This is a genomic window from Siphonobacter sp. BAB-5385 (assembly GCF_002261125.1).
In the GTDB taxonomy this organism is placed as follows: domain Bacteria; phylum Bacteroidota; class Bacteroidia; order Cytophagales; family Spirosomataceae; genus Siphonobacter.
The window spans coordinates 1-57,671 of the sequence record NZ_NMPS01000212.1; the positions used below are offsets into that span (position 1 = coordinate 1).

Sequence of the window (57,671 nt, forward strand, 5' to 3'; positions counted from 1 at the left end):
GCCGTTTACGCCCGTAATTAATGCCGTTTTCATCTGGTTAAATTTTTCAGTTTATAGTTTTCAGTTTTCTTATCTATTCTGAATCCTATGCACTTGGGATTATTAGGTATGGTTTTATAAAAATTAGTTACTGGCGGGAACTAGGACTTCACGGTGCAGAAAATCCGTATAAGCTTTTTCAATACCTTCCTGTAGTTCTACACTATGTTGCCAACCCAGGTTATGAATTTTACTAACATCCATTAACTTACGTGGCGTACCATCTGGTTTTGAAGTATCGAACTCAAGTTTTCCTTTATAGCCGATGACATTTTGAACAGTCTTCGCTAATTCTTTAATCGTTATATCTTCACCTGTACCAATATTCACTAATTCACGCCCTTCGTAGTGGTTCATCAGGAATACACAAGCCTCTGCCAGATCGTCAGCGTACAGGAATTCCCGCATGGGTGCTCCAGTACCCCAAATCACTACTTCTGGCGATCCGGCCTCTTTAGCCTCATGAAATTTTCGGATGAGAGCGGGTAAAACGTGAGAATTTTCTGGATGATAGTTATCGCCAATACCGTACAAATTAGTTGGCATGGCTGATATGAAGTTTGCTCCGTATTGGTCGCGGTACGCCTCGCAAAGTTTAATACCTGCAATCTTGGCAATGGCGTAAGGCTCGTTTGTGTGCTCCAGTGTTCCTGTCAGCAAATATTCTTCTTTTAGAGGCTGCGGTGCCAGCTTAGGATAGATACAGCTGCTTCCCAGGAAGAGCAACTTCGCTACCTTATTCTGATACGCTGAATGAATGATATTGCTTTCAATCATCAGGTTATCGTATAGAAATTCTGCCCGGTAGGTATTATTAGCTACGATGCCTCCTACTTTCGCCGCTGCCAGAAAAACGTACTCAGGCTGCTCATTGGCAAAGAAATCAGCTACGGTTTGCTGATTTCGCAGATCAAGCTCTGAGGAAGTACGTGTAACTATGTTAGAATAGCCTTGTTGCTGCAGACACCGTTTGATAGCTCCACCTACCATACCTCGGTGACCGGCAATGTATATCTTGCTGGATTGATTCATCACAATCGTTTTGTTCAATGGTTAAATAAATTTGACTATCAAGGCCTAATAGGCCTTCTCGTCGCCTTTAATCATTTTTTCAACGGTCCACCAGCAGATTTTAACGTCGAGCGTTGCGGAGCGTTTTTTGATATACCATTGATCCAGCTTGAGTCGCTGTTCCATGTCACGCAAACCTGCTTCCCCACGTAAACCCCGCGTTTGAGCCAGGCCGGTGATACCTGGTTTGACCAGATAGCGATTGGGAAAATTGGGCACTACATCCCAGTACTGGGCGTCGTGTTCCAGGGCGTGCGGTCGGGGACCTACGATACTCATGTCTCCCCACAGTACGTTCAGAAACTGGGGCATTTCATCCAGATTTGTTTTCCGGAGAAACTTGCCAATTTTCGTGATGCGAGGATCTTCTGCAGAAGCCTGTTTGAAAGGAGCCACCTCATTATGCCGCATGGTGCGAAATTTCAGGCAGCGAAAGCGTTGGCCATTACGGCCCGTACGCCATTGAATGAAGAAAATGGGCCCAGGGGAGGAAAGTTTCACAAGTAAGCCAATGACCGGAATCATCCAGCTCAATACAGCTAATGTCACAAACGAGGCCATGAGTACATCAAAGGCCCTTTTTCCCAGGGGTGTAGCCGTAGGCTGGTTACCTACAGCAGTGAATTTAGGTTGAGAAGTTGGCGTTGTTGTACCTTCCTTGTCAAAATAAGTAGTGTCTAAGCGAAGGGTATCTGTTGAATATTTCATAACTCAGGCGGATTTTATGGTTCGGTTGGGATATACGAGTATCCAGGATCAACGAGCAAACTCCCTTGCTTTGGTCCATACGCTTCCTGACTACCTTTTAAAAGGCAGAATCTCCTTATTACAAATAGTTAGCAGGAATGCGGGGTTATTGGCCGTCTTCTCAGGCCAATCCTCATAAAATCATTTCTGGCGGGGGCGATTTACTCAACCGAAGGTTCATAATCGTTGGCGGTTTCGATGTATGATATAAGTTTCAAGGCGTTGGCAAATAGAGCTTTACCAAGCGGGTTATTCCATTCAACGGTACTTATTCTCTTACTTAGGACAAGGTGTGCAGGAGGAAGAAAGTAAGTGGCGACCTAAGTTTCTTCCTCCTACGTATACTAAATTAACTTTTTCTTTTCGTCTTCACCGTAATAGCCATAGCTGTAGCTATAGTAATACGCTTCTCCTTCTCCTACACCATTCAAAATGATATTGAGCTTCTGGAAACGCTGTTCTTTGTACAGCGTATCAATCATTTTGAGGTAGTGCTTAGGCGTAACGTCGTGACGCACCATGTACAGGGTTGAATCAGCAAAGGGTGCAATCAACTGAGCATCCGTTACCAGACCGATCGGCGGCGAATCCACCAATACGTAGGTGAAACGATCGCGTAACTCCTGGAACATCTGTTCCAGACGTGGACTACTCAATAACTCAGAGGGGTTCGGCGGAACTGGCCCACTAGGCATGATAAAGTAGTTCTCGTAACCTGGAATCGGGTGAAGGGCTTCCTCTAATGTAGCTTCTCCGATCAGGTAATTACTAATTCCTGTACTATTGGACATGCCTAACGCTTCACGAAGTTTCGGTTTACGAAGGTCCATTTCCAGAATTACGGTGGGCCGATCTACCAGAGCCAGACTGGCTCCCAGGTTCAGCGAAACGAAAGACTTTCCTTCCCCACTGATACTGGAGGTAAAGAGCAGTACCTGACTGTCGGTAGCTGATTTCAGGAACTGAAGATTGGTACGGATCGTACGAATCTGCTCTGAAATAACCGAGCGGTTTTGCGGGGCCATGATCAGGCGATCCGCTTCTTTACTTTTTACTACTTCCCCCAGGATGGGTACCGTAGTTACTTCTTCTACATCCGTCCGACGCATAACCCGGTTGTTCATTGCATCCTTGGCGGTCATTGCTCCTACCGGGATGACCAGACCAACCAGAGCAAATAAAGCAAAAATCATTTTGCCCACTGGTTTTACGGGTGAATTAGAACTACGGGCTGCATCTACCGTACGGCTGTCCGCAATCGTGGAAGCGAAAGACAGAGCTGTTTCTTCACGTTTCTGTAATAGAAACGTATATAAATCATTTTTAATAGCCTGCTGCCGAGAGATGTCAATTAGTGAACGTTCTTTTTGAGGAATCGTACGAATTACACCTTCCATTTTCCGATTTGTAGCTAGCATTTGATTCTTCGAAGTAGTCAACATAGTTTTTGTTGCCTCTACGTTTTCTCGAATATTAGCTTTCATATTTCTAATCTGCCCTTCCAGTGACTGTACAATAGGGCTTTGATCTGCGGTCGTACGAGCTAATTGTTCACGTTGTAATTCTAGTTCAGATACCTTAGTAATTAGCCCTAGTAAAACAGGATCACTCAGTCCGAGCGTAGAAGGAGCTCCTACTCGCTCATTTGATCTTGAACTAATGTATTTTTCAACGTCCTGAATGGCTCCCAGTTGCAAATTCACCTGGTTCAGGTTAGCATCATTCTGCTGTACCGTTTGCAGAAAGCTTTGGGCCTGAGCACTCAAATCCGTAATTCCCTGAGCGGTTTTATACTGTTCTACGTTTTTCTCTACGTTTTGCAGTTCACCCGAAACCAGCCCCAGACGTTCGTCCAGAAACTTGAGGGTATTAGAAGCCGTTTTGTTTTTGTCCGCTACGGCAGCCGTATTGTACTCATCAATCAGACGATTCAGAATTGCTTCTCCTTTTTCAGGTACCGCGTCTTCAATAGTTAGCTGAATCACTGTTGACTGCTTGCTTGTAGGCTCCGTTTGTAAACTCTTCAGGTAACCTTCCACTGTTTGTGAACGAGGAGATACCGAAGCAATCAATTGCATGTCACTTTTCAGAACGGGCTTGTTTGCGAAGAAACGAAGGCGACCAAAAGGTGTGTCGATACTCTGATTGATGGGATAGTTCCGGTCATTTACACGTACCGTGTTGTTTTCCGGAAAACTAATCTCCAGCTTTTCCTTGTACAGCTCAGGCTTGGGCTGTTCAACGATCATTTTAATGGGAACGTTACCGTATACTTCGCGTTTGCCAAAGTTGGAAGGCTCGAAATACTTAACATCGAGATTAAGATCGCCAACGATTTTATTCATCAGCGTGTACGACTTCAGGATTTCGATTTCGTTATCTACGAGTTTTTGCTGACCGAAGATGTCCAGCTGCTTCATCAGCTCACCGGTATCAACGCCTTTTTTCTCGTCCTTGATCAACAGACTGGCCTGTACACGGTAAATCGGTTGTTGATACAGCAAGTATACATACGCCGCTCCTAAGGCAAATGCCACTGATACTAAGAACCACGGCCAGTTGCGAGCATAGCGGAGCAGAATGGCCCGTATGTTCGTCTGATCAGTCTCTACGACCTGATAAGGCACGTACGAAGTGTAAGGATTATTCGTTGCCATAACGTCTGTATCGTAATAATTTTAAGTGGATTGTATGTTATAAGGTATAAGCGAAATTACCTAATGATTACGCTCACCAATACTAACACGGCAGACACTGCACTAATGACGATAGGGACAACTCGATAAGTATTGTCGGTGGCGGCCGCTCTAGCTTGGTTGGGTTCTACATAGACTACATCGTTGGGATGCAGGTAGTAATAGGGAGAGCTAAAAAAATCCCTTCTATTCAAATTGATCCGGGCAAACGTCTTTTTGCCGTTTTCTTCCCGAATGATTAATACGTTTTCACGTTTGCCATAGATCGTTAAATCATTGGCCATACTCAAGGCTTGTAAGAGCGTAACCTGCTCATTGTTAATTAGAAACAGTGAGGGATGATTCACTTCACCCAGGACGGAGATTCTGAAATTTACATTCCGAACATTTACGGAAGGCTCTTTGAGGTAGGCTTTCAGCTTATCCTTAATGAAAGCGTTGATCTCCGTGCTGGATTTACCGGTTACGGGTATTTTACCTAACATGGGGAAATCAATACTGCCATCTTTATTGACTACGTAGCCGGGCTGGTAGGCAAGTGGATTGGCGGAAGCATTTAAACCTTGGCCCTGAATAAGGGCTTGTGACTCAGGTAAATTAAATACTGCGGAGGCTTCGGGGTTTAAACTGGTAACAGTAATGGACAACACGTCACCTATCTGAACGGTAGGTGTGTACTGTTTAGCTATACTGAGACTGTCAATGGTTGTGTTGGGTCCCTCCTGAAAAAGTGCTAAGTTTTTCGAGGACACACAACTAGATAATAAACAGGCAAGAACGAGCAGCGAAGACAAATTCTTCACTATGGTTACCCGATCCTGGCGGAATGATCTGGTACTCATATAAGGCTTCAAAAGATCCAGTAAGGAGATTCGCATAGAATGCTTGGTCAAAGAAAGTACAATTTTTTGTTAACTACCAACTTCTAACTAAAATGTTTTACGAAAAACAAAATTTACTAACAAAAGTCAATAAGCCCGGTACAAACACGAACACTTTCTGCCGTTTTTGTACGATCACTCAAAACTATTTGTGTAATTAGATAACATTTGCTTAATACCCATAATCCTATACAATTCTACGAATTATACCAATCCAGGGAGGTTACCTAAAGCCTTTCAGCATTGGTCAGACCTACAGTCCCAGTAAGGAAGAATTCCGCAGGGGCTGGTTCTTCAATTCATCGAATTCGGGTAAAGCAAATATTCGTTCAAAGCGGGATAAGTCGCCGGGTCGATGCAAATCACTTCCGATGAAGTCCACCCAACCCTTTTGTAACAGTAACTTGCCCTGGCGGCGAGCCTGATCACCGTACTTACCCGTTAAGGACATGGCATTGAGCTGAAGCAGACAACCAGCCTGGCGATGCCGGTCGAGTTCAGCCTCAAAATTATGGTAGTATTTGTAACGTTCGGGATGAGCCAAAATAGGCGTATAACCGGCCGCTTGTATACGAAAGATAAGGTCTGTTAGATGAAGGGGAGCCGAAGACCAGGCTGTTTCTACTAACAAATACTTCTCAGGGCCGAAACTAATAACCTCTTTATGATTGAGCAAATCGAGAAAGAAATCATCCAATAAATACTCAGCGGCGACTTCGACTTGTAAGGGTAGCTGATGCTCTTTAACCAAAGCCTGTAATTGCTCCTGTCCCTGCAAGAGCTGATCGTGCTTGTTGGGAAAATAATCACGACTGACGTGCGGCGTAGTGACTACTTTTTGAATACCCCATTCGCTAAATTGTTGCAGACAGGCCAGTGACTCTTCCCAAGTATCCACGCCGTCATCAACGCCAGGCAGTAAGTGCGAGTGAATATCAACATTCCAGAAGCAGTGTTTGACAGGTTCTTCCGGAATAGATTTGGCGGAGAAGAACCGATCTTTTAAACGCTGCCATAAACTAGTAGAGCTCATGGATTTAGCTATAGTACGACTATCTGATGTACGAGTAGGCTCTGCCACCGAATGATCGGTCACATGGTCACCCGTTCGAAAAGGGACAAGTCTCCTTTCTGAAGGCGAAACTACTTCATCAAACTCCGTATTCATAATATAGCCAGCGGTTAGATGTGATGTACCCTAAATAAATGGGGTACCAGTCCTCACAATATGTAATACAAATTCAGTCAGTAACTCCCAGCAACCTAACCCGGCTGCTGAGATTTTGTACATGCAAAAGATTACATTCCAGTATGCTAAATCAATGCAGGAATGAGAACAGATTCGGCGACGAAATCAGTGTTCATGCATTTATTTTAACTTTACAAGCGACTTTCAATGGGAATGACCTGTCTATTAAAACTACGTAGATTAAAAAAGCTTGGATGTTTTAAAATGTATTTTTTAGAAAAAAAGGTCTGTTTTAAGTTCAAATAAACTTTACACAATAATTAGTCAATTCAGGCAAAAAAAAGACAAAAAACATCATACCAGATTTAGTATTGGTAAACAAGGATTAGCTAAGTACCATTCTTTAAATTATTGATAATCAGATCAATACTACTCAATCCGTATTTTTGGTAAATCTTATATTTATTTATTTTCTTCAAATAATTCAAGAATGTTTAATAAATAGGCAGGATTTTAGTAAGACTATACGTTTTCGTTAATGAAGCGATGTGAAAGACTGGATGCCCTCTTAAACTAGACAGGTTAATTTCGTTGGATACACCATAAAAAACCCTCTCATTCTACGAACAAGAGGGTTTTATGCTTTAAAAGTAAGGCATCTCTACATTTTCTTGGCGGGGTTTCCGAAGACGGTTGCTCCGGCCGGAATACTCTCGATGACGACTGAACCCGCACCGATCCGGGCATTTTTGCCAATCTCCACTCCTCCAACGATCGTTACACCTGCTCCTATAAACGTACTTTCACCCACTTTCGCTCCGGCTCCTACTACGCTACCCGCTCCCACCTGCACAAAGTCAGCCAGCTCGGCTTCCGTGTCGATGATGGCTCCGGCGTGAAGCAGACAGTGATTATTTACTTTGGAAAAAGGTTGCAGGATTACTCCGGCGGCAATCAGGTTGCCGTGTCCGACGTGAGCTTCTTCCGAGATAGTTGCAGAAGGGTGTACCGCATTTACGGGTTGAACGTTCCGTACTTCATGTAGAAAATCCACGAGGCTCTTTCGCTCGGTACGATCTTCCACAGCCACAAAGGCTTCGCACTTGTGGCCAATCAGCTTGGTGAATCCTTCATTGTCCGTGGCACCAACTACGGAAATATCGCCAATTTCGGTGCCGTGGATGTTTTCATCGTCATCCAGAAAACCGTAAACGAGCACTTCATTTCGGTTAAAAATATCCAGGGCCGTTTTGCCGAGAGCCTTTGCTCCAAAAATAATAACGGGGTTTTCCATCTTCGTATGCAACAATGATCCGTATCGTGTAAGCTTGTTTCGGACAAAAATAGTTCATCCGCGTTCGATCTGCATACACCCGACCCGGAAAGGGTACTCTTCCCACTTCTTCAAAAGACTCCTGGTAAAAAAATGCCCAGGCTACCAGTGACATTCCACATTCCTTAGTAAGTTTGCGAATGAAAAGTCAGCCGTACTACGCGTTGGCTTATCGAGAAGCGGGGAGAGACGGGCTCTATGAACCGCTGGCAACCTATTCCAACTGGGAACAAGGTGCTAATTCCTGCCCTGAAGAAGGTCTTCCGGGAGAGATAAGGATAAACACGATTCATGCTACGGACTACCCCTTCTTTTGGGGCGGCAGCTCTGCCCCCACTTTTATCCCTACGTTTCGCGTCTTTTTATACCACCTCCGCAGGTGGCCTCTGTTCTTGTTGTTGGTTGCATTCTGGAAAGCAGCTCTCTGCTTTCCCACACTTACCTTGAAGCCTATTTTCTTTTAACGCATTAATTCTGCAACAACATGTCTGAATTACGTTTTGAAACGCTCCAGCTACATGCGGGGCAACAGATTGATCCGGCTACTAATGCACGAGCCGTCCCTATTTATCAGACCACCGCGTACCAGTTCAATGATTCGGCCCACGGAGCCCGGCTTTTTGGCCTTCAGGAATTCGGAAACATTTATACGCGGATCATGAATCCAACGCACGATGTGTTCGAAAAACGCATTGCCGCTCTGGAAGGAGGCGTAGCCGCTTTGTCAGTAGCATCGGGCCACGCCGCTCAGTTTATTGCCATCAATAATATCACAACCGTAGGAGACAACTTTGTTACTACTTCCTATTTATATGGAGGAAGTTATAATCAGTTCAAGAACTCCTTCAAGAATATCGGTGTCGAGGCCCGTTTTGCCGAGGGCGATAAGGTAGAATCGTTTGAACGCCTCATTGACGAGAAAACCAAGTTCTTGTACCTGGAAACCATCGGTAATCCCGGCTTCAACGTTCCTGATTTTGATGCCTTCGCGGCCCTGGCTCAAAAATACGACCTACCTCTGATCGTAGATAATACCTTCGGAGCCGGTGGAGCGATAGCTCAGCCACTCAAACATGGGGCTCACATTGTGGTTAGTTCGGCAACCAAATGGATTGGTGGACATGGTACGACTATGGGTGGTGTTATTGTAGATGGCGGAACCTACAACTGGGGTAATGGAAAGTATCCGCAGTTTACACAACCCTCGCCAAGCTATCATGGACTGGTGTTGAATGACGTCTTTGGCTTTAACGGTCCTTTCGGCAACATTCAGTTTATCATTCGAGCCCGGGTAGAAGGGCTTCGGGACTGGGGTCCGTCGCAAGCTCCCTTCAACAGCTTCCTTTTATTACAGGGACTGGAGACGCTTTCGTTACGCGTTGAACGTACGAACGAAAATGCTCTGGCCCTGGCTCAGTGGTTACAGGGACATTCAGCCGTCGAATACGTCAATTATCCCGGATTACCGAGCAGTCCTTACCATGAACTGGCCAAGAAATACCTGAATCGGGGTTTTGGCGGCGTACTGACATTCAAACTACGGGCGGGCAAAGAAGCCGCCGACCGGGTAGTCAACGGTTTGAAACTGGTGAGTCACCTGGCCAACGTAGGCGATGCGAAAACGCTCATTATTCATCCGGCCACGACTACGCATTCGCAGCTTTCGGAAGCGGAACAAACCAGTGCGGGCGTAGCCCCCGGCTTACTACGCGTTTCGCTGGGATATGAGCACATCGAAGATATCAAAGCTGACTTTGAACAGGCTTTCGGGGCTGCCCTGAATCTGTAATAGTACTTCGGGAGTGCAGCCGTATGACTGTACTCCCAAATCTAAAGCATACATACGAGTCTTTTAAACGAGTTTACTGAGTTGTCTGCGTTACAAAAATTTCATTACCCGCAGGAGTTTGCACTGGAATGTGGGCGGGTGCTGCCAGAGATTGAGCTGGCCTATCATACGTTTGGAACCCTAAATGCTACTGCTAGTAATGTGGTGTGGATTTGCCATGCCTTAACGGGCAATTCAGATGTAACGGATTGGTGGAGCGGTCTGGTGGGAGAAGGAAAACTTTTGGATACGCGTCAGTACTTTATCGTTTGTGCCAATGTGCCGGGTTCAGCGTACGGTTCTACGTCGGCCCTCTCGATCGATCCGCTCACGCAGGAACCCTATTATCAGGATTTTCCATTGATTACCATTCGTGATGTGGTCAAGAGTCTGGACCTGTTACGGGAACACCTGAACCTCCAGCAGATCCGTATGCTCGTTGGCGGTTCGCTGGGAGGTCAGCAGGCTCTGGAATGGGCCATTCAAAAGCCTGATCTTTTTGAACAGCTAATTTTAATTGCTACCAATGCCCGGATGTCGCCCTGGGGTATTGCCTTTAATGAATCCCAGCGGATGGCCATTGAAGCCGACCAGACGTGGCAGGAACGCCGTCCTGACGCGGGTACCGCCGGAATGAAAGCGGCCCGGGCAACCGCATTACTCAGTTACCGCAGTGCGGTTATGTACGAATTCACTCAGGCTCGGGAAGAATCCGCCCTTGAACATTACCGGGCAAGTTCGTATCAACGGTATCAGGGGGAGAAGATTGCCAGTCGTTTCAATGCCTTTTCCTATTATACACTCTCGCGTATGATGGATTCACATGACGTTGGCAGGAATCGGGATGGAGCCATGACCGCTCTCAACCAGATTAAAGCTCAGACCTTAATTATTGGTATTCAGTCGGATGTACTTTTCCCGGTAGAAGAACAGCGATTCCTGGCCCGTTATATTCCCAATGCTGAACTCACCGAGATTGACTCGCTGTACGGACATGATGGATTTCTGGTAGAAAATGAACTCATGACGAAGACGATTCGTACGTGGGAACTATCCAATCAGCTGGGCTCCGCCGAAGAAGAAGACGAACTCATTGTACGCGATCGGGTACGAGTGGATGTTCGCAAGGGAGTTCGCGAGTACATTGCCGTGGACAATATTTCGTTCCTAGCCAAACCCTATACAATCCATTTAATTAGCGGTCATCGCATCGAGTCCGATACGATATTAGATAAGGTAAGTCAGGCTTTACAGGATAGCTATGACTTCAGTGATTTAAGTCCGGAGCTACCGCACATTCTGGCCAACATGCGAAACATCAAGAATTTTGATGAAAAAACGCATCGCATCTATCTTAGCGATGGCCGGAGTCAAACGCTGCCACCCGCGTTTCCGTTAAAGACCCTGTAATAACAGATCAAGGTTTCTTGTTTCCTTCTAAAACACAAAACCCGGCATCCAGAGGATAACCGGGAGTGTATAAACCTGTCCTTGGCGGTAGGATGGTCTATCAACCACTCATGGGCCGCTTAGTATTCAAAAAAAGAATACGTAATAAATCATTTGGCGGTATGAGTTATAACGTTAAAAACAAAAGTAATCGACGGTTAAGCTAAAGTGATACGCTAAAGACTTCTATCAAATCAGTTTCTGGTCTTACTTTGTCAAATCAATACATGCTAAACCTTAAAAGCTCAACGGATGTTTAAATAAAAGTAAGTTTTTTCTTTTTTCCCATTGCGTGCTGCATTTCTTACCAAAAATCACCTTTGGTACAAGTTTTTAAACGCCATCAGAGGTGCAGTCATTGGCTTGGCTAGTTAATCAGTCTTATCAGGCGTATAGCTGCAAACGTCAATCCTTATCCTTATTCTCATTCAAAACTATTCAAACCAAACGTAAGGCTATCGTTAATGGACGCATAGCCCCGTAATTCCTTAATCCCATTTGATCCAGGTTATGCCTTGTAACCTACGTACTGGTTTTCCGCCAATTCACAGTATGAACTTTTATGAAAACACTTCTACGCAGTTTACTCTGCCCAGCTTTCGTCTGGGCCGGCTCCGCTATGGGGCAAAATCAGCCTCTTACCAATACACACAAGTATGTGGGCCTGACCATTGAACGAAGCCTCAAAAGCGGCTACAAGCTTGATCAGGATTACGATTACCACGCTACACTGTTTGAACTGAACTACGAAAAGCCGATCAGCAGTATCGTGAAAAACAATATAGCCGTTAATCTTCTCATCCAACCTCAGTTCAACTGGGCTACGTATCGTGACTGGAAAGTTGAACAGTACCAAGATACCTGGGAAGCTGGCATTAACGCAGGCGTGGTCTTCCACGCCTATTTAGACGAATCTTCGACCCGAACATACATTACCATTTCGGGTAGTTCCGGACCTCATTTTATCGATGATACACCCGTAAGACAAGCCTCAGGTTTTATCTTTTGCAATAATATTCGGTTCGGTTTTCATTACCCCATTACCAGAAACTTTAACGCTGAAGTGAGAATGGGCATTCGACACCTTTCCAACGCTGGTTTAGTTATGCCTAACTACGGCATTGATAATATTTTCGTTGGTTTAAAATTGGATATTTTAATGAATCCTGAATCTGAATAATAAATTTGGATTTTCATTTTTAAAACCAACAATAAAAAAGCCTAATCAGAGACTGATTAGGCTTTATCCGTTTAAGTGTTTTTTAACCCGCCAAGATTAAAATAACAAGAATGAGCGAAGAATTTTACTGACCGCCAAGTTATATACGTTAGAGCCTTATTGCCAAATATCAATGAGAAAATTTTCAGTATTTGTAGACGAACAGAGCATTTACGTATATATGTTATTACACTTATTTATATTATAAAATATTTTAATAATACAATTAAATACTCTTTTGAATCTTGCGGTATTTACACGCCTGGTTGAAATCAAGTCGAGTCTCCAGCCGTAGCGTTATTAGTATCTTTTCACCTCAAAGCTGTTTACCAAAAAATATTATAATATCCTACCATTAACTTAAAATGAAGATTACTACTCAATTTATGTACTTTATCATTTCGTTTTATTTCCCTCTACCTTAGTCGTTTAATAAGCCATTGGCTTCTATCTACTTTTTCCAAAGCTCACACTTGGTTTAACAAAACCGTCAAGCCAAGTACCTATTCAAACCTTGTTTAGCATCAGTTGATTGATTTACTCATGGAATGCTACGTAGGCTTCCTCCCCCTGTAATGGTATCATCTAAAACTATATCAATGGTTATTCATGCAAAAATGCACCCTAATTATAGCCAATTAATACCCCCTATATTTAGGGGTCGTCTTGTTCTTTCTGGATTCTTTACAACGATTCTCTTTTATACTCTACATGCATTTTTTATCACTTATCTGCTCTTTTACTAGAAAATTCCTTGCGGAACCTTCACTTATCTCCTAAACTTTCTGTTTTAAATAGCTCTGCTTTTCAAGACCCAAGGTTTTATCAGCGAATCCATGCTTGCCAAGGCCACCTGTTGACTTATGGCCATCATTGACATTCACAATTTATGTACGTACCTTCAATTGCTCTTAACGTATACGGAGAGTAAGTGCCCAAGGTGCCTTGAACACTCGCTGTTGGCGGACAGCGAGTGTTTTTTTATGGTCTTCCCCGTACAGTCCGCTTTTGCTCTCTTTACTTAGGTACTTCTCATATGCTTAGCATTAACGTAGAAATACCTGAGTGTTTTTTCATGAACTTTCTACCGAATGCTTCACCCACCGGAAGCAAAATATTTACAAGAATGAACGCTTCAGCTGCTGGCCGGCTCATTTTCAGGCCACAAGCCGTCTTCACTCAACCTTAAGCTCTGGAGAGCTTCCTCGTTTAAGAAAATTTAACCCCGACAATAGGACATTTCAGCGATTGAATTTTGTCTATCAATGTTAATTTTGTAATTTTCCATGCTTATTCAGCCTCTTGCTATTGGGTTCTGAATGACCTAACGTTTTACGTACTTAACACTCTTACTTTCCGCATGAAACGCAGAGAAGCACTACAAATGGTAGGGGTTATGATGGGAGGTCTGCTGGTAACGCCAGCATTGGCCGACATCGTAGAGGGTCGCCGGGCCCTTCCCACGACATCCGCTAAACTGGTGTTTGACCAGCCTACCGAAGATCTCATCGCTGAAATTGCTGACGTGATTATTCCAACGACAGCAGACTCACCCGGAGCCAAAGCTGCCGGAGTAGGCCCTTTCCTGAACGTACTGGTTTCCGATTGTTACCCCAAGGAATACCAGGAACGCCTGCAAAATGGCCTGGCTCGCGTAGACCGCGAAACCAAAGCTGTATACGGAAAATCGTTTAAGGATGCCTCTCTGGAGCAGAAAACCAATATTCTGAAGCTCGAAGAAGCCAATGCCTACGCTGACCGCAAAGCAGGTGTCAAAGAGGCTCCCTTCTGGTTTACGATTAAGGAGTTGAGCATGTTTGGCTACTTCACTTCGGAAATCGGAGCTACGCAGGCCCTCAGTTATGAATATGTACCGGGTCGTTACGAAGGTTGTACGCCTTTGAAACCCGGACAAAAAACCTGGGCTACGTAGTTGATTACCCTGGAGGTTTGTACACCCCTTTTGTTATCGGGCCTTCCATAGGTCTGCTAACCATCAAACATTGAACCCTTAAGGAAATGAATATTCTTCGAGCAAACGAACAAAATACGTATGATGCCATCGTGGTAGGTTCGGGAATCTCCGGCGGCTGGGCTGCCAAGGAGTTGACCGAAAAAGGCCTGAAAACGCTGGTGCTTGAGCGTGGTCGTAAATTCGAACACGTAACCGATTACGAAAATGCATTAAAGAAACCCTGGGAATTGACCCACCGGGGTCGAATTACGAACGAAGAGCGGGCAAGTCACCCCTTCCTCAGCCGCGATTATCCCTACGGTGAAGCAAACAAAACTTACTGGTTCAACGATTCGGATGCTCCGTACAGCGAGCTCAAGCGTTTCGACTGGTACCGTCCTAACATTGTTGGTGGTAAATCCATCATGTGGGGTCGTCAGAGCTACCGCCTGTCGGATCTGGACTTTGAAGCAAACCTGAAAGAAGGAATTGGTACGGATTGGCCCGTTCGCTACGCTGAAATTGCACCCTGGTACAGCTACGTGGAGAAATTCGTGGGCGTATCGGGCAGTAAAGATGGTCTGCCTCAATTGCCCGACGGCGAGTTTCTGCCGCCCATGCAAATGAACTGTGCGGAGCAGGCTGTTAAGAAAGGTATTGAAGGTAAATTCCCCAACCGGGTGATGACGATTGGTCGGGTAGCCAACCTCACCCAGGCCGGTCCTGCCCAGCAGAAAGTAGGTCGCGGTCCCTGTCAGTACCGGAACCTGTGTTCCCTGGGCTGTCCGTACGGCGGCTATTTCAGCAGCCCTTCGGCGACTATCCCTGCGGCCATGGCTACCAAGCGACTAACGATCCGCCCCAACAGTATTGCTTCTGAAATCATTTATGACTCAGCGGCTAAAAAAGCCAAAGGCGTTCGGATCGTTGATTCAGAAACCAACGAAGTGATGGAGTTTTTCGCCAAAGTGATCTTCGTCTGCGGTGGAGCCATCGGTACGACTGCTTTGTTACTGAATTCTACGTCTGACCGTTTCCCCAATGGTTTTGGTAACGATTCGGGTCAGTTAGGTCACAACCTCATGGACCACCACTTCCGTACGGGAGCCAGTGGTATCGTGGAAGGTCTGGACGATAAATATTACTTCGGTCGCCGGGCAAATGGTATCTACATTCCCCGCTACCGCAATGTGGGCAACGACAAACGTGATTACGTTCGCGGTTTCGGTTATCAGGGCGGTGGTAGCCGTCAGGGCTGGAATGGCCTCGTTGCCGAAATGGGCTTTGGAGCAGAGCTGAAAGAAAAGGCTACGAAACCCGGTCCCTGGAGTATGAACCTCGGTGGCTTCGGTGAGACACTGCCTGCCTACGAAAACCGGATGTTCCTGGATAAAGACAAAAAGGACAAATGGGGTCTGCCCACGGTTGTTTTCGACGCAGACTTACGCGAAAACGAAAAGAAAATGCGGAAGGACATGATGAACGATGCTGCCGAAATGCTTGAAGCAGCGGGCGTGAAGAATGTCCGTACGTTTGATAACGGCTCTTATCTCGGTATGGCTATTCACGAAATGGGTACCGCCCGCATGGGACGCGATCCCAAAACGAGCGTACTGAACGGTAATAACCAGGTGTGGGATGCCAAAAACGTATTCGTTACCGACGGTGCTTTCATGGCTTCAGCGGGGTGCCAAAATCCCTCGCTGACGTACATGGCCTTTACCGCCCGTGCCGTTGACTTCGCTGTGAAAGAACTCAAAAAGAAGAATTTGTAAACTTACATAGCATAGATACAATTGAAAAAGCGTGGAAGTGATCCTTCCACGCTTTTTTGTTGTCCACCTCTTGAAAGGTTTAACCAGCGAATTATTTTTAATCTCGTTTTAATTAATCTAATTTAAAATAGTTTGTGAATTACTGAGGGCGTGCTTTGTTTTGCAGGCTATTTAGAAAAATTCCAAATTATGAGAGCACTTCGACTCCTCTTTCTTTTTTCCCTCCTTACTATTCCTCAGCTTTATGCACAGCACACGGGTTCAATCCGTGGACGCATCACGACCAAAGATGGTAAACCTGCCGAAGGGGTTTCGGTAGGCATTCAGGGCACCACGCACGGCTCCCTGACCGACGAATTTGGCGAATACCGAATCAACAAAGTAAGCTCCGGCACACACGTCCTTGTCGTATCGGCAGTTGGCTTGAAAACGCAGGACAAAACCATCGATGTAGAGCCTAAATCCAGTATCATCGTTGATTTCTCCCTCATCGAAGACCTGGCTCAATTACGGGAAGTCGTCGTAGCGGCCAGTCGTAATCGTTTCAAGGCGGATAAGGTTTCGCCTTCGCTACGTTTACAAACGCCGTTACTGGAAGTTCCGCAAAATATCAAAGTCATCACGAAAGAATTGCTGGCCGATCAGCAGGTATTTGATATGGTCGATGGCGTGACGCGTAACGTCAGCGGAGCAATCCGCTCCGGCCACTGGGATAATCAGTATGCCAATATTTCGATGCGGGGTACGTCCATTCCGGCGTTTCGTAATGGCATGAACGTAAAAATGCCCTGGGGTCCACTGGCCGACGATATGTCGACGGTGGAACGCATTGAGTTTGTGAAAGGCCCCGCCGGTTTTATGATGGCCAACGGCGAACCGGGCGGGATGTACAACGTAGTAACGAAAAAACCAACGGGCACGAACCAAAGCTCCGTCTCCTTCACCACGGGTAGTTACAACACCGTACGGGCCGCCATTGACCTCGATGGCAAACTTTCCAAAAACGGAAAACTGCTGTATCGATTCAATACGGCTTACCAGACGCGGGATACTTACAACAAATTCAACTACAACGACCGCTATGTCATTGCACCGGTCGTCAGCTACCAGATTGATTCCAACACCGTTATTACGGCCGAGTATACCCACCAGCACGTAGAGGCCCTGGCTTTGGGTAATTATACTTTCTCGAAAAAAGGTTTTGGTGAAGTAGGTCCGGAATTCTTTCTGGGTGATCCGGCTCTCAATCCCCGAATCATCAGAGATCACAACGTATTCCTGTACTTCTCCCACCGGATCAACGACCGCTGGAAGCTGAATGCTCAGATTGCGTACTTCAATTATTCCCTCGGTGGCGGCGGTACGGTATGGGTAACGTCCATCGACAGTCTGGGCAATATGCGTCGGAACTATAACATCGGTGACGAGCTGGCGATTAACAAAACGGGTCAACTTACCTTACAGGGCGAAGAGCGAACCGGCTCCGTATTGCACCGCATTCTGGGTGGCATTGACATGGGTAACCTGAAAACCTGGGGTGATTTCAGCAGTACGACGCTGGGTGACCTGCAACTGGCTGGTAATGCTCCGTTTAACATCTATAATCCTACGTACGGTATTCCGTTGGCGAACATTCCGCAGTTCGACCGTTCGCGTAGCATCCGGGAACGTTCGGGTTCTAACGTATACGCAACGAACCTGACCTATTCGGGTATTTACTTACAGGACGAAGTTCATTTGTTCAACGACAAACTACGCCTGACCGTAGCTGCCCGGTATACGCAGTCCCGGACGGTAGGTAAAACGAAAGCAACTGACATCAAGGATAACGTGGTAACGCCGCGTTTTGGCTTTAGCTATTCTGTAAATCGCGAGATGAGCATCTATGGTCTGTACGACCAAAGCTATCTGCCCCAGGCCGGGGCCGATTTCGATGGAAACGTCTTCAAACCCGTATATGGCACCAACACGGAATTTGGTATCAAGAAAGACTGGTTTGGTGGAAAGTGGAATTCTACCTTCACCATTTATCAGATTACCAAAAACAACGTCCTGACCCCTGACCCCCGTTTCGGTATCAACAACCCGCAGAACTGGCAGGTACAACTGGGCCAGATTCTGTCGAAAGGCGTAGAGTTTGACCTGACGGGCGAAATTGTTCCGGGCCTGAATGCTACCCTGAACTACGCCTATACCGATCCGAAAGTAACGAAAGATGAAACGGCTAATCCCGTCAACAATCGCAAAGGTACCTACCTGGCCGGAACAGCCAGACATATTACCAACGGCTGGTTAACCTACCGCATCAAAAGTGAGCGTTCGGCCCTGCGGGGACTAGGCTTCTCCGGAGGGTATCAATACCAGGGTGAGCGTTTTGCCGGAGCCGGTTTGAAGGACTCCAACTTCCCGGACTTCTTCCGTCTCGATGCTGGCGTTTCGTACCAGGCCCGAAAGATTAACGTTTCGTTACTGGTGAACAACCTGGCTGACAGACGCATGTATACGTCGGGAAGTGCCCCGGCTAACCCCCGAACCGGTTACTACACGTACATCTACGAATTCCCCCGGAATTTCCGACTGAACCTTGGTTACAAGTTCTAGGAATTCCATACATATTCACTCCCCGGAAGCAATTTCGGGGAGTTTTTTTATACATGCTAAAAGCAGCAACGAGCTCAGCTTTAGTAGTTTCCTTTTTCCAGCATTTCGTTCGAAAGTGGATTGTTTATATCCAATGGCAGAAAGAAAGTATGCTGACAAAAGCGGCAACGTATATATTTAAGCGGTAGAAATCCGGCTAATTTCTTCATCCACTCCGGACGACCCAGACGTTCCAGATGGGCCGTGCGGTTACACTTGGGACAAACCCACTCATGAGCGGTACGGAGTCGAATGCTAAGTAGTAGGCCTGCGTATAGGGCTACTACGAGAAACACAAGGGCGGCAGCAATCATAGCAGTATAGAGGTGAAAGATTACAAAGTTACTCTTTTACACCAAGCGGGCAAGTCGTAGTGGATTAAGTATTACTGAGCAATTTGTTAATAAAAGACAATCTATCGTCGGAAGGTTTCCTGCCATTCTTAAAAATAAATGCGGCTTCGTTCAGTAAAGTCCGTTCAAGGTTTTATCTTCGAAAACCCTACCCTTGTTGTCTTTTCACTTAATTTATTTCATCTCACCTCACAGGCCGCCCTGGTGAACAGAAGTATTTTATACATGCGTAAAGAAGTCTCCCGGCAACTTGCCCTTTTCGACGTATTACGGGGTATCGCGATTATTTTTGTATTTGGCTATCATTGGCATCAGGCTTATTTCCCGCAGGCATTAACCGCCACTAATGGTCCGGTGCTTTCGTTCCAGCAAGCTACACTCTCTAATCTATACGCTACTTTTTCACCCCTGGCCTACGGTAATCTGGGCGTGCAACTGTTTTTAATCATCAGTGGGTTTCTCATTCACTATTCGTTTCTGGGAAAACAGGAACCCCTTAACTACAGGCAGTTTATGCTTAGGCGGTTCTGGCGGATTTACCCGACGTATTTGTTGGTACTCCTCTTCTTCGCCTTTCAAAATCAGCAGCTCACGCAGTACGTTTTACGTGAAGAACGCGGACAGCTTTCCTTTATCACTCACCTGTTCCTCATTCATAACCTGTTTGATGATGCCGATATTCTTTTTGGCTTCAACGGTTCTTTCTGGAGTTTGGCCCTGGAGATGCAGCTATACGCCTTGTATCCGCTTCTGCTGGTCCTTCGCAAGCGGTACTCGTTATCTAAAGTCTGTCTGGGCTTGCTACTGGTTCACCTCGTCGTGATTTCCTACTGCTTTTATCACCTGCGATTCAAGTTTAGTGAGATCACTTTCGTGGGTCATTTCTGGATTATGTGGGCGTTGGGAGCACTGGTAGCCGAAAACTATTACTACGGCAGACGTACGTTTCGCGTATCTGCTCCGATCCTGGCCGCTTTGTTTCTGGTTTTCCTGAGTACCAAGTTTTTCCCCACGTTTTACGTCTTTTTCCAATACATCGGTTCGGCCATTCTGTTTGCCATGCTGCTGGATTACCTGCTGGTGAGTCGTCTGAATTTTACGGCACCTTCCTATAAAATCCTCAGCCTGATTGGCGTGTGCAGCTACAGCTTTTACCTGATTCACCAGCCAATTCTGGGTACGATTTACAACTCCATTGATTTGCTGGGTATGGCCCGCCACTGGCCCTGGTTCAAATTTGTGAATGCCAGTGTTGCCTTTGCTTTCATTACGTTCCTTTCGTACAGCCTTTATCTGGTGGTGGAGAAAAACTCCGTTACCCTGGGCCAACGCCTCAGCTTTCTACGAAAACCCGTCCGCGTTCCAAAACCGCAGAAAACGTACGAGTCCGTAGAAGAATAAACCTTACTTTGACTTTGGCACGGAGGGCTGATACAGAAAGTAGTCGTACACACTCCGACTGATCTGGGCAATGGTTTGCTCCCGCAGCTCGGATGGAGCCTGCGAAGCTCCGACAAATACCGCAATAGCAATGTGGCCAGCATCACCCGGCAGCGTAATGATTCCAACATCATCGGTAGCCGATGCACCCATGGTACCCGTCTTATGAGCTACCACCGTTTCGGGGGGTAAATAGCCCTTTAAACGCCCCTGCCCGCCCCGGCAACGTTCCATGATCGCCAGTAGCGTATCCCGACTGGCGGCGGATACGGCCCTGGCCTGATAAATCTGCGTGAGTAACTGAACCATCGCTTCCGGCGTAGACGTATCCCGGGGATCTTTGTCGAAGGTAGTCTGGGCCGTTTTACGTATTTCTGGTGTTAATTGATCTTCCAGACGGGTATAGAAACCAGGATTTTTCCACTGACTCGTATCGGGTAAGGTTACGCCTTCCCAATCGGCAATGAGCTGAATGATGTTTCGATCTACGGACATGCCTTCGATCCCTAAAGCCTTGAGCCGATTTTGTACCGTCCGGGTTCCACCCGCCAGGCGAATGAGTATATCCGTGGCCGAGTTATCACTGATGACCATCATCAGTTCCATCAAGTTCTGAAGCGAAAGCTGAACGCCCGGCTTGGCAAACAGCGTTTCGAGCGTACCACTGCCCGGATGCAGATCCGAAGGCTGTAGCTCGGTCATGGTCAGGTACGAAAGTTCTCCTGTTTCGATCTTGCGGAGTAACTCTACGGCTACCGCCACTTTCATTGTACTCGCCATCGGAAAACGATCTTTCGCGTTCATTCGAATTTCCCGTCCACTTTCCAGGTGCAGGCACAGACCCCTACTTTGCCTTTGGCCAGCTTCGCCATACGTTCGAGTTCCTGTTGTAAACGCTGCGTGGCGAGGTCGGTCGTTTTTAACGAAGATTGTGCCGAAACCAGTAGCGGCAAAAGAATGAAACTACAGATAAGCCTTAGGGATGGAAAGCCGGAAAAGATCATTTTCATAGGAACGAACGCCTGAACGAGTGTCAGTTTATGATTAAACGTCGAACCTAGCATTTTTCCTACATAAAATAAAATCACTTGAATAGTTTACGTACATCTTTCCCAAATGTCAAAATAATATTTTTACTTTGATGCTTTTCTCAGAATAATGTTCATTTCAAACATTTCACTGCTTTATCTTCATTCCATGAAGCCGATCAAGGATGGAAGCGGATCGTACCGGCCCAACGCTCATTTGTGAACGCTGCTACCTCTCAACCCGCCACCGCTGGATCTTTAGCTCTGCTTTTTAACCAATTAAACCATTTATGCAGAAACGCTTACTACTTTCCATTTTTACGCTTTTCCTGTTTTCGGGTTCGCTGGCTCTGGCTCAGCAAATTCGTGGAAAAGTTACTGTAGAGGGAGATAATACGCCGCTCCCCGGTGTTAACGTTTCCCTGAAAGGGACCTCCAGTGGTACGGTTACGAACGCGAACGGAGAATACAGCATTAACCTTTCCTCTGGGCGTACAGTACTGGTTTTCAGTTACATTGGTTACGTGAATCAGGAAGTTGACGCCAATGGTCGTAGTACCGTAGATGTGACGTTGAAGGCCGACAACAAGCAGTTTAATGAAGTCGTCGTCACCGCTTTGGGAATCAGCCGGGATAAGAAGGCGTTGGGCTACGCTGCTCAGGGTGTCGGTTCGGAGGAACTCGTACAGAACCACCAGCCTAACCTGGTAAATGCCCTGCAGGGAAAAGTGGCCGGGGTTACCATTTCGAGTACGGGCGGTGCACCCGGTCAGGGGGCTCGTATTTTGATTCGCGGGATTAACTCCATTGACGTCAGTCGGGATAATCAACCCTTGTTCGTGATTGATGGGGTTCTGCTGGACAACTCCACTTCTACCCTGGGCAATGATGCCGCGGGTCGTGGCATGAGCAACCGGGCCGCCGACATCAACCCCGAGGACATTGAAACGATCAACATCCTGAAAGGGGGAGCGGCTACGGCTCTCTACGGTTTACGCGGAGCGAACGGTGTGGTCGTCATTACGACGAAATCAGGCAAAGCCGGAGCCCTACGGGCCAACTACAGCGGTACGTACGGTTTTGAAAATGTAAACAAATACCCAGATGTACAGGATAAGTACACCATTGGCTGGCAGGGTCAGTACGATCCGAACAGCTTCTGGCCTTCCTGGGGACCGACGGTTGAGGAAGCCCGGAAAATTGATCCGACGCATCCGGCCAAGCTGTACAATCATTTCAAGGATGCATACCGTACGGGTCAACAGTTTCAGAATAACCTTTCGTTTTCGGGAGGTACAGATAAAATCAACTTCCTCTCCTCGATCTCGCACCTGAATCAGCAGGGCGTTATTCCCTTCACCAATTACGAAAAGCTTTCGCTGCGATTGAATAGTAATATCAAATTCAGCGATAAGTTTACGACGGGTGTGAACCTGAATTTCATCAACTCCGGTGGTGACCGCTACAATGCCGGTCGGTACAACGAAACCTTGAGTTACTGGTCACCCCGCTACGACGTACGCGACTATCTGACGCCCGACGGAACCATGAAGGCCTACTCCGGTGATAACGCCAACCCGATGTACAACGCGATGACGAATAAATTCCGGGACAACGTCAATCGTCTCATTGGCGGGGTAAATTTCACGTATGCTCCCCTTTCCTGGTTGACGTTTACCTACCGGGCTGGTCTGGATACCTATTCGGAAGACCGGCTGCAAACGGCTCCGGGACCCAAAGGCATTGCGGGTGAATACATTTCCGGAGATAACGGGCTGGGCTTTGTCTATCAGTACCATACCAATTTCCGGGCCATTACGTCTACGTTTGCGGCCAGTGCTACCCACAAATTTGGGGATCTGAATACGACGCTCCGTTTAGGACACGATCTGTACGACCGTCGCATTCGCAGCTTTGGAGCCGAAGGCCGCGAACTGACCGTTTACGATTACTTTGATTTGCGGAATGCCAAAACCATCGTTCCGGTACAATCGGCCGAAGACTACCGCTTAATGGGTCTTTTCGGTGAATTGACATTCGACTATAAGGATTATCTGTTCTTAACCCTTACGGGCCGGAATGACATGACGTCTTCCCTGCAATCGCCTAACAACTCGTTTTTCTATCCTTCGGCCAGCCTGGGTTACGTATTTTCCCAACACTTTAACCTGCCGGAGGTACTGAGCATGGGTAAACTCCGGGCCTCGTACGCTCAGATTGGGAAAGACGCCGCTCCGTATTCGACCGCTACGGGTTATTCGTCGTACCAAAACCTGCCTTCGGGCCTGACGGGCTTTACCCGCGGGGCTCTGCTGGGCAACCCAAACCTGCGTCCGGAATTTACGGATACCTATGAAGCGGGTCTGGAACTGGGCTTCCTCAATAACCGCCTGGGACTGGATTTCACGTATTATAACTCGCTGAGTAAAGATCAGATTATTCAGGTGAATGTCTCCTCCGGTACGGGTTATGTACGGGCGGCTATTAACTCCGGAGAAATGCGGAATCGGGGCGTTGAATTGATTTTACGGGCTACGCCGATCAAGACCAGCAAGTTCAACTGGGACATCAACCTGAATTTCTCGGCCAACCGGAACAAGATTGAAAGCATTCGGCAGGATTTGACTGAGATCAGTTACGCTTCCGAATTCGGGTACGCGAACTCAACCGTAACGATGAAACTTGTTCCCGGTCTGGCCTACGGTAACCTCTACGGAAGAGCCTACCAACGGTACTACCCCAACACCGGAGAAGAACAACCAGCGGTACTGGATCGGGATCGACCCATTGTGATCGGGGCCAATGGTTTCCCGGTGATTGGTACGGCTCAGAAGCTTCTGGGCAATACGCAGCCCAAATGGCTGGGCGGTTTGAACAACACGTTGCGTTACGGCAATTTCACGTTTACGGCTCTGTTCGATGCTCGCGTCGGTCAGGATCGGTACAATCAAATGGGTAACTTCTTCTCGGCATTTGGAATCGCCAAATACACCGAAAACCGCAACGATACCAAGGTGTTTGAAGGCGTACTGGCCAACGGAACACCCAATACCAAGGCCGTCTGGCTCGGTCAGGGCGTTGGTCCGGATGGCGTTAACTACGGAAATGGCTTCTACCGGAACGTCCATCGGGGTGTTTCAGAGTTGTTCATCGAGGATGCTTCCTGGGTACGTCTGCGTTCGGCGAGTTTATCGTATTCCATTCCTTCTTCCTGGATTAAATCGTCCATCGTGAAGAACGCCCGCCTCAGCGTAACGGGCAATAACCTGTGGCTGTGGACCAAGTACACGGGTTTTGACCCCGAGGCTTCAACCACCAACAGCGGTAGCAACGTAGACGGCTTTTCAGGCTTTAGCTATCCAGCCGTGCGTAGTTTCCTGTTTTCTCTGAATGTAGGTTTTTAATGATTTGATGGACATGAAAAACACGTTGAAACGATATACCCTTTTAGCTCTCACCACCCTGGGCCTGACAACGCTCGCGGGTTGTAAGGATTACTTTGATTTAAATAATAACCCCAACCTCATTTCCAATCCGCCGCTGGCCTCCCTGCTTTCGACCACGACGCAGAAAACGGGCCTGAACTCCCAGCGGGTGGGTGGGCTTACGTCGTATTTCGTGCAGTACCTGGCCAGTCCCAGTACGGCCAGTCCCACGGACACGTATCAGGTAACCGATTACACCAGCACCTGGGATGCCGTTTACTTCGGCATGGCCGATTTAAGTGACCTCAAGCGACTGGCTCAGGAACAGGGGGCATCGGAATACGTAGGGGCCGCCGATGTGATGCTTTCCTATCACCTTACTCTGATTCATGATCTTTTTGGGGATGCTCCCTTCTCGAACGCGTTCGCCGGTACTACGCTTACGCCGAAGTACGACAAAGCGGAAGATCTTTATGCTTCCGCCCTAAGTCTGGTCAATGAAGGGATTGCGGAACTGAGTAAAACCGATTCCCGCGTGAAACTGGCGGCGGCCAACGATCTTATTCACAAAGGCAATACGGCCGCCTGGATTAAAACGGCCTATGTCCTCAAAGCTCGCCTGCTGACTAAAGTCTCTAAAACGAGTGCCTATAAGCCCGCTGATGTATTGGCTGCGGTGGAAAAGTCGTATACGTCGAACGCCGATGATGCTCAGATGGCCAGCTTTCAGCTCCGTAACCCCTGGGCTCAGGTAGCCCGTGATAACGCAAACTTGCTGCTCGACGGCTGGTTGTCGGAGCAACTCGTCGATCAGTTGAATGGTACGACGTACGGTTTGTTCGATCCCCGCGTAGAGAAGATTACGGATAAAACGGTAAACGGCGTCTATAAGGGTACTATCAACGGACAGGGAAACATTGGGGCTGCCAACACAATCAAGGATGAAAGCTACATTACGCTGAATTCGCCCCTGACGGGTGATGCTTCGCCCCTGCTGATCGCGACCTTCGCCGAACTCAAATTCATTGAAGCCGAAGCGGCCTTCCGGAGTGGGGATAAAACCCGGGCCTACGCGGCGTACCTGGCGGGTATTCAGGCCAACATGGACAAACTAGGCGTGGCTTCAGCCGCCAGCCAGACGTATCTGTCGAACGCTACCGTAGCCGTGGGAGCTCAAAATCTAACGCTCGATCTGATTTTCAAAGAAAAGTACGTGGTCACGTACCTCAATCCCGAAGCCTGGAATGACGCCCGCCGATCCGATTACAAATACAAAAACTTTACCCTGCCCCTGAATGCAGATCTGCCTACGTTCATTCGCCGGGTAGCGTACCCCAACGGTGAACAGGCCAAAAATACTTCCAACGTTCCAACGGAAGTACCTTTGTCTACGCCGCTTTGGTGGGATAAATAAGCCAACGAACTACGTTTTCCAGAAAAGGCGACTTTACGAGGTCGCCTTTTTCATGGCTGAATTGTATGCTTTTTGCAGTCACGGGCTTTCGCGAGTCCTTCTTTGCCGCTCCTAAGAAACGCTACTTTTTTTCTGATTTTTTGAGGGGAACGGGGGCTTTACGACCAGGCCTTACTCCAAAAGGGAAGCCGTTGCTTTAGGCGATCGAATGGTATACGAAAACGGTGCACTTTGGGCTTCGCCGGGTTTCAGATTCCATCGCCAGTGGAAAATACCCGTCTCGTGATTCACTTCGGCTCCGCTGGCCTGACGATCAAGGATTTCAATCTCTTTCATTTTCGAAATGGGAAACTGATCGTATACCACCAGCGAGATAGGTTGGCGACGGGTATTGCGTACGCTGATTTCGTAGCGGCGTTCCTCGGACTGTGTACTGCCCAGAAAGGATTTCTTCGTGAATTCCTTCTTCTTGATTCGCTGTACCTGCACAGCTTTGTCGCGTCCGAGTGATAAGCGAAGCGTATCGCCCATATTTTCCAGATTCAGCGTCGATTTCCCTACGTAATTGCCCTCCAGGAACAACTGAATATCGCCGTTTAACAAACCGTATTGCTCCCAGTTAGGAATCTGAGCGGTCAGGAATACATCCGAATTGAGTTTGGGTACGGCACTGTATTCGTACAGAGCCGGTAATTCGACCTGTTTCACTTCTACGGCGTATACTTTTCCATCCGATGGAATGGTATAGGGCATTTTAATGTCGTAGGTGAAACTGGTGGGTGCCTCTTTTTCATTCAGCTCCAGGGGTACACCCGCTACTTTTCCCTTCACAGTAGCTACGGCTCCGACTATATCCTGTTTACGTGGCGTGCCGTATCCTATGGCTACTACTTCATTTAAAGCCTGTTGGTCTGCTTCCAGTTGCACATCCAGTATTTCCGAGAAAAAGGGTTTTCGCTGGGATCGAAAGCCAATCCCAGCAAAGACAAGTTGGGTCGCATTTTGAGGTAGTTTCGGTGGAATGCTCAGGCGATATAAGCCATTCTCATCCGTCAGCGTGCCCAGACTCGTGCCCGATAACGTCACGGAAGCATTGGCAAGGGCTATTCCCGACACGTCTGTTACCTTACCAGAAACCTGGGTAACCGTAGGATTGTACGTTTGACTGATGGGTGTATCCTGTTCGGGGTAATAGTTCGTTTGCCCCGTCACCCAGGGTCGTAGCATGGATTGCGTTGCCCGTTGTCGGGGGTCTGCGTTGGAAAGGCTTAGCTGTACCTGATTCCAGTTCTCGCCCGTGTACTGAAACACCTGAGCTTTGTATCCCATTTGCAGTGGTTTGGTCAGGTCATTAACCCGAGCATCATAACTGGGAATCCAGCCGGCATCAGCCACAAAGTAGGTCAGCGTAAACTGAGCCTTTGGGATAGGCTGAGTGCTGGAAACAGTAATCCATACCTCCCCCACCTGCTGATCCGTATTCGTGTTTATTCGGGTGCGTTCACTGTTCAGAGCTTTGATCTCCTCCTCATACTGGCTGATTTTTCGCTCCAGATCCAGTTGTTTGGTCAGCACTTCCGTCAGGCGGGTTCGCTGGAAATCCGCCGCTTCTTTAATCTCACTAGCTTTGAGGGTTTGTACTTTCCCACCCAGTTCCTGATTTTTCAGTAAAAGATTTTCTTCCTGCTTATAGACCTGAAGCAGCTTTTGTTCCAGTTGGATTTTGGCTTCGATCTCAGCCCGACGTTTCTCGAACTGCCGCGTTTTCTCAAGCCGCGACGAGCCCTCTTCGGCATAACTCTGCTGAGCCTGTACGGACAGAACCGTAAAGTTCCCTTCTCCACTGAGCTGAATACTTTGTTTGTCAATTTTGGACGAGAGCTCTTTGAAATACAGTTCCGTTCGCCCGGCGGGCAAGGAGGTTTGAGCCGTTCGCTGAATCTGGGCTCCGTTCAGGAAAACCGTTACTTTTTCGAGTTTGGACGTTAGAGGTACGGGTGTGGATTCCGCCCAGGCTACGGCTGAGCTAAAGAGTAAGAAAAGCAGATACCGCTTCATAAGGAAAGGGTTAAGATTCATCCTCTGGATGCAGGCTTAACTTCAATTCCATACGACTACTGATTTTTTTCTTTTTAATTTTCAGGCGATCACAGGAAAAGCCCACTGACAGCTAGTCAGTGGGCTTTTCCTGTGAAAACTAAAAACGTTTCACCTATTGCTTCGCATAACCACGAAGCTGTCTTTTCACCCAATCCATATCCGATTGCAGGGAAGCGGTTTCTTTCTGAAGATGTTCATTCGTCGCCCGAAGTTTCGCATTTTCAGCTTTCAGCTGATTCACCTCTTCGATGAGTGCTTTAATCGCAATCCTGCACTATCTCCACCAAACAGAACAGTTTTACCAGGCAACATGAAAAAGCCTAGGAGAAGAAGTACCAATACCCACCTGAGCATACGAAGAAAGAGCGGCAGCCAGCAGGCCCGCCGTAAGTAAAGCGTGTTTACAAAAGGTGTGTAAATAAGGTTCAACCCATGGGCAATGCTTGTAAAGATAGAGTATACGTATACACCTTACTTCCGGGAAATTAAGCATTCGTCAGAGGATTAACCTTTGTTACCTACTATCTTGCCAGCGGCTACCAACGCCTTATTGCTGTGTTTCTAAAACTATTCCGTAAATCCGACGCCGTCCCCAGTGAAACCGAACTGCTTGAGCAGTATCGGCAAACGGGTGATTTGCGGATTCTGGGACAGTTGTACGAGCCGCACATGGAAATGCTGTACGCCGTTTGTTACAAGTACCTGTCCAGCGAAGACGCCGCCAAAGATGCCGTTATGCAGGTGTTTGAAGAACTGGTAAACAAAGCACGTACGCACGAGATCAGTAACTGGAAAAGCTGGCTGCACAGTGTAGCCAAGAACTACTGTCTGATGCAATTGCGAAGCCGCAAAGAATTTGTTGACGCCGAACGTATGGAATCGGAAGACCGTTTGCATCTAGTAGAAGAAGCCCCCGAAGATCCGTTGCCCTTGCAGGAGCTGGACGATTGTCTGAAAAAGCTCAATCGCGAACAGCAACAAACGGTATCGCTGTTCTTTTTACAGGAAAAAAGTTACCGACAGATTGTCGAGGAAACGGGTTATGAACTCAATCAGGTGAAGAGCTATTTACAGAACGGTCGGCGAAATCTTAAACTTTGCATGGAAGCCCAGGTAGAGCGATTTTCCTAGTACCTAAATCAAGCATGGCAGCACCCCAAATCACCGCAGAATTGCTCCGCCGTTACGTGGCGGGTCAGGCATCGGATGCCGAGCAGCACGCCGTCGAGCGGGCCGCTCTGGAAGATCCGTTTGTGGCGGATGCTTTGGAGGGATTTCAGACCCTGCCTTCACGCGTACCCACTGATTTATCGCAAAAACTCTCGTCCCGTATTGCTTCGCCCCGGCCTCTCTCTATCGTTTACGGACGAAGAATCGCCGTTGCGGCGAGTCTGGTTGGCGTACTTGCTACGGCCTACGTACTGCTAACGAGCATTCCCCAAACGCCACCAGCGATAAGCGTAGCGACTCAACCTTCGCCCACTCTGCCAGCCGCCCCTGCGGATACGGCGGTCGAGCAGCCAGCCCTTGCCTTACAGGCTATGGAGGCTCCCACTCCGTCGGCCCGCAAGAAAATCGACGTACCCGCTCAGGTGCAGGAAATGTCGGTGGATACGACTATCCATTTATCCCCGCTCGCGGTTGAAGCTCCGATGATGGCCACGCGTATGCTGCGAGAGCCGCTGCCTGCCCAGGTTGATTCATTGGCCGCTAGCTCAAAAGAGCATAGCGTTGGCCTGGGTTCTACCAAGCTGGACGGTACGTCCCGGCAACCCTCGCTAATGATGCGTCGTAAAAAACCGGCGGCTTCCGTAGAAACAGGTTCCGTATCCCGCCTCAAGCGTTCCGATAGTACAGGCGAACTGGAACTGGAAACCGAAGCTGATTACGCCGCCCGGACGCGTGATTCGGTTGTAGTAACCGAAGTTCCTACCGTACCGCCGCAACCCCAGGGCGGTATGGAAGCGGTGCAAGCGTATCTGCTCGAAAAAGCCAGCAACGCCTGCTGGGAGCTCTACTGGAAATTAATTTCCGGAAAAATGGTTCGATTAGCCGCGTACGATTCCTGCAGAATCCGGGTCGGGTTTCCCGCCGGGAAGTGCTGCTCTGGTTACAGCAAGGGCCTCGCTGGCAAGCGGCCTTCACGGCTCAGGGCTCAGTAGCTTTCACGCTGAAACTTTCCCTTTGAACATAAAAAATCCCTGTTCTGGTGAAATGAGAACAGGGATGTATGATTCGTAATTTCTCTTACTTCGATAGTTCTGTGGAGCGTTTCTGAGCGGCGTGTAAACCCGCAATCAGCGATTCGGCCAGATGATTCTCTTCGAAGGTTTTCAGGGCCGCTTCGGTCGTACCGCCCTTGGAGGCTACAGCTTTGATCAGCTCATCAAGACTTTTATCGGCCGTCTGAATTAAATGATATGACCCTAACATGGTTTGTTTGACGAGTTGTGCCGAAAGACTTTCGGGGAAACCCATTTGCTTTCCGGCTTCAATCATCGCCTTTACCAGATAGAAAAAGTACGCGGGTCCGGAGCCACTGACGGCGGTCACGGCATCCAGCAGACTTTCGTCCTCCAGAAATACTGAACGTCCCGTGGCGTTGATGAGGTTTTCGACCCGGCGTAAATTTTGAATATCGACTTCTTTCGCCGCCGCAAAAGCTGTCATTCCCATTCCCAACATGGCCGGGGTATTGGGCATGGCCCGTACCACCAGCGGGTGATCCAGCACGGTCTGAATTTTCTGAATGGATACGCCCGCCATGATACTCAGAACCACCTGATTGTACCGAATAACGGGTTTCAATTCCGCGTGTACGCCCGCAAAATCCTGGGGTTTTACCGCCAGAATAATCAGGTCGGCTTCACTGATTCGCGGTCCGATGGTATCCACAACGACCCCCGTCCGCTCGGCCCGGAGTGCCTCGCCGCGTTCGGCCGATTTCTCGATCAGAAACAGGTTTTCTTTTTGAACCAGATCGTACTGAATAAAGGATTTGGCAAAAGCCATTCCCATATTCCCACACCCAATAATGGCAAGCTTCATAACAGAGGAAAGATGATAGATGAAAGACGTTATCGTTTCATTTTGGAGGTTTTGATACTGGCAATGAGAAGCTTTTGAATCTCTTCGCAATCCATTAAAAAGGAATTTGCCAAGCGATCTTCCAGTAATTTACTATCCCTGAGCAAGGAAAGCCAGTAATGCGTCTCACTAGCCTCCTTATTAGCAATTGCCAGCTTATGAATAAAATCGGGTCTACTTTCAGCCTGTTCAGCTTCGCGAATAAGAGCACCAATGGCCGTACCACTTCTCAGTACCTGTTTTGAAAGGACGTATTCTTTCTGCTCGTCCCTGAGAAAAGAATACAGTTTGATGATACGCAGAGCAAAAGCATAAGATTTTTGGTTAGCGGCTTTCTCTTTCATACAAGAAGCAGGCTAAATTTGAGTAAATATACTCAGTCCTAACCGTAGTCACTATCCTCTCACCTCTTTACTCTACTTATCTATTTAGGGCATTAACTCCTTCAACTTGGCCTCTAAAGCCTCGCCGCGAAGTTCTTTAGCGATGACCTTCCCCTGCGGATCGATGAGTACCGTGAAGGGAATGTGCTGGATCCCGTAATCAATGGCCGCGGCGGAATCGAAGTATTTCAGGTCGGATACCTGCGTCCAGGTCAGGCCATCCTTCTGAATAGCGTCCGTCCACAGTTTCCGGTCTGAATCCAGCGATACACCATAGACCGTAAAGCCTTTGTCTTTGTACTGATTGTACAGGCGAACCACGTTGGGGTTCTCCCGACGGCAGGGACCGCACCAGCCCGCCCAAAAGTCGATAAGTACGTATTTGCCGCGTAACGAAGAAAGCGATACAATCTTCTGCTGCGGATCGGGCAGGTTGATTTCCGGAGCCGGACTACCAATGCTCAGGCCTTTCCGACTGGTTTGTACCCGACGCACCGTAGCGATAAACGCTTTGTAAATCTTAACATTGGGCTTTTCTTTTTCAAACCGATCGGCCAGCTGTTCGAATACCTCGAAATCCTGTTCCTGGTTCAGGAAATTGGTAGCGTACAGAGCCGCCAGCGAAGAACCCATTTCCGGCAGTAAAGCCTTGACCTTGGTTACCATGTCGGTCTGACCCTGTTCAAACTGCTGCTGAATTTTCTGCTGAGCCGCTTTATCTTTTTTCTGGGTAGCCTGTTCGTACGACAAATTCAGTCGATCCACCTGATTCTTGAAAGCGGCGGCCATGGCATTGAGCTGATCGTAGTAAGCCATGTTTTTCGAGCCCGTCACCTTGGTTGCCTGCGGAGCCTTTACGTCGGCCTCTACCTGAAGATTTTCGCCGCCTTCCAGCAGCAGAATAATAGGTTTACTTCCGCCGAGTAGCAGACGGTAAAAACCACCGCCATCGAGCACTTTACCCTTCAATTCGAATCCCTGACCCGTAATGAGCGACGAATCAATGGATACGGGCAAGCCGCGATCATTGACGATCTGTAGGTACGCCTTCTCGTTGGTATTCGGGTTTCGTACCTGTCCCTGAATATGGTAGGTATCCTGCTGAGCAAAACCCGTCAGCGTAATCAGGAAAAGAATCGTGGAAAAAATCAGTTTCATAGCGTAATAGCGTCTAACGATTGGGCTACGAGTTGATTGGTTACTTTCGGATCGGCCTGACCTTTCGACTTTTTCATGACCTCTCCCACAAACAATCCAATCAATCCTTTTTGCCCTTTTTGTATTCCTTGACCTTATCGGGCCAGGCTTGCAATACTTCATCAATCAACGCCTGAAGTACGTCACTATTGCCCTGTTGCAGCAGTTGTAAACGTTCGGCCAGTGCCAGCGGCGAAACGTCGGGGGTCTGAATCAGAGCCGGAAACAGCTTCTGAGCGGCCGCCGAGTGACTGACTTTATTTTCTTCAACGAGTTGAATCAGAGCCGCCAGGTTTTGTGGCGTCAGCGGGAAACCGCTCAGATCCTGCTTGCTTTCGTTCATCCAGGTACGAACGGAACCCATAAGCCAGTTCGCGGCCGTTTTTGGAGTCGTTCCTGCCGCGATCAACGCCTCCAGATACGCAACCGTGGCTTTCGATTCGGTCAGCGACAGAGCGTCGGCTTCGTTGAGTCCGTATTCCGTCGTGTACGTTTGAACCAGCTGGCGGGGCAGCGTTGGCATCTGGCTGCGGATGTTTTCCAGCTGTTCATCCGTAATGAGAATGGGGACCAGATCCGGCTCGGGGAAATACCGATAATCGTTCATCGTTTCCTTCACCCGCATGCCGTACGTCCGACCCGTTTCGGGATCAAACATCCGCGTTTCCTGAATGATGGTTTCGCCAGCTTCAACCATGGCTACCTGCCGCTCGTATTCGTACTCAATAGCTTTTTGTAGAAAACGAACCGAGTTCATGTTCTTCACTTCCACCTTCGTACCCAGCACCGGATCGCCGAACTTGCGAACTGAGATGTTGGCGTCGCAACGCAAACTGCCTTCCTCCATGTTGCCATCGCAGATGTCCAGGTAGCGAACCAGCTTCCGTACCTCCGTCAAATACGCTCCGGCTTCTTCAGCCGAACGCATCGAGGGGTCCGATACAATTTCAATGAGTGGAGTTCCGGCCCGGTTGTAATCGAGCAGGGTATCGCTGGAATGTTCGTCGTGAATGGATTTGCCCGCGTCTTCTTCCAAATGCGTATGGTGCATCGGAATGGCCTTTTCCTGCCCATCTTTTCCCTTAATCCAGATTTCTCCACCGATACAGATCGGATGTTTGTCCTGTGAAATCTGATAGCCCTTCGGCAGATCGGGATAGAAATAGTTTTTCCGGTCGAATACCGTACGGCGGGCAATCTGACTATTGGTTGCCAGTCCGAAACGCACGGCCAGTTCTACGGCTTTGGCATTCAGCTTGGGCAAGGTGCCGGGATGCCCCAGCGTGATAACGGAGATATTCCGGTTGGGCAGTGAGCCGAACTGGTTGGCATCAGCCGCGAAAATTTTACTTTCGGTCAGTAACTGGGCATGGACTTCCAGACCAATGACCAGCTCGTACTGGGATTTAATCGACGACACGGTAGGCTATAATGGATCAGAACGCAAAGGTACGCTTTTATGGGGAAAGGCTTTAGCCCGGCTCCGAATTCAACGGTACCGGGCTATGGGCTCAAGGGTTACTCGCCGCGGGCCATGTCGCGTTTGACGTCTTTTTCTTTGATGTCCTGACGTTTATCGTGCAGTTTTTTCCCTTTTGCCAAAGCAATATTGAGCTTGGCAAAACCGCGATCTGAGATGAACAGACGCGTCGGTACAATCGTTAGGCCCTGGTCTTTCAGCTTACCCACCAGGCGACGGATTTCCTTTTTCTGGAGGAGTAACTTGCGATCCCGAATGGGTTCGTGGTTGTAGTGCGTGCCCTCTTCGTACTTGGAAATGTTCATGTTCCGCACGTACAGCTCGTCGTTGAGCAGCAGACAGTACGCATCGGTGAGATTGGCTTTTCCCTGACGAATGGATTTAATTTCGGTTCCGGATAAGATGATGCCCGCCGTGAAGGTTTCTAAAAACTGGTATTCAAACGAAGCCCGGCGATTTTTGATCTCGACGTGCTTTTGTATTTTTTCTTTTTCTGCCATATCGGTTCCTGTAATACCTGGCCGGTACTTGTTTAGCCGGTTCTTTTTCACGAAAAAAAGTGGACCTATCGACCCGCTGCGTGAATTGGTTTCAAAGATAGCTTTCGAATGGACATCTTGACGCGTTTCTACTGGGCCCGACCGGTTTATACGCTGGACCGTAGCCGGAAATAAACAATCGTTTATTCGCTCCAGAAACGCTGAATATGCTGGTGACAAAGTTCATGCACCGGATAGCGGGCACATTCCTTCGCCAGTCGTTTGACATTCCGGCGATAGCTTCCCTCCTGTATTACCTGATCTACGGCCTTTTTGATCTCACGGGCTGTCGCCATTTCCGTTTTCAGGCGAATACCCAGCCGAAAATACGCCACCCGGGCCGAAATCTCATTTTTCCCTTCGTACAATCCTGTCGCGACGATGGGTACGCCATGTTGCACGGCGGCTAGGGTACTCGCGTAACCCGCGTTCGTCACGAATACGTGTACCTGCGGCATGAGAGCCTGAAAATCCACGTAATCTTCCAGTACAAAATGGGTCTGCGGAAACTGCTCCCGGAGCTGCTGGGTCTGATACCCGCCCGTGGTGGCAATCACCAGCGTAGAAGCATCGGATTTAAAAGCCTCCAGCGTCGGGATGAGCAGTTTTTCCGGATCTGACGCATGCATACCCTGGGAAACGAGCACGACTCGCTGGTATCGTTTCGGGCAAACACGAATGGGAAGGGAAACGGGCATAGCCGCCCGGTATGGAAAAAGCGGACCAACAAACCGAACGTTCGCACTCAGGTCCCGGCGTTGGTATTCGAAACCCGGTACGCCGCTTTGCAGGTATACATCCGCTTCATGCAGGACTGAATCCTGACAAAAATCCTGACTGGCGGGTAATCCATACTGCTTTCGTAAGGTATTATACAACTGGGTGGAAGGCTTGAAAAAGTAGTTTCGAACCCAGTACTGCAATAGTCGCTGGCGACTTTTGCCGAGGAGCGACTGAGCGGGTAGCCAGCCTAATCCATGCAAAGGGGCATCGCTTGAAGAAACGCCCAGCGGCCCCAGACCTACTACCCCCACGGGAACATTAAAAACGAATTTCAGAAAAGGAGCCGCCATGAAAGCCATGTCGCACAAGACCGCATCGAAGGGAAACTGTGCATAAACGGCTTTCAAATCGGTCAGAAAATCGGGAATGGGAGCCAGGAAGCGGTAGGTCAGATCAAAACGGAAGCGGGTGAGCGTACGCGTGAGCTTTTGACGTTGAGGCCAGACCTGGTTGACTTCCGTAGCATGCACTTCCGTAGCCCGCTGAAAAGGGTAAAAGCCTAAACCGAGTTTGGTAATGAGGGACTGATAACTCGGACCCGTATACCAGCCCACCTCATATCCCTGGGATTGGAGGTATACTGCCAGAGCCGTCAGCGGCCTTACGGAGTCGGGGGTTGTCGCTACTAATAGTTTCTTCGCATTCATTCCTGAAAGTCAACAATTCAGCAAACCTACACCGCCTTCCGGCAGGCTAGTCAGGCAGCCTGACTGAACTGTTTAAAAGAGAACATGAACTGTAGGGTCCCATCCATCGTCCAACAAAAAGCCCTGACACCGTCGATGTCAGGGCTTTTTGAGCAATCCGATTCAAGAGCTTATTTCTTTTCCTCTTTCTTCTCTTCGGTTTTGGGCTGCGTCGCCTTGTATTCTTTGTTCAGACCTTCGATCATTTTTTGCGTAATGTCGAGTTTTGAGTCTGCAAACAGAATGCCACCGCCTTTCTGATAACCCAGTACGTATTGGTACTTGTTATCGTTGTTATATTTTTTGATGTACTCGAAAATGTTGTCGTACAGCTTTTCGGTTTGATCCGCCCGCTCTACGGACAGATCATTCGCGGCTTTCTGACGGTAGTTTTCGAAGTCAGACGCCTTTTTCTGTAACTCCAGTTGTTTAGCCTGAGCTTCAGCGGCTAACATGCCACCGGCCCGTTGTTGAAAAATCTGAATTTCACGCTGAATGGCTCCGCCTTTCTGGTTGAGTTCCACGTCGAGTTGCGTACCCTTCTGTTCGAAGGCTTTCTGAGTATCTTTAAAGAAATCGTAGTTATTCAATAAGGAATCGGCATTTACATACACGATGGCCCGACCGTCAGCGGTCACGGCGGCACTACTGCCACTCGAAGAGTTACTATCGCCTTTAAAATGCAGGTAATACAAAACGGCCACCGCCACGACCAACACGGCATTAAGGGCTAACGAAAGGTTTTTCACTGAGTCTAGCTGGTTTGATTAAACAATTAGGTCGGCAAAAATAGCCAATTGCCCCGAAGTGGCAAGCTCGGTTGCACCCAGTATTTCAGGAATTTACGCAAGACTACCAATAGGCTTGTGCTTTTTCGGCGGGGGAAGGGTTCTTGGGGAAAACCGCCTGCCGTACCAAATACCCACTCAGGGAGGCCATTCCACCCAGTAGGGCTCCGCTCCAGGTCGTAGCCGTCAGCAAACCAATGGTACCAATCCCCCGAAAAAGCTCACTGATCCGGTCCGTCAGAATACCCCCTGACCGAAGGTGTTCGTAGTAAGCCATGCCAAACCAGAGCAGGGCGGTGGCGAGAAAACCGTTTAAAAAAGCTTTACTCCCACTCTTGCCTTTCCAGGCTGAAATCAGGAACGGTATGATGACAACGGACCACCAGGGGAGAAAGTACTGGACCATTGCGGAAAGTAAAATCATCAAAACGAATTGCATAACGAACGTTTTAATACAGGTAAAGGGTATCTGGCCTTAGCGTTTACTGATTTTCAGCGTACTTAAAACCTTGGGATGGTTTTCATCAATGGCTTTCAGATACAAAAGTTCATTCAGTTTTCCCTCGGCCCAGGTATTAACCATGTTATCATAGTACGGACTACCCGGATTGCCCGACTGTCCGCCGGGATATACACCATAGGCCGTTGGTCCCTCTTTTCCCAGAGCCACCACCATTCGCCAGGACGGTCCCCATTTACCCCGGAAGGCATTCGGCACATCGGCACCGCCGCCCGCTACTACGTTCGTACGACCAAAGGATTTCAAGGGAGGTACCAAGTGAGCAATCGTCGATCCTTTCACCGCTCCCCAGGCCCAGTTTTTCGAGGAATAGGTCCCGTACTGGCGGGTGAGCGAATCGACGGTCGCCTTGAAGCTAAGCCGAATAATATCCGTCTGATTCTCTTTTACGTCCGCCGTTTCGACGCGATCAAACCATTTCGAATCCGGTTCTTTTAGAATGAGTTTCCAGAGTCGGTCTTTCTGCGGACGCTGTAACGGTTTCTTCGCGTCCGTCGTGAATTCATCCCATACAAAAGAAGGAAGATTTTCCACCCATTTTTCAAAAATGGTCGGAGCTACGGCCTGCGTCGTGTACTCATAATCCCACTGCTGCAGAGCCGTGTACGTTGAGTATTGGGAGGCATTAAGTTCCCCTACTTTGATCTGCTCCAGTAAAGTAGGGAGCAAGTCCCGGGCCAGCACGTTGTAGTTGTCGTTTTGTAATAATCGCAGGCTGTCAATGGTAGCCCGCTGCATGGCTTCAAGTCGTTCATTAATCCGAATAGCCCGGTTAGCCTCCGCAAAACGCCAGTGCAGGTAATACGGATACGACTCATCGACGGGGGCCTGGTTGGCCGAACTTACGTATCCTTGTTTGGGATTTTTTACATGGGGATTGTGTTCGTGAGGAATCCAGCCCTGCCAGTCGTGAGCAGATTTAGAGCCGTCCAGCAGGAACTTACCCTGTTCTTTCCATTTTAACGGAAACTTTCCATTCACCCAGATGGCAATGTCGTTTTCATTACTGGCGAAGACAAAGTTTTGTGCCGGAGCGACGTAATGACTCAAGGCTCGTACGTAATCGTCGTAATTTTTCGAGCGGTTGAGCATATAGAACGTTTTGACGGGATTACCCGGCTCGTGGGCAATCCAGCGTAAGGCCAGACTCGGCGTAGGGTCGTTCCCCCAGCGGGGCAGTGCCACCGGCCCGTGATGCGTATACACCACCGTATCGATCACGGACGGTTTGCCTTTGACCTTGATTTCCTCCACCCGGAAGCTGGTTTTGTGCCATTGCCGCCGGTACAGGTATTCACGTCGCGTAGAATCTTTAAATACGATGGTGTACAAATCAGCTACGTCGGAGCCTACGTTGGTTTCGCTCCAGGCAATGTCGTGGTTGAATCCAATAATGATGCAGGGAGCCCCCGGCAGCGATACCCCGTAGGCATTGCTTTCGGGCGTGGTGAGCTGAATTTGGTACCAGATGGAAGGAAGCGTTAAGCCCAGGTGCGGATCACCCGCCAGAATGGGTAAACCCGTAGCGGATTTCTCACCCGCAATCGCCCAGTTGTTTGACCCGATCCCCTCGACCCGCTCGGGCCAGGAAAGTGGCTCGCGGACGGAAGCCGTCCCTTCGGTATAGTCTTTCGGTACTTTGGGAAGGGGTCTGCGTTTGAAATTCCATTTCGTCCCTTTGGGGATGATCGGACTTTCACGATCGGCGTAATCGGGGTATAAATCCTGGAGTACTTCCAGACCAAACTTTTGCAGCACATTGGTCAACGCCGCATCACCGTCGCGGGGGGTCGCCAAGGTATGCGTCATTTCTACCATGAGTAACATGGACTTTTCCGGCGTCCAGGCTTCGGGCGTAAAGCCCAGCATTTTGTACTCAATGGGATAATCGGCAGGCCGCAGATTGGACAGGTACGCATTGATCCCATCACTGTAGGCTTCGATGACACGGCGAATTTTCGCGTCCTGTTGCACAAACTTCCAGGCTTCCTCGGCGGCTTTCACCGAACCCGTCCGGCGTTTGTACAAATCCAGGGGCAGAGCCTGCTCCCCTACTACTTCACTGAGACGTCCGGCGGCAGAACGAATCGTCAGATCCATTTGAAACAGGCGATCCCGAGCCGTTACGTAGCCTTGAGCGTAGTATAAATCGTGATCATTGCTTGCGAAAATGTGCGGAACCCGGTTGTCGTCGAAGCGAATAATGACCTCCGATTCAACGCCCGGCAGATGTATTTCAGCGTCGAGCATCTGAATGCGACGCTCATTACTCCAAAAACCCGAAAATGGACTTAAGAAGGCCCCCAGGGCGGGCAAGGGACTAAATGAAGTGCCCAGAGCCCACAACAACCCACCCGTGAGGGTCAGACTAAGAACCGCTTTCTTCATGTCGATGTACTGTACGTGATGTAAGAATACAAACGTAAGGGTTCTAACGGCAAGAAAAAAGAGATTTTCCCGGTGATTCGGTACGCGACCAGCTCGATAGAGTGATTGGTAATTTCGATTTAGGTAGTACTTTTTACTGCATTACTTACCCATCCATTTTTTAAAATCGCTTACTTTTTCCCGACTCACCAACGCTTCTTTTTCAAAGACGGGCTTCAGCCCTAGTGCCAGGCGATTACCAAAATACGGCTGAATCTGTTCCACACTGGCGTGCGTAACGATGACTCCCCGACTAATCCGGAAGAACAAATCCGGATCGAGCATATCGGTTAGTTCATCGAGGGTATAGTCTACCAGAAACTTCTGACCGGCATGGGTTTTAAAAAAGCTGAATCGCTCGTCGGTGAAGAAAAAGGCAATTTCGGCTACTTCTACTGATAACAGCCGCTGCCCCTGCCGTACCAGAAACCGCTTGCGGTATTCTTTGGTCTGCATCTGGTTTCGCCAGGCCTGTAGCACCTGATCCAGATTGAAGGGTAAGGACGGCTGTGCCCGAGCCGACAGATCATGGTACTTGCGAAGCCCGCGTTCGAGTTCTTCCCGCTGTACGGGTTTGAGCAGGTAATCGATACTATTGACCTTGAAGGCCTGCAGAGCGTATTCGTCGTAGGACGTGGTAAAAATGATGGTACTGAAAATATCGACCTGTTCGAAAATGGCGAAGCTTTGTCCATCGGCCAGTTCAATATCCATGAAAATCAGATCCGGTTCGGCATGGCCCTGCTGTCGGTTGCTTTCAATCCAGTCAACGGTTTCTTCGATACTCGCCGTCGAGGCCAGTACTGTTAGACTGGGTTCGATTTCCTGTAACAACCGAATCAGCTTGCGGACGGCTAATTCTTCATCTTCAACGATTAAAACGTTCATATATCCGATACATTTTCAGTGAATAAAGGCAACAGAATTTTAAAGTGATCGGGACCGTTGGTAATCTGCGGTTCCGGCTGATCGAGTAAGCGGTAACGGGCGGTAATGTTAGACAGCCCCACCTTCGTCGATTCAACGACGCCCGGACGTTTGGCTTTGGTTTGCAGGTTATTACTTACCAGCAATTCACCCGTCGTTGTCGTACCAATGTGAATATGCAGGGGCTTGGTAGCCAGAATGACGTTGTGCTTCACCGCATTTTCCACCAGCATCTGAAGGGTCAGGGGTGGCAACTGGTACTTGAGATATGCCGGATCGACGGCTACATCGAGGTGTAAACCAGCTCCGTACCGGGTTTTGAGCAAGTGGTAATAGGAATGAATAAAGGCCAGCTCTACCGAGAGCGGCGTTAGTTCGCGTTCGCTGGTCTGTAGCAGATAGCGATAGACTTTCGCCATTTCATTGACAAAGTCCTCAGCTTTCTGCGGCTCGTCGGCGATGAGTGACGAGAGTGAGTTTAAACTGTTGAACAGAAAATGGGGACTGATCTGACTCCGCAAGCTCTGCAATTGACCCTGCAAACGGGCTTTCTTGAGTGTTTCCTTATTTTTCTGGCTCGCCTGCCATTGTTCCAGGGAATAAAATACTTCATAGATAAAGACAAAGGCTAGCAGCGAAAACACATCGACGGCGTACAAAAACACGAGCGTGGGCGGCGTGACATCTGCTCCGGCAAGCCGCTTGAACAGATGATTCCACGTGGGAATGATGCCATGATTGGCCTGCATGGCTTCGAGCGATATTTCCGTGTGAAAGAACCCGCCCAGAGCAAACAGCGTCAGATAGAAATACAGAAAAAAGGCGGTCAGGAACGTGAAACTCAGCGTCATCCAGATAATCCGCTTGACCGTTTGCCGCAAGTGGGGGTACCGACGGGTAATTACGTCAGCCGCGTAGTTATGAGCGACAAAAGCAACGGTACTCAGGATACCTACCACCAGCGTTCCGCCCAGGAAATTTGACCAGTTTTGCAGGTACGGACGCCCAATCAGCAAATACGCCATCAGGGGAATAATCCAGGGAGCGATGAAGGCGTACATCCAGCGACTCCGGGCCGTGGGGAAGCAGCGATGAATCAGCTCTTTCATACCGCCTGTAGTAAAGGAAGTTCGACGATATACCGCTGATCCTCAACCAGCACCTGCACCGATTCACCCTGTAGTAAGCGGTAGCGGGCCATGAGCATCGACAGGCCAGCCCGGTTAAGCGGAATGGTTACGGAACGTTTCTGGAGGGAATTGCTTACTCGTAATAGCGTTGGTGAATTCGCCCGAATCTGAATGGATAAGGGCTGCTGGGCCAGTACGACATTGTGTTTGATGGCATTGTCGACCAGCGTCTGGAGTGTCAGCACGGGTAGGTACTGCGTCCGGGCGGCCTCGCAGACGTTCACTTCCAGTGAAATGGCCGATCCATACCGGGTGTCGAGCAAATAGGAATAGGCCTGCAAAAAACGTAGTTCGGCTTCCAGCGTGACCAGTCCACCGCCCGGCATACTCATTTGCCCAGCCTGCAACAGATAACGGTATACGGTTGCCATCTCGTCCACAAAACGTTCCGCCTGACGCGGATTGTCGGCAATGAGTACGGACAGAGAATTTAAGCTATTAAACAGAAAATGCGGGTTCACCTGCTGTTTTACTTCTTCGAGCTGCATTTGTAACTGCTGATGTTCCAAAGCTTCCAGTTCTTCCTGATGAATCCGCCACTGCGTAAACGCATAGACGCCCTCACTCACCCCGGCCAGCAGAATATTCATACACGTCATCGCTGCCAGCACCCACGGAGCCTGTGCCGGTTTGTAGGAATAGCCGAACCACTGCGTAGCACCCAACGCATACATCAACTGCTGTCCCAGAAAAAAGTTGATTCCCACAAACAGACTGATCATACTGCTGAGCCGCAGAGCGGACTGGTGGGGATGCGGGAAATACACGCCAATTTGCTGAGCGAGCCACTGAAGGAAGAAGGCATCCATGGCATTGAAAACAAACATGATCAGGGAAATTCCCAGCATGTTTGTCCAGCTGGCCCAGTACAAACTTCCCCAAAAGAGGTAACAGAATACGGGCGTGTACACGACAATCAATAACCAGAGCAGGCCACCCCTGAACAAGTTGCGTTGTTCCAGAAAAGGAAATAATCTGGGCATGAGCGGATCCTGATTTTCAAACTTCGGTCGGATTTTCAGGGCCCTTGCCACTTTGCGTAGCAGCAATGAAAATGGCATTTCTTGGGGGCTTGGTCAGGGTAGGTAAAGCTACAATGGATTTAGTAAACCCCTGAGACTGCTCCTCCCCGAGCTGAAAAGATTTCTGACTGAATTGTTAAAAATCGTACATGAATTGCGGTACGGCAGGAAGTAACGTACAGACTGGGGCTGGAGAGGTGATGTATAGCGGAGCCGCTGGATTCCGTCGAACGTTCGGATGCATAGTCAGGTATCGTTTGGGTGGATAAAAATCACTGCAAACCTACCTCCTTCGTGCAAGGGATTAAACGCTTCGCTGGTTCAACTGGAAAAAGCGAGGAATGAACTGTTTTTTTTGTGCTATAATCCGGAAAAGCTCAATCATTCAAGCAATCTACTCTTTTGATAATCTGCACGTTACTAATTAAGAGTCGTTACATATGTCCCAGTTAGTCCGATACAATTGATCGGGCTTTTTCGGCGATTCATCCTTTGGAAGCCTCACTTGAGTAGAAACGCTCCTTGGAAGCAGCCGGGCGGCGTAAATCTTTGTATCACCAAACCGATTTCTACTTGGTTAAGGGATTTAAGGAGTTAGTACCGTTCAACCTTCCAATCAACGTCTGGAGAGATTCCTGCGATTTGAGTAACACCCAAGCGTAGGATCTCTCTTGTTTTTCACCTTCACCTTTCTTATTCCTCTTTTCAATTATGTTGGTAAAAATCCTAAAAGGAACCGGCATGGTACTGGGCTCCCTCGTCCTACTGCTGGGCATCGCCTATGCCGTCATTGCCCGGAACATTACGGAACGCGTCGAAAAAACGTACGACTTTGCCCGCGAAAGCTTTCCCATCCCAAACGACTCCCTCAGTATTGAACGCGGGAAACACGTCGCTCTCATCAAAGGCTGTATCGAATGTCACGGTGAAAACCTGGCCGGAAAAGTAATGATCGACGAGCCCCCCATGGGCCGACTCGTTGCCACCAACCTGACGCGTGGAAAAGGCGGCTTACCCGGCGACTACGCCGCCGAAGACTGGATACGAGCCCTGCGACACGGTGTGGGGCGTAACGGACGACCACTCATTTTTATGCCCTCGCACGAAACAACCCTGTTATCCCAGGAAGATATGGCCGCCCTGATTGCGTACTGCCGGCAACTACCCCCCGTGGACCAGGCGTGGGCTCCGATCAAGCTGGGACCCGTCGTTCAGGTGTTTTCATATTTGGATAAAATGCCCCTGCTGTCGGTTGAAAAAATTGATCACCACCGAGCCCTTCTGACGCAGGCCGATACCAGCGGTGGTATTGCTCAGGGAAAATACCTGGCCGTATCCTGCTCGGGTTGCCATCAGCCTGATTTCAAAGGCGGCGAAGGAGCCGCTCCCGGTTCGCCCCCCGTACCGAATCTGACCCGTAGCGGACACGTGGGCCAATGGACGCAGCAGCAATTCATCCATACGCTTCGAACGGGCCATACACCCGAAGGACGTGTCCTCAAGAATGAAGATATGCCCTGGAAAATGACCGCTCAGTATCAGGAAAAAGAACTCGTGGCTCTGTATAAATACTTCCGGAGTTTACCCTAACGGGGTCTTAGTCGGCTCTCCAAATCAACACACGAAGTCCGGCATCCGATTGCGTTCTCCACCTTCTTTTCAATCGAAGTCGGTTTTCTGTGGATTCAGTACGCTCATTTACCAGTTGATTCGGATTAGCCCTCCGCCTTCCATTTACCTGTTCAATCTTTGTATCAGTATTCTATCAAATCAACCTTCAATCATGTCACGTTTATCTGTATCTCTTTCGCTTAAAATGATTTTGTTCGGACTAATCCTGCTGGTTAGTTCCTGTAAAAAAGATCCCGAACCCGTTGATCCCGATAACCCGGGACAGGAGCAGCCTGATAACGGTGGCGGTGGAAACAACGGTACGTCGTCCTTACCCTGTGCGGGAAAAGACTTAAAAATTCAATCCTTCATTTTTACCCTAACCGAGGATGAAAGCGGTGAAGAAACAGGCGGCGATTTAGTCGAGGAATTTCCGGAGTGTGCCAAGGACGACCGCATCCGCTTCGAGAAAAACGGTAAGATCTCCGGCAGCGAAGGGAGTAAAGTATGCCCCCCCGACGAAGAGCCGGATACTGAAGTTCCCGTACCAGTAAACAGCCTCTGGAGCTACAATGCCCAGAATAAAACCTTCAAGATGTACGAGGAAGGAAATCCCAATGAGGCCGTTGTCTGGAAAGTGGATGAAGTCTCCAGCAGCTCGCTCAAAATCAGCATCACTGAAAAGTCCGAGGGCTACACGACCAAAATCGTTTTGTCTTTAAAACAGTAGAAGTCGCACGAGAACGGACGTTTATGCCAACCCACGCGTCCGTTCTTTATTCATTGTAAAAAATCGAGAGCGGTGTTTCTCTTCTGCAACCCGACCACGACTAAGCGTGTAGCATTGCTTATCTCACTCCTTTCTGATGGATCGCACCATGAAACTATTTTCCATCCTAGTCGGCCTCCTGTTTTCAACCGCAGCTCTGGCCCAACTTCCGAATGCCAACACCCTGAAAGCAACCATTAACGGGGAAGAATTCAAGAGTCAGCCCCGCCGGATTCGCATTGGAGCGTACTGGTGGATTACCGCCAACACGAATAAGCCTGATCAGTCCTTGCGTATCTGGCTGGGCAGTTACGATCATACGGACGGCATTGAGCCCGGTACATATCTGGTGGTAGACGCCGATAAAGCCGATAGCAAGGCCAATAAAGCCAAGGTTCAGGCGGGCAGCGGTTACAAAGGTCTGGCAGTGATTAAGTACGTAAAAGAGACCCGGGAGCCTCGCATGGAATACCACGTGGGCAAATCCCAGAATAATGATGAAACGGTAGTCGTGAAGAAGAATGCCGACGGTTCGCTTGAAGCTACGTTTAGCGGCGTACTGGCAGGCTCGTACTGGAAAGAAAAATCGAGTTCTACAGTTTTCGGCGGCATGGGCCGACTCATGAACAAAATGGAAGATAAAGTGATCACCAAAACGACGGGCTTTGATTCTTCCATCGATCCCGAAGGGAATGGGTACAAACAGCAGAGTAAAAAAGATTCACTGGTTCTAACCAATGGTACCTTTCATCTGCCCCTACCCAGCAAGCAATAATTGTCTATTCTGACCCTTGTAATGGCTCGCCACTCTAGCAGTGGCGAGCTTATTTTTTTAGAGTAACGACTGGTACACGTCCAGGTACTGGCTGGCACTGCGTTCCATACTGAAATTTTCGGCTCTTTTCTTCAACTGTTCAGCGAGTGGCGTGGTATTATAAGTATGCATGCCCTCCCGGAACACGCGTTGCATGTGCTCGGCTTCGAAATCGGAGAAATAGAAGGCGGCATCACCGCCGATTTCGGGCAATGAGGTCAGATTCGAAATAAAGACGGGTTTACCAAACGACATGGCTTCTACGACCGTAAAGCCAAAACCTTCGGCCAGTGAAGGATGTAGAAAGGCCATACAATGGTTGAGGTACCAGGCCTTTTCGCTTTCCGAAACCGGACCCGCCAGGAAAAGCCGGTCGCTCACGCCCATGTCTTCGGCCATGGTCCGCATTCGGGAGGCGTATTCGGGTTCATCGTGATGACCGGCTACGACTAACTCCAAATCGGGATTCGCCAGTAATAAAGGCAGTAGTACGTGGTAATTCTTTTTGGTATTCACGTAGCCCAAACCAAACAGAAAGGGACGACGGGGCCGATAGGAAGTAGATTCCAGGTGGGGTGCACTCAGCTTATTAAGACCATTGTGAATGACGTGAATGGGCTTACCATTTACGTCACAATTATTGAGTACGTCATTTTTAGTGAATTCCGAGATGCAAACAATGGCATCACTTCGGTCAATGAGGTTTTGTGTATGGGCTAAACTGCGGAGTTGTTCCTCGCGGGCTTTGCCTTCGTGCAGAGCATTTAAGTCATGGACCGTGAGTACCACACGGGTATCGCTATCCCGCTCGGGAATGATGCGGCCCGATTGAAACGGAGCATGCCAGACTTTACAGCCTGCCAGAAAAGGTTTCCAGATTTTATGCCATTTCCGTTCGATGATATGATGCTTCTCCGGCCGAAGCTGAAGCCGTTCTGCCGGTGGGACGTACATCATCATCGGCGGCATTTGCTGTTTTCGCAACAGCTTGTTCACCTGTTCGCTCATGTTTAAGCAATAGTGATACAAGCCTGAGTTGGGAAACTTCATTAACCCGCAGTCAAGGATTATTGAGGACATAAATTTCTATATGTTAAAGGACACGACTGTATTCGCTGCCTAGATAGAGCAGGTTCTGACGATAGGGAGCATACCCCAAAATGGGCTTGCTCCTGCGAATACAGACGAACGAAATAATTGACGAACCTGATTAGCTCAGACCCTCCGGGCCCGCCTGTGGAAGACCTAAAAAAGGCTTTCCAGCAAAGCTACCCTGTTTGTACAGACACCAGTTGTAGAGCAGGAGTTGGATTGCCTCCAACAAATAATGTGCAAACGGGCGTATTCGTTGCGTGTATAATTAACCGATTCAGTGGAAGCCTTATTGTTCATTGCTCGAAAACACCCGAATTTACTGTCTCTTTTTTAAAGGAATGGCTCGGGATTTTTATACCTATTAAAGCCCTGTTTTTCTGATTCATACCTATAGCACTGGTAAAAGCTTTAAAAAGACATTTTGTTTTTCTTACCGCCGCACTACCGTTTATTTTTTCATTATTTTTTCTGTTGTTTCCAACGTTTTACCCCTCAAATCGGGTCTTTGAGAGGCCATTTGGGAGTATTGTTAAGGCAAAGACCTTTCATGGATTGCCGGAAAAATAGCCAGTCAAAGGTGTCATTCGCCCCATTCCGACTTTATTTTTGCCCTGGTAAAGCCTCTATCCATACATAAACCAATCTCCAGTTCGTTGATTCGAGGGTGGTAAGTTGTTTGATCTTCCTGTAATTCCGAGTAACGTGTCAGCGTTCTTACTCCCTAAAAAATTTAGAAGTTAGCAAGTAAATGAAAATCTATAGTCGTCTTCTGAAGTACGTAACGCCACTCAGAAAATTCATCGTTCCGTTTTTTCTGTTTACGTTAGCGTCGGTCTTTTTTAGCGTTTTTCAATTCGCTCTGATTATCCCCCTTCTGAACTTTTTATTTGACTCTTCACACATCGCTGAAGAGGCTGCCCAATACGCCCGGGAACCTGAATTTACATTTTCAGGTAGCTATTTTAAGGACTATTTCTATCACTTGATTTACCAGTTCAAAGTCAGCGATCCCATTTATGCCCTGTACTTTTTAGCGGCCATGATCGTGACTTCGGTATTATTGTCGAACACCTTCCGGTATTTCGCCCAGCGTTGTCTGCTCAATGCCCGTACCATGCTGGTCAAACGACTGCGAGAAGCTCTTTTCGAAAAAATCAATCATCTGCACCTGGGCTATTTCACCAAAGAACACAAAGGCGATTTGCTCTCCCGACTCAACGGGGATGTATACGCGATCGAAAGCGTAGCTTCCAGTTCGCTCGAAGTTATTTTCAAAGAGCCCTATACGTTCATTGGCTACTTCATTGCTCTGTTTGCCATCTCTACGAAGCTGACCCTGTTTACGCTGGTTATCATTCCAGTATCGGCCATAGGAATTGCCGCCGTTACGAAGAGTCTACGCAAAGAAGCTCAGGATGTACAGGCTTCCATGGGCCGTTTGCTGACGCTGATGGACGAATCGCTGATGGGTATGCGTATCATTCGGTCCTTCAACGCTACGCCATTTATCCTGAAACGCTTTAGTCAGGAAAACGACTTTTACCGGAAAGCCAGCTCACAGGGTTTCAAACGTCGCGAACTGGCTCCGGCCTTTTCGGAGGCATCGGGTGTTTTTGTAGTAGCCTGTATTCTGGTGTACGGGGGTAGTCTGGTACTGAGTCAGGAAGGAGGCTTGCAGGCGAGTGCTTTCATCGCGTTCATTGCCATTTTCTCGCAGGTGATCCGCCCGGCGAAGGCTATTGTGGTAGCCCTTACGAACATTCAGCAGGGACGGGCCGCGGGTGAGCGTATCCTGGAAATTCTGGACAAGCCCATTCTGGTACAGGATAAACCCGATGCCGTAGAGCTAACGAACTTCCGCGATAAAATTGAATTCCGGAATGTTTCCTTCCAGTACGGCGATGCGGCGGTGTTACAAAACATGAGTTTTACGCTTGAAAAAGGCAAGAAAATGGCTCTTGTTGGACCTTCGGGTGTAGGTAAATCAACCATTGCGGATCTTATCCCGCGTTTCTACGACGTAACCGACGGTGAGATTTTGATTGATGGCCGGGATGTACGGGATTATAAGATGGAATCGCTACGGAATCAGATGAGTTTTGTATCGCAGGAAATCATTCTGTTTAACGATACGATTTTCAATAACATCGCCCTGGGTCAGCCCAACGCGACGATGGAGGAAGTCATTCACGCGGCCAAAGTAGCCAATGCCCACGATTTTATTACGCAAACCGAAGACGGTTACCAGACCATTATTGGCGATCGGGGCATCCGGCTATCGGGTGGTCAGCGTCAACGCTTGAGCATTGCCCGGGCGGTATTCAAAAAATCATCCATTCTGATTTTGGATGAAGCAACCTCTGCGTTGGATACGGAATCGGAAAAATCCGTTCAGGAAGCCCTGGATCATCTGATGGTTGATAAAACCACGCTGGTAATTGCCCACCGGCTTAGTACGATCAAGGATGTCGATGAAATCCTTATCTTACATCAGGGACAAATTGTTGAACGGGGTAGCCACGAAGAACTCGTCGAAGTAGAAGAAGGCGTGTACCGCCGCCTGACGATGTTACAAAACGTATAAACTTCCCTGACTAAAAAAAACCGCTTCCTGCCGAAGCGGTTTTTTTGTTTTCATTTAGCTGGATGTACTGAATGACGGACCTTCGTTCTGAGCTGACGTTTAGGCGAACGCATGGCCCGTTAGTCATGAATATGTATGCAGGATTATCTTTTTAGAAGTTTTCGTATTACTTTTTCAGCCTCGAATGTTCGTCCATGCGGTTACTCTATTTCCAAGGTCTGCTGATGATGCTTTCTTACGTAACTACTGCTCAATCGTTTGAAGTACAGGGACACCGCGGTTGTCGGGGGTTAGAACCCGAAAATACGATCCCGGCTTTTCTGAAAGCTCTGGAGCTGGGGATAGTTACGCTGGAGCTTGACGTGGTGCTTTCGCAGGATCATCAGGTAGTCGTTTCTCACGACTGGTACTTCAATGCCCGCTTTAGCACGAAACCCGATGGAACGCCCGTACGCCGGGCCGAAGAGAAAACCTTACGTTTGGATCAGATGCCGTATGATCGAATCAAACGTTATGATGTCGGGCAACGCGGCCACGCCGATTTCCCGGAGCAGAAAGCCCAGGCAGCCTACAAGCCGCTCCTGAGTGAAGTAATTGCGACGGCAGATGCCTATGCTCAGCAGCACCAGCTGCCCCTGCCCCAGTACAACATTGAAATCAAAACGGAAGCACATACCACTCCGGAGATCATTTGTCCGCTGGTAGCTCAGGTGTTAACCATTCCCGCAGAACGCTTTTGTATTCAAAGTTTTGATTTGGCCGTGTTACGCTACTGGAAAGCCCAGCAAGAGAAGGGTACCTTTTCCAACAATAAGCTTTCCGTGCTGGTTACTATGAAAGGTCTGACTCGTAGTTTGAAAGAATTAGGATTCCGGCCCGATATTTTTAGTCCTCAATACCGATTCATTTCCAGGCGAACCGTACGTAAAGCTCACGATCTGGGCATTCGAGTCATTCCCTGGACCGTTAACGAGCTGCAAACCATGCAGCACCTGCAACAGATCGGGGTGGATGGATTGATTACGGATTATCCAAATCGATTTAAAAAGTGATAGATTTGAGTCTCTGGTTTTCGTGAATGTGGTGATTCGCACTGAAATGTTCTAAAACCCTTCGTCCGTTAAGCTTCAGCATGCCTATGCTACCCCTTTTTAATGATACGCTGGTCTGGATTCTGCAACGTCGGCTAGCCCGTATCGAAGCCTTTCGCCGTGATCCCTGGCCTATTCAGGAACGACAGCTCCAGCGGCTTATTCGCTCGGGACGGTCAACCGTATGGGGTAAACAGTACGGCTACCGTCACATCCGTAGCCTCGCCGATTTCCAACGCGAGGTACCTGTCTCGACGTACGAAGATCTGTTTCCGTACATTGAGCGAGTGATGAAAGGAGAAGATCGGGTACTATGGCCTTCACCGATTCGCTTTTTCTCGAAATCTTCGGGCACGACCAATGCCCGTAGCAAGTATATACCCGTCACCCGCGAAGCCCTCGATGAAGGGCATTTCCGGGCGGGTAAAGACATGATGGCCCTCTGGGTAGATCATAAGCCTGATACCCGGGTATTTGAAGGAAAAGGTCTGTCTATTGGGGGAAGTTTAGCCCAGAATCAACTTAACGAACGCACCGTAACGGGTGATATTTCGGCGGTGGTGATGAAAAACCTGCCTTCCTGGGCTCAGTTCATTCGTACACCTTCCCTGCAAACGGCCCTGATGGATGGTTGGGAATCGAAAATTCAACGGATGGCCGAAGAAGTTTCGCAGGTCAACGTTACGAGTGCTCTGGGCGTACCCACCTGGACGCTCGTTCTGATTCAGAAGGTACTGGAACTGACCGGCAAAAAGAATATTCTGGAGGTTTGGCCAAATTTTGAAGTCTTCATTCACGGAGCCGTGGCCTTTCAGCCCTATCGTGAACTTTTCAAACGAGAAGTTTTTCAGTGCGATACAGTCCGGTACCTGGAAACGTATAATGCCTCCGAAGGTTTCTTTGGTCTTCAGGATGACCTGAGTCGGGTAGATGAATTGCTACTGATGCTGGACTATGGCATTTTTTACGAATTTGTCCCGCTGGAAGAACTCGGTAAAACGCATCCGAAAGCCTATACGCTACCCGAAGTAGAATTGAACCGCAATTACGCCGTAGTTATTTCGACGAATGCCGGTTTGTGGCGATACCTCATTGGTGATACCGTACGCTTTACTTCCAAGTATCCGTACCGTATTAAAATCTCTGGTCGTACCAAACACTTCATTAACGCATTCGGTGAAGAAGTTATCATTGAAAATGCTGAAACAGCCCTGACGCGGGCCTGCCAGGCGACGGGAGCCACCATTGCCGACTACACCGCCGCTCCGGTCTACATGGGCAATGGCAGCAGTCGGCACGGCAATCGCGGTGGTCACGAGTGGGTGATTGAATTTTCAACGCCGCCCAGCAATCCAGACTTGTTTGTAGATGTGCTCGACGAAACGCTTCGGCAGGTTAATTCTGATTACGATGCCAAACGCAGCTTTGATCTGGCTCTGATTCGTCCCGTCGTTCACATGGTGCCGCACGGCACCTTCTACGAATGGATGAAAGTGAAAGGCAAACTAGGCGGTCAGCATAAAGTACCCCGCTTATCGAATTCAAGAGAATACGTGGAAGAAATCCTGCACATCAGTCCTGAACATCTGGAAATCTGATGGCTTCGTGATCCGTAAAAAAAGAGCGACTTCTGGAGAAGCCGCTCTTTTTATGGGTGAAAAGGAAAGCTAATTAAAGCGTTACGCCAACGGAAAGTTGAGCAGATGTATTTTTTGCATTACCCAACACTTGTTGAGCCACAAATGAATCCGCCACTTTCTGCAGACCCAGGTTGTACCGCGTACTGATCAGGAATTTACCAAAATACAGGGTTAGTCCTGCTCCTACACCGTAATCAAACCGTTTGAAGTTATCGGTATCCAATACCGTTGATGCTCCACCTAAACTATTATTGTTTTCAGCGGCAGCTTTCAACAGATAGCCAACATACGGTCCGGCGTGAATATCGACAAAATCTCCAATCTTAAACGTAGCCAGCACGGGTACTTCTACATAATTCAATTTGAACTTGTTTTCATTTTCAAAATTAGCGACATTAAAGGTAGCCCGGGTTCCTTTGTTCGTATAACCTACCTCCGGCTGGATATACAGGAAATCGGTAATCACCGGAATCTGGGTAAAGGCACTGACGTGGAAACCATACAAGGGATTTCGGTCCGTGTATTCCTTGATGCGAAGGTTACTGGCCGAGAATCCTCCCCGAATCCCGGTACGAGCCGTAATAGACTGGGCAAAAACGCTGGTCGTAGCCAGACAGAAGGCAAAAATGATTGCTAATTTTTTCATGGATTAAAAGGGTTGAGCGATGAATGTGTTCCTAGGGCTTACTTATTGCCCCTTCTGAGCGTCCTGTTTCATTTGTTCGTTCGCAGAATCGCGATTTCTACCCGGCGGTTCAGGCGACGACCGTCTTCGGTATCATTGCTGGCTACCGGTTGATTGAAGCCGTACCCTTTGATGGTCATCCGACTGGCTCCTACGCCTTCCTGACGTAAAAAGCTGGATACGGCAGCGGCCCGGCGTTCGGACAGATCCTGGTTGTATTCGGCCGTACCCCGGTTATCGGCGTGACCTTCAATCAGCAAATTGGTATCGGGATTTTTCTTCAGCGTTTCAGCCAGTTTAGCCAGATTTTCGCGGGTTTGCGGACTGATTTCCGTCGAGTTATAGGCAAACAGTAACTGGCCATCCATCGTTACGCGAATCCCTTCACCGACGCGTTCTACCTTGGCGGCTTCGCCCATGTCTTTCTCAATCTGTTTGGCCTGTTTATCCATCTTACGACCAATGATTGCTCCGGCGGCACCCCCTACAGTTGCTCCCAGAATGGCTCCAATGGCGGTGTTCTTTGAAGCACTACCAATCACGCCTCCGACTACGGCTCCGGCACCTACGCCAATGGCCGTACCTTTCTGCGTTTTATTAAACTTGGATTTTTTCGGTTCCTGAGCGTTTCGGTTACACGAGAAAAAACTGGCACTAAGCGTGGAAGCCAAAACCATCATCCACATGCCTTTTACAATTACGCGTTTCATGGCTTTACTAAAGATTGTTTACGAATGTACCTACGAAAAAAAGGTCGCCCGGAGTTTAAAAATGATCTTGAGATTTGTTAAAGAGCGTTAAAACCATTTATACATCACTGATATTCAGCCTAATGCTTAAAGATCACACCATTAATCCGCAACGATGAAAAATGGGAAATTATTTACTCAAACCACAAATACTCTAAAAAAAACGACTCTTCCCAAGGCTGGAAAGAGTCGTCAGTACTAAAATAAAAACCAAATAAATCCTATACGTTAAGCTTCAGGCGTTCGACGACCTGATTTCCAACGAGGTGGCTCTGAACGATTTCTTCTACGTCGGATAATTGTACATTTCCGTAAAATACGCCTTCCGGATACACGACCATGGCAGGTCCGAATGCACATACGTCCAGACAACCCGTCTTCTGAGCACGAATATCGACTTGTAAACCCAGTTCCTTGATTCTTCCCTTAAAGGCTTCTACCAGAGCCAGTCCGTGTTCTTCGCCGCAGGAACGCTTCGGGGCAGGTTTTTGATTGGTACAGATGAAAAGATGCTTTTTATATTTCATAAGGCTCGTTACTTGAGCTACAAAAATAAGGCTCAAACACTGGTATACACTACTTTCCTTGGTTTTAGATCAGAGCCGGGGCTAAGAGAGGCATCGTTACCACAAAATGACCGCCGGTATCACTGATAACAGGCTCGGGTTGAGCCAGTAGGCGATACTTCGAAGCAATGTTCGCCAGTCCTACCTGATGCGATACGACCCGCGTTGTTTTGCGTTGCAGGTTATTGCCCACCCGTAACCATCCCTCTTCGGTAACACCGATGGTGATACGTAAGGGCTGATGGGGCTGGATTCGATTGTGTTTCACCGCGTTTTCAACCAGTAACTGTAGGGTTAGCGGAGGTAATAACCACTCCCGATACGAAGCGGCTACCTCAATCGACAACTCAACTCCCTGCTGGTACCGCGTCCGGAGCAAATGATAGTAGGCTTCGATGAAATCCAGTTCCTGGGAAAGACAGGCCAAATCCTGATCATTGGTTTGCAGCAAATACCGATAGACGCGGGCCAGTTGTTCGACGAATTGCTCCGCCTGACGAGGTTCCTCCGTAATCAGCATTGAGAGCACATTCAAACTATTAAAGAGAAAATGCGGATTGACCTGATTTTTGAGAATTTCCAGCTGATTGACCAGAGCTTCGCGTTTGTACGCCTCGGCCATGAGCGTCTTTTCTTTCCATTTCTGGAAGGTATAGTAACTCTCGTACAAGCCTACCGTTAAGAAACTGGCCGTAATACTTATGCAACCAATCGTTACATACGTAGAAAAGGTTGGAGCAAAAGTCGCCATTCGTTCATACACCCCTACCTGTTTGTACACGCCCCAGAAGATAAGAACGGTAACTACGGTATTCATCAGAACAAACACTCCCAACTCCAGAGCAATCCGTTTCGGCGTTTGTTCAATGCCCGGATATCGGCTGATGATTCGACGGATGAGTACCGCCTGAATCAACAATCCACCAAAAACAATCAGGTACGAGGCACTGGTGGTCACCAGAAAAATCTTTCCGTTCTGAACATAAGGTTTGCCCAGCCATACGAAGTTGCCCAGGGGTACGGTCCAGGAAACAATGCCCAGTAACATCCAGACATTCGCTCCGGATAGTTGAATAAACGGTAAGCTAAATAAACGGTGGATAAACGTTTTCATTCCAGAGCCGGATCGGATACAGAGGTAGGCATGCAGCCCGATAGGTCCTGAAAAGCGATCAGGCCCCTACCTTTGAAAAGAATCACACACCGGGCGGAAAAGCGTACTTACCTTTTCATAATGGCTACGTAAATATAAGTAAAGCAGTCCCGTATTTGATGGATCCGATCCGGTAAATTCTTGCGTTTGGCTACTCTTTTTCAGACGCTTGTACTTCGTCCAGCACTTCCAGCGAATCACCGACCTGAATGTTTCCCTCCTGTAAGACTTTCGCCGTAATGCCGCCGTGTCCCCGCATGGCGTTGTATCCACCCACACCGAGCACTTCTTCCATCCGACTGCAGGGATGGCATTCACCCGTGTATTCGAGTACGACTTCACCGATTTTAAACTGTTTACCTTTTAAGGCCTGTAGGTTCACGCCCCGAATGACCAGATTTCTGCGTACGTCAGCCGGGTCTACCTGTTCGCGGCCGACGAAAGAAGCAACGGCATCCAGGTGCTCGCGGGAAATCAGCGTTACCTGTCGCTTGCTTTCGGGTTGACCTTTATAACGGTCGCCATCCAGTCCCGTACCGATGCGTACGTAGGTTTCGGGTACGGATTCTACGGGTTTACGCGGACCGGTTCGTAAGCCAATCCATTCCAGGGTGCCGGGCTGGCTAAAGTGATTCATCAGTCCGTGCATGGGTCTTTCCTCTGCCATTGTCATTTCTAGTTTGTATAACGAAAGATACCCATAAAAATCGTACGTCCGGTAACTCACCCCACGGGTAAGCCACCGGACGTAGCGAAAATCGATGCAAAAAGAGATTACTTTTTCAACGAATTAATCCAGGCTGCAATTTTCAGAGCATCTGCTTTCGGAACCTGCGGCATGGGCGGCATTTCCGTGGCGTAATCCGGCCAGTTCTCAGGCTTGGGATTGTGAATCAGCTCGACAATTTTTTCGTTAGTATATCCTCGCTTGGCTACTTCCGTATACGCCGGACCTACCTGACGCTTGTTCGTCTGATGGCAGGCCAGACAGGTGTGCTTGGTCAGTAAGGGCTTTACTTCATCGTAGCTCGGTACGTTCACTTTTACAGTTTTCGGGCCGGTTTTGGCAGGAGCCGTTTTGCCGGTACCCGTCGCAGGGGTTTCTTTTTCCGGAGCGGGCGTTTCAGCGGCTACGGCCGTACTACGCGTACTTACTTCGCTCATGGCTAATTTCTTACCCGTTGGAATATTGTTCAGGGTATAGAACGCCTGCGGGTGCACCAGTGAATAGAAGCCTTCCGTACTCCGCACGCCATCCAGACGCAGTTCGTGGATGTAGTAGCGACGCAGATTATCGACAATCA

General features: G+C 48.5%; 45 protein-coding genes, 2 pseudogenes and 1 riboswitch (1 of these 48 running past the window's edge). Of the genes and pseudogenes, 17 read left to right on the forward strand and 30 right to left on the reverse strand.

What is annotated here, in order from left to right; all coding sequences use genetic code 11:
- Positions 1 to 123: 123 nt before the first annotated feature.
- The 6 genes from BWI93_RS20430 to BWI93_RS20455 all read right to left on the reverse strand — a co-directional run bounded on the left by BWI93_RS20430 (position 124) and on the right by BWI93_RS20455 (position 7,917).
- The gene (locus BWI93_RS20430; protein ID WP_094815042.1) at positions 124 to 1,071 is read right to left on the reverse strand and encodes a GDP-L-fucose synthase; all 948 of its coding nucleotides are present in this window, start codon (positions 1,069 to 1,071) and stop codon (positions 124 to 126) included.
- Between the two features lie 45 nt (positions 1,072 to 1,116).
- Positions 1,117 to 1,818, reverse strand: coding sequence for a sugar transferase (locus BWI93_RS20435; RefSeq protein WP_094814730.1), 702 nt, complete (start codon positions 1,816 to 1,818; stop codon positions 1,117 to 1,119).
- Positions 1,819 to 2,201: 383 nt separating this feature from the next.
- Complete coding sequence (locus BWI93_RS20440; protein ID WP_094814732.1) at positions 2,202 to 4,514, reverse strand: tyrosine-protein kinase; 2,313 nt, start codon at positions 4,512 to 4,514, stop codon at positions 2,202 to 2,204.
- A 56-nt stretch (positions 4,515 to 4,570) separates the two neighbouring features.
- Positions 4,571 to 5,347 (reverse strand): polysaccharide biosynthesis/export family protein, encoded by a 777-nt coding sequence (locus BWI93_RS20445; RefSeq protein ID WP_255157973.1) that lies wholly within the window; start codon positions 5,345 to 5,347, stop codon positions 4,571 to 4,573.
- A 340-nt stretch (positions 5,348 to 5,687) separates the two neighbouring features.
- A complete protein-coding gene (locus BWI93_RS20450) occupies positions 5,688 to 6,467 on the reverse strand; it encodes a tyrosine-protein phosphatase (RefSeq protein ID WP_094814734.1) in 780 nt (259 codons plus the stop codon).
- Between the two features lie 817 nt (positions 6,468 to 7,284).
- Entirely contained in the window at positions 7,285 to 7,917 is a 633-nt protein-coding gene (locus BWI93_RS20455; RefSeq protein WP_094815046.1) for a NeuD/PglB/VioB family sugar acetyltransferase, read from the reverse strand.
- Between the two features lie 205 nt (positions 7,918 to 8,122).
- A riboswitch (SAM riboswitch) is annotated at positions 8,123 to 8,235 on the forward strand.
- A gap of 205 nt (positions 8,236 to 8,440) precedes the next feature.
- Between BWI93_RS20455 and BWI93_RS20460 the strand changes: the two genes are divergently transcribed.
- The 6 genes from BWI93_RS20460 (at position 8,441) to BWI93_RS20485 (ending at position 18,782) form a co-directional block, all read left to right on the forward strand.
- Positions 8,441 to 9,745, forward strand: a complete 1,305-nt coding sequence (locus BWI93_RS20460; RefSeq protein ID WP_094814736.1) for an O-acetylhomoserine aminocarboxypropyltransferase/cysteine synthase family protein — start codon at positions 8,441 to 8,443, stop codon at positions 9,743 to 9,745.
- Positions 9,746 to 9,826: 81 nt separating this feature from the next.
- A complete protein-coding gene (gene metX / locus BWI93_RS20465; protein WP_094814738.1) occupies positions 9,827 to 11,194 on the forward strand; it encodes a homoserine O-acetyltransferase in 1,368 nt (455 codons plus the stop codon).
- A 601-nt stretch (positions 11,195 to 11,795) separates the two neighbouring features.
- Complete coding sequence (locus tag BWI93_RS20470) at positions 11,796 to 12,413, forward strand: acyloxyacyl hydrolase (protein WP_094814740.1); 618 nt, start codon at positions 11,796 to 11,798, stop codon at positions 12,411 to 12,413.
- Positions 12,414 to 13,812: 1,399 nt separating this feature from the next.
- Entirely contained in the window at positions 13,813 to 14,385 is a 573-nt protein-coding gene (locus BWI93_RS20475; protein ID WP_094814742.1) for a gluconate 2-dehydrogenase subunit 3 family protein, read from the forward strand.
- An 86-nt stretch (positions 14,386 to 14,471) separates the two neighbouring features.
- The gene (locus BWI93_RS20480) at positions 14,472 to 16,181 is read left to right on the forward strand and encodes a GMC oxidoreductase (RefSeq protein WP_094814744.1); all 1,710 of its coding nucleotides are present in this window, start codon (positions 14,472 to 14,474) and stop codon (positions 16,179 to 16,181) included.
- A 189-nt stretch (positions 16,182 to 16,370) separates the two neighbouring features.
- Positions 16,371 to 18,782, forward strand: a complete 2,412-nt coding sequence (locus BWI93_RS20485) for a TonB-dependent receptor (protein ID WP_094814746.1) — start codon at positions 16,371 to 16,373, stop codon at positions 18,780 to 18,782.
- A gap of 80 nt (positions 18,783 to 18,862) precedes the next feature.
- On the opposite strand, the gene BWI93_RS20490 is transcribed toward BWI93_RS20485, so the two are convergent.
- Positions 18,863 to 19,135, reverse strand: a complete 273-nt coding sequence (locus BWI93_RS20490; RefSeq protein WP_094814748.1) for a hypothetical protein — start codon at positions 19,133 to 19,135, stop codon at positions 18,863 to 18,865.
- A gap of 264 nt (positions 19,136 to 19,399) precedes the next feature.
- Between BWI93_RS20490 and BWI93_RS20495 the strand changes: the two genes are divergently transcribed.
- A complete protein-coding gene (locus tag BWI93_RS20495) occupies positions 19,400 to 20,575 on the forward strand; it encodes an acyltransferase (protein ID WP_176454287.1) in 1,176 nt (391 codons plus the stop codon).
- A 3-nt stretch (positions 20,576 to 20,578) separates the two neighbouring features.
- Here the strand turns inward: BWI93_RS20495 and bla are convergent, their stop codons facing one another.
- Together bla and BWI93_RS29030 are read right to left on the reverse strand one after the other, a co-directional pair.
- A complete protein-coding gene (gene bla / locus BWI93_RS20500) occupies positions 20,579 to 21,418 on the reverse strand; it encodes a class A beta-lactamase (RefSeq protein ID WP_255157974.1) in 840 nt (279 codons plus the stop codon).
- Positions 21,415 to 21,624, reverse strand: a complete 210-nt coding sequence (locus BWI93_RS29030) for a hypothetical protein (protein ID WP_255157975.1) — start codon at positions 21,622 to 21,624, stop codon at positions 21,415 to 21,417. Before BWI93_RS29030 ends, bla begins: the two co-directional genes overlap by 4 nt.
- Positions 21,625 to 21,932: 308 nt before the next feature.
- Between BWI93_RS29030 and BWI93_RS20505 the strand changes: the two genes are divergently transcribed.
- Both BWI93_RS20505 and BWI93_RS20510 read left to right on the forward strand, forming a co-directional pair.
- Complete coding sequence (locus tag BWI93_RS20505; RefSeq protein ID WP_094814752.1) at positions 21,933 to 25,046, forward strand: SusC/RagA family TonB-linked outer membrane protein; 3,114 nt, start codon at positions 21,933 to 21,935, stop codon at positions 25,044 to 25,046.
- A 13-nt stretch (positions 25,047 to 25,059) separates the two neighbouring features.
- Positions 25,060 to 26,481, forward strand: a complete 1,422-nt coding sequence (locus tag BWI93_RS20510; protein WP_094815048.1) for a SusD/RagB family nutrient-binding outer membrane lipoprotein — start codon at positions 25,060 to 25,062, stop codon at positions 26,479 to 26,481.
- Between the two features lie 171 nt (positions 26,482 to 26,652).
- On the opposite strand, the gene BWI93_RS20515 is transcribed toward BWI93_RS20510, so the two are convergent.
- Positions 26,653 to 28,539 (reverse strand): mucoidy inhibitor MuiA family protein, encoded by a 1,887-nt coding sequence (locus BWI93_RS20515; RefSeq protein WP_176454288.1) that lies wholly within the window; start codon positions 28,537 to 28,539, stop codon positions 26,653 to 26,655.
- 154 nt (positions 28,540 to 28,693) lie between these two features.
- The gene (locus BWI93_RS29035; protein WP_255157976.1) at positions 28,694 to 28,822 is read right to left on the reverse strand and encodes a hypothetical protein; all 129 of its coding nucleotides are present in this window, start codon (positions 28,820 to 28,822) and stop codon (positions 28,694 to 28,696) included.
- A gap of 314 nt (positions 28,823 to 29,136) precedes the next feature.
- Between BWI93_RS29035 and BWI93_RS20520 the strand changes: the two genes are divergently transcribed.
- Together BWI93_RS20520 and BWI93_RS20525 are read left to right on the forward strand one after the other, a co-directional pair.
- On the forward strand, positions 29,137 to 29,712 hold the full coding sequence (locus BWI93_RS20520; RefSeq protein WP_094814756.1) for an RNA polymerase sigma factor: 576 nt from the start codon (positions 29,137 to 29,139) through the stop codon (positions 29,710 to 29,712).
- A gap of 14 nt (positions 29,713 to 29,726) precedes the next feature.
- Complete coding sequence (locus BWI93_RS20525; RefSeq protein ID WP_094814758.1) at positions 29,727 to 30,743, forward strand: hypothetical protein; 1,017 nt, start codon at positions 29,727 to 29,729, stop codon at positions 30,741 to 30,743.
- 85 nt (positions 30,744 to 30,828) lie between these two features.
- On the opposite strand, the gene proC is transcribed toward BWI93_RS20525, so the two are convergent.
- The 12 genes and pseudogenes from proC to BWI93_RS20585 form a co-directional block, all read right to left on the reverse strand.
- The gene (proC, locus tag BWI93_RS20530) at positions 30,829 to 31,629 is read right to left on the reverse strand and encodes a pyrroline-5-carboxylate reductase (protein WP_094814760.1); all 801 of its coding nucleotides are present in this window, start codon (positions 31,627 to 31,629) and stop codon (positions 30,829 to 30,831) included.
- Between the two features lie 29 nt (positions 31,630 to 31,658).
- The gene (locus BWI93_RS20535) at positions 31,659 to 32,012 is read right to left on the reverse strand and encodes a four helix bundle protein (protein WP_094814762.1); all 354 of its coding nucleotides are present in this window, start codon (positions 32,010 to 32,012) and stop codon (positions 31,659 to 31,661) included.
- A gap of 84 nt (positions 32,013 to 32,096) precedes the next feature.
- Positions 32,097 to 33,209 (reverse strand): TlpA disulfide reductase family protein, encoded by a 1,113-nt coding sequence (locus tag BWI93_RS20540; RefSeq protein ID WP_094814764.1) that lies wholly within the window; start codon positions 33,207 to 33,209, stop codon positions 32,097 to 32,099.
- Positions 33,206 to 34,668: pseudogene (gatB, locus tag BWI93_RS20545) on the reverse strand (Asp-tRNA(Asn)/Glu-tRNA(Gln) amidotransferase subunit GatB). The gene BWI93_RS20540 and the pseudogene gatB overlap by 4 nt, the downstream one beginning before the upstream one ends.
- 98 nt (positions 34,669 to 34,766) lie before the next feature.
- Positions 34,767 to 35,228, reverse strand: coding sequence for an SsrA-binding protein SmpB (gene smpB / locus BWI93_RS20550; protein ID WP_094814766.1), 462 nt, complete (start codon positions 35,226 to 35,228; stop codon positions 34,767 to 34,769).
- 182 nt (positions 35,229 to 35,410) lie between these two features.
- Positions 35,411 to 36,697: a glycosyltransferase gene (locus BWI93_RS20555; protein WP_094814768.1), complete on the reverse strand. Its 1,287-nt coding sequence runs from the start codon at positions 36,695 to 36,697 to the stop codon at positions 35,411 to 35,413.
- A gap of 170 nt (positions 36,698 to 36,867) precedes the next feature.
- The gene (locus BWI93_RS20560) at positions 36,868 to 37,485 is read right to left on the reverse strand and encodes an OmpH family outer membrane protein (protein ID WP_094814771.1); all 618 of its coding nucleotides are present in this window, start codon (positions 37,483 to 37,485) and stop codon (positions 36,868 to 36,870) included.
- Between the two features lie 103 nt (positions 37,486 to 37,588).
- Positions 37,589 to 37,963, reverse strand: coding sequence for a hypothetical protein (locus tag BWI93_RS20565; RefSeq protein ID WP_094814773.1), 375 nt, complete (start codon positions 37,961 to 37,963; stop codon positions 37,589 to 37,591).
- 36 nt (positions 37,964 to 37,999) lie between these two features.
- The gene (locus BWI93_RS20570; protein WP_094814775.1) at positions 38,000 to 40,432 is read right to left on the reverse strand and encodes a penicillin acylase family protein; all 2,433 of its coding nucleotides are present in this window, start codon (positions 40,430 to 40,432) and stop codon (positions 38,000 to 38,002) included.
- Positions 40,433 to 40,573: 141 nt separating this feature from the next.
- A complete protein-coding gene (locus BWI93_RS20575) occupies positions 40,574 to 41,359 on the reverse strand; it encodes a LytTR family DNA-binding domain-containing protein (protein WP_094814777.1) in 786 nt (261 codons plus the stop codon).
- Positions 41,356 to 42,507, reverse strand: coding sequence for a sensor histidine kinase (locus BWI93_RS20580; RefSeq protein ID WP_094814779.1), 1,152 nt, complete (start codon positions 42,505 to 42,507; stop codon positions 41,356 to 41,358). The genes BWI93_RS20575 and BWI93_RS20580 overlap by 4 nt, the downstream gene beginning before the upstream one ends.
- Complete coding sequence (locus BWI93_RS20585; protein ID WP_176454289.1) at positions 42,504 to 43,571, reverse strand: sensor histidine kinase; 1,068 nt, start codon at positions 43,569 to 43,571, stop codon at positions 42,504 to 42,506. Before BWI93_RS20585 ends, BWI93_RS20580 begins: the two co-directional genes overlap by 4 nt.
- 780 nt (positions 43,572 to 44,351) lie before the next feature.
- Here BWI93_RS20585 and BWI93_RS20590 point away from each other — a divergent pair.
- From BWI93_RS20590 to BWI93_RS20600, 3 genes are all read left to right on the forward strand, one after another.
- Entirely contained in the window at positions 44,352 to 45,200 is an 849-nt protein-coding gene (locus tag BWI93_RS20590; RefSeq protein ID WP_255157978.1) for a c-type cytochrome, read from the forward strand.
- Between the two features lie 193 nt (positions 45,201 to 45,393).
- Positions 45,394 to 45,951, forward strand: a complete 558-nt coding sequence (locus tag BWI93_RS20595) for a hypothetical protein (protein WP_141217546.1) — start codon at positions 45,394 to 45,396, stop codon at positions 45,949 to 45,951.
- 148 nt (positions 45,952 to 46,099) lie between these two features.
- Positions 46,100 to 46,765, forward strand: coding sequence for a hypothetical protein (locus BWI93_RS20600; RefSeq protein WP_094815050.1), 666 nt, complete (start codon positions 46,100 to 46,102; stop codon positions 46,763 to 46,765).
- 57 nt (positions 46,766 to 46,822) lie between these two features.
- Here BWI93_RS20600 and BWI93_RS20605 read toward each other — a convergent pair whose 3' ends face one another.
- Complete coding sequence (locus BWI93_RS20605) at positions 46,823 to 47,812, reverse strand: glycosyltransferase family 1 protein (protein ID WP_158242793.1); 990 nt, start codon at positions 47,810 to 47,812, stop codon at positions 46,823 to 46,825.
- Between the two features lie 835 nt (positions 47,813 to 48,647).
- Between BWI93_RS20605 and BWI93_RS20610 the strand changes: the two genes are divergently transcribed.
- The 3 genes from BWI93_RS20610 to BWI93_RS20620 all read left to right on the forward strand — a co-directional run bounded on the left by BWI93_RS20610 (position 48,648) and on the right by BWI93_RS20620 (position 53,172).
- The gene (locus BWI93_RS20610) at positions 48,648 to 50,483 is read left to right on the forward strand and encodes an ABC transporter ATP-binding protein (protein WP_094814789.1); all 1,836 of its coding nucleotides are present in this window, start codon (positions 48,648 to 48,650) and stop codon (positions 50,481 to 50,483) included.
- A gap of 194 nt (positions 50,484 to 50,677) precedes the next feature.
- A complete protein-coding gene (locus BWI93_RS20615; protein WP_094814791.1) occupies positions 50,678 to 51,535 on the forward strand; it encodes a glycerophosphodiester phosphodiesterase family protein in 858 nt (285 codons plus the stop codon).
- Positions 51,536 to 51,621: 86 nt separating this feature from the next.
- Positions 51,622 to 53,172, forward strand: a complete 1,551-nt coding sequence (locus BWI93_RS20620; RefSeq protein WP_094814793.1) for a GH3 auxin-responsive promoter family protein — start codon at positions 51,622 to 51,624, stop codon at positions 53,170 to 53,172.
- A gap of 73 nt (positions 53,173 to 53,245) precedes the next feature.
- On the opposite strand, the gene BWI93_RS20625 is transcribed toward BWI93_RS20620, so the two are convergent.
- The 6 genes and pseudogenes from BWI93_RS20625 to BWI93_RS20650 form a co-directional block, all read right to left on the reverse strand.
- A complete protein-coding gene (locus tag BWI93_RS20625) occupies positions 53,246 to 53,860 on the reverse strand; it encodes a porin family protein (RefSeq protein ID WP_094814795.1) in 615 nt (204 codons plus the stop codon).
- Positions 53,861 to 53,928: 68 nt separating this feature from the next.
- Entirely contained in the window at positions 53,929 to 54,609 is a 681-nt protein-coding gene (locus BWI93_RS20630) for an OmpA family protein (protein ID WP_094814797.1), read from the reverse strand.
- Positions 54,610 to 54,869: 260 nt separating this feature from the next.
- Positions 54,870 to 55,175: a ferredoxin gene (locus tag BWI93_RS20635; RefSeq protein ID WP_094815052.1), complete on the reverse strand. Its 306-nt coding sequence runs from the start codon at positions 55,173 to 55,175 to the stop codon at positions 54,870 to 54,872.
- 64 nt (positions 55,176 to 55,239) lie between these two features.
- On the reverse strand, positions 55,240 to 56,328 hold the full coding sequence (locus tag BWI93_RS20640) for a sensor histidine kinase (RefSeq protein WP_094814799.1): 1,089 nt from the start codon (positions 56,326 to 56,328) through the stop codon (positions 55,240 to 55,242).
- 190 nt (positions 56,329 to 56,518) lie between these two features.
- Positions 56,519 to 57,034: an MOSC domain-containing protein gene (locus tag BWI93_RS20645; RefSeq protein WP_094814801.1), complete on the reverse strand. Its 516-nt coding sequence runs from the start codon at positions 57,032 to 57,034 to the stop codon at positions 56,519 to 56,521.
- Positions 57,035 to 57,141: 107 nt separating this feature from the next.
- Positions 57,142 to 57,671: pseudogene (locus BWI93_RS20650) on the reverse strand (c-type cytochrome); it runs 1,395 nt beyond the window's last position.

What these genes read in the sequence shown, in the direction of transcription:
- BWI93_RS20475 (WP_094814742.1), top strand. Translation starts at nt 13,813, where the DNA reads ATGAAACGCAGAGAAGCACTACAAATGGTAGGGGTTATGATGGGAGGT.
- BWI93_RS20580 (WP_094814779.1), bottom strand. Translation starts at nt 42,507, where the DNA reads ATGAAAGAGCTGATTCATCGCTGCTTCCCCACGGCCCGGAGTCGCTGG.
- BWI93_RS20625 (WP_094814795.1), bottom strand. Translation starts at nt 53,860, where the DNA reads ATGAAAAAATTAGCAATCATTTTTGCCTTCTGTCTGGCTACGACCAGC.
- BWI93_RS20605 (WP_158242793.1), bottom strand. Translation starts at nt 47,812, where the DNA reads ATGAGCGAACAGGTGAACAAGCTGTTGCGAAAACAGCAAATGCCGCCG.
- smpB (WP_094814766.1), bottom strand. Translation starts at nt 35,228, where the DNA reads ATGGCAGAAAAAGAAAAAATACAAAAGCACGTCGAGATCAAAAATCGC.
- BWI93_RS20540 (WP_094814764.1), bottom strand. Translation starts at nt 33,209, where the DNA reads ATGAAACTGATTTTTTCCACGATTCTTTTCCTGATTACGCTGACGGGT.
- BWI93_RS20575 (WP_094814777.1), bottom strand. Translation starts at nt 41,359, where the DNA reads ATGAACGTTTTAATCGTTGAAGATGAAGAATTAGCCGTCCGCAAGCTG.
- BWI93_RS20490 (WP_094814748.1), bottom strand. Translation starts at nt 19,135, where the DNA reads ATGATTGCTGCCGCCCTTGTGTTTCTCGTAGTAGCCCTATACGCAGGC.
- BWI93_RS20590 (WP_255157978.1), top strand. Translation starts at nt 44,352, where the DNA reads ATGGTACTGGGCTCCCTCGTCCTACTGCTGGGCATCGCCTATGCCGTC.
- BWI93_RS20515 (WP_176454288.1), bottom strand. Translation starts at nt 28,539, where the DNA reads ATGAAGCGGTATCTGCTTTTCTTACTCTTTAGCTCAGCCGTAGCCTGG.
- BWI93_RS20645 (WP_094814801.1), bottom strand. Translation starts at nt 57,034, where the DNA reads ATGGCAGAGGAAAGACCCATGCACGGACTGATGAATCACTTTAGCCAG.
- BWI93_RS20495 (WP_176454287.1), top strand. Translation starts at nt 19,400, where the DNA reads ATGCGTAAAGAAGTCTCCCGGCAACTTGCCCTTTTCGACGTATTACGG.
- BWI93_RS20510 (WP_094815048.1), top strand. Translation starts at nt 25,060, where the DNA reads ATGAAAAACACGTTGAAACGATATACCCTTTTAGCTCTCACCACCCTG.
- BWI93_RS20440 (WP_094814732.1), bottom strand. Translation starts at nt 4,514, where the DNA reads ATGGCAACGAATAATCCTTACACTTCGTACGTGCCTTATCAGGTCGTA.
- BWI93_RS20600 (WP_094815050.1), top strand. Translation starts at nt 46,100, where the DNA reads ATGAAACTATTTTCCATCCTAGTCGGCCTCCTGTTTTCAACCGCAGCT.
- BWI93_RS20505 (WP_094814752.1), top strand. Translation starts at nt 21,933, where the DNA reads ATGCAGAAACGCTTACTACTTTCCATTTTTACGCTTTTCCTGTTTTCG.
- BWI93_RS20595 (WP_141217546.1), top strand. Translation starts at nt 45,394, where the DNA reads ATGTCACGTTTATCTGTATCTCTTTCGCTTAAAATGATTTTGTTCGGA.
- BWI93_RS20555 (WP_094814768.1), bottom strand. Translation starts at nt 36,697, where the DNA reads ATGAATGCGAAGAAACTATTAGTAGCGACAACCCCCGACTCCGTAAGG.
- BWI93_RS20570 (WP_094814775.1), bottom strand. Translation starts at nt 40,432, where the DNA reads ATGAAGAAAGCGGTTCTTAGTCTGACCCTCACGGGTGGGTTGTTGTGG.
- BWI93_RS20450 (WP_094814734.1), bottom strand. Translation starts at nt 6,467, where the DNA reads ATGAGCTCTACTAGTTTATGGCAGCGTTTAAAAGATCGGTTCTTCTCC.
- proC (WP_094814760.1), bottom strand. Translation starts at nt 31,629, where the DNA reads ATGAAGCTTGCCATTATTGGGTGTGGGAATATGGGAATGGCTTTTGCC.
- BWI93_RS20610 (WP_094814789.1), top strand. Translation starts at nt 48,648, where the DNA reads ATGAAAATCTATAGTCGTCTTCTGAAGTACGTAACGCCACTCAGAAAA.
- BWI93_RS20630 (WP_094814797.1), bottom strand. Translation starts at nt 54,609, where the DNA reads ATGAAACGCGTAATTGTAAAAGGCATGTGGATGATGGTTTTGGCTTCC.
- BWI93_RS20430 (WP_094815042.1), bottom strand. Translation starts at nt 1,071, where the DNA reads ATGAATCAATCCAGCAAGATATACATTGCCGGTCACCGAGGTATGGTA.
- BWI93_RS20460 (WP_094814736.1), top strand. Translation starts at nt 8,441, where the DNA reads ATGTCTGAATTACGTTTTGAAACGCTCCAGCTACATGCGGGGCAACAG.
- BWI93_RS20585 (WP_176454289.1), bottom strand. Translation starts at nt 43,571, where the DNA reads ATGCCCAGATTATTTCCTTTTCTGGAACAACGCAACTTGTTCAGGGGT.
- BWI93_RS20435 (WP_094814730.1), bottom strand. Translation starts at nt 1,818, where the DNA reads ATGAAATATTCAACAGATACCCTTCGCTTAGACACTACTTATTTTGAC.
- BWI93_RS20470 (WP_094814740.1), top strand. Translation starts at nt 11,796, where the DNA reads ATGAAAACACTTCTACGCAGTTTACTCTGCCCAGCTTTCGTCTGGGCC.
- BWI93_RS20535 (WP_094814762.1), bottom strand. Translation starts at nt 32,012, where the DNA reads ATGAAAGAGAAAGCCGCTAACCAAAAATCTTATGCTTTTGCTCTGCGT.
- BWI93_RS20455 (WP_094815046.1), bottom strand. Translation starts at nt 7,917, where the DNA reads ATGGAAAACCCCGTTATTATTTTTGGAGCAAAGGCTCTCGGCAAAACG.
- BWI93_RS20525 (WP_094814758.1), top strand. Translation starts at nt 29,727, where the DNA reads ATGGCAGCACCCCAAATCACCGCAGAATTGCTCCGCCGTTACGTGGCG.
- BWI93_RS29030 (WP_255157975.1), bottom strand. Translation starts at nt 21,624, where the DNA reads ATGAAAATGATCTTTTCCGGCTTTCCATCCCTAAGGCTTATCTGTAGT.
- BWI93_RS20565 (WP_094814773.1), bottom strand. Translation starts at nt 37,963, where the DNA reads ATGCAATTCGTTTTGATGATTTTACTTTCCGCAATGGTCCAGTACTTT.
- BWI93_RS20485 (WP_094814746.1), top strand. Translation starts at nt 16,371, where the DNA reads ATGAGAGCACTTCGACTCCTCTTTCTTTTTTCCCTCCTTACTATTCCT.
- BWI93_RS20635 (WP_094815052.1), bottom strand. Translation starts at nt 55,175, where the DNA reads ATGAAATATAAAAAGCATCTTTTCATCTGTACCAATCAAAAACCTGCC.
- BWI93_RS20620 (WP_094814793.1), top strand. Translation starts at nt 51,622, where the DNA reads ATGCTACCCCTTTTTAATGATACGCTGGTCTGGATTCTGCAACGTCGG.
- BWI93_RS20640 (WP_094814799.1), bottom strand. Translation starts at nt 56,328, where the DNA reads ATGAAAACGTTTATCCACCGTTTATTTAGCTTACCGTTTATTCAACTA.
- BWI93_RS20615 (WP_094814791.1), top strand. Translation starts at nt 50,678, where the DNA reads ATGCGGTTACTCTATTTCCAAGGTCTGCTGATGATGCTTTCTTACGTA.
- bla (WP_255157974.1), bottom strand. Translation starts at nt 21,418, where the DNA reads ATGAACGCGAAAGATCGTTTTCCGATGGCGAGTACAATGAAAGTGGCG.
- BWI93_RS20480 (WP_094814744.1), top strand. Translation starts at nt 14,472, where the DNA reads ATGAATATTCTTCGAGCAAACGAACAAAATACGTATGATGCCATCGTG.